Raw genomic sequence first — 57,671 nt, 5'->3', positions numbered from 1 at the left:
GTCGTCCGGGTGGGTCACGCCGTCGGGGAAGCGGCAGCCGATGCCGACGATCGCCAGGGGCTCCGTTGCGGCGGAGGTGAGCCGGTGGTTGTGCCGGCGCAGCCTCTCGTTCTCCAGCAGGGAGGCGCGCAGCGCGTCGATGACCTCGTCGAGAGATGTGTTCATGCCTCGGGCTCCCACTCGTTGTGGCGCTGGTGGTGGACGCTATGGGCCGGTGCGGGGGGCGGCCCCGGGGCGGGGCCGGGCCGCCCTCCGGGTGTGCGGGGACCCCCGGGGGACGCGCGGGGAGCGGTTCACCAGACGACGGGGATGCTGAGTGCGCCGTGCACCATGTTGTAGCCGCGGAATTCGAGTTCCTCCCGGGGCACCGCGAGGCGCAGGCCGGGGAAGCGCCGCAGGACGGCGGGGAAGGCGATCTTCAGCTCCAGCAGGGTCATGGTGGCGCCGGTGCAGCGGTGGATGCCGTGTCCGAAGCCGACCTGCTGGGCCGGGGTGCGGGTGAGGTCGAGCCGGTCGGGGTCGGTGTAGTGGGCCGGGTCGCGGTTGGCGACGGCCAGGGCCGGTACGACGTACTCGCCCTTGCGGACGGTGACCCCGCCGATCTCCAGGTCCTCGGTGGCGGTGCGGCCGCTCGTGGCGGAGATGACGCTGAGGTAGCGCATGAGTTCCTCGACGGCGGAGTCGAGGACGGCGGGATCGTCGCGCAGCAGGGCGAGCTGGCCGGGGTTGTCGAAGAGGGCGAGGAGACCGAGGCCGAGGGTGTTGGCGGTGGTGTCGAAGCCGGCGGACAGGAACATGTTGCTGATGCCGACGATCTCCTCGTCGTCGAGTTCGTCGCCGTGCTCGCGGACCAGCATGCCGATCATGCCGTCGGTGGGTGCGGCGCGCTGGGCGGTGACGATGTCCAGCATGAAGCGGTGGGCGGCGCCGACGAGTTCCTGGACCTCCTCGGCGGTGGCGGCGAGCCCGGCCGCCGCCTTGGCGGTGAGCGCGAGGTACTCGGCGCGTTCCTCGTCGCTGAGGCCGAGCAGTTCGCAGATGGCGAGCAGGGGGAAGGGGAAGGCGAACGCGGCCATGAAGTCCGCGGGCGGGCCCAGCTGTTCCATGCCGTCGAGGCAGTTCTCGGCGATCCGCTCCAGGCGGGGGGTGAGTTCCCGCATGCGGCGGGCGGTGAAGCTGGAGGCGACGGTGCGGCGCAGCCGGGTGTGCTCGGGCGGGTCCATGTTGACGAAGCTGCCCGGGGACACCACCAGCTGGTCGTCGTCGATGCCGGGGAGCATGAGGGTGAGCGGGGTGAGGGCGCTGCTGAGGCGGGGGTCGGTGAACATCTGCCGTACGTCGTCGTAGCGGGTGACGACCCAGATGTCCTGGCCGTTCGGCAGGCGCCACTTGTGCACCGGGTCCTCCCGCTGCACCTCGCGCAGCCGTGGGCCCGGGTCGAACGGGCAGACCGCGTCGCGCTGGTAGGGCAGAGGGGTTTCGATGTCGAGGGGCATCGGTCCTCCTTGGGGGGACGACGGGGGCGGGGGCGGTGATCGTGACGCTACGGCGCCGTGCGGAGCCTGGGAGCCCCAGAAACGAGGGGGCCGCCCCCTAACCCGTCGGGACCGGGGGAAGGGGTGGGGGCGGGGCCCCCGGGGTTCACCGGATGCCGAACTCGTTGCCGATGAGGCTGAGCAGTTCCTCCGTGCTCGCCGCGCTGAGGTCGCCGTCGGTGTCGTCGTCCGCCGGCGCCGCTTCGGCGGCCGCCGCGCCGCTGCCGGGTGTCTGTTCGAGCTTGGTGAGCAGGACGCGCAGGCGCAGGGCGAGGGAGGCCCGGCGGGCGGGGTCCTCGGCGGGCGTCCGCAGGGAGGTCTCCAGGGACTCCAGGGCGAGGAGGGCCGGATCGGGTGCCTGGGCGGTGGTCAGGTCCAGTCCCTGGTGCAGGAGTTCGGCCAGGCTGTTCGGGGTGGGGTGGTCGAAGACCAGGGTGGCGGGCAGCCGCAGACCGGTGAGGGCGGAGAGCCGGTTGCGCAGGTCCACGGCCATGAGGGAGTCGAAGCCCAGGTTCTGGAAGGGTTTGCCCGAGGGGACGGAGTCCGCCGAGGGCAGTCCGGCGGCGGTGGCGGCCTCCGCCCGCACCAGCTCCACCAGCGCGGCGGTGCGGTCCGTCTCGGACAGTGGCAGCAGCCGCTCCCGCAGTCCGGCCACGGGGGCGGCCGGACCGCTGCCGCCCGCCCGGGTTCCGGCGGCGAGGGAGCGCAGCAGGGCGGGTGTCGTGGGCGAGCCGGGATCGAGGGCGGAGGTGTCCAGGCGTACGGGGACGGCGACGCTCTCGCCGGTGGTGAGGGCCGCGTCGAACAGCGCCAGGCCCTCGCGGGGGTCGAGCTGGCGCAGTCCCACGCGGGCGATGCGTTTCAGGTCGCTGTCGGCGACGCCCGCCGTCATGCCCTCGCCGCGTTGCCAGGGGCCCCAGGCGAGCGACAGCGCGGGGAGTCCGGCGGCGGCCCGGCGGGCGCACAGGGCGTCGGCGAAGGCGTTGGCCGCCGCGTAGTTGGCCTGGCCCGCGCCGCCCATGGTGCCGGCGAGCGAGGAGAAGACCACGAAGGCGTCCAGGTCCCGGTCGGCGGTCAGCTCGTGCAGATGCTCCACGGCCGCCGTCTTCACCGGCAGCACGGCGTCGACCTGGGCCGGGGTGAGTGCGGTGAGTGTGGCGTCGTCGACGGTGCCGGCGGTGTGCACCACGGCCTTCAGGTCCGGCACGGTCTCCAGCAGCGCGGCCAGCGCCGCGCGGTCGGTGATGTCGCAGGCCTCGGCGCGGACGTCGGCCCCGAGGGCGGTGAGTTCGGTGAGCAGTTCCCGTGTGCCGGGCGCGTCGGCGCCCCGGCGGGAGGCCAGCAGCAGGTCCCGGACCCCGTGCCGGGTGACCAGGTGGCGGGCGGTGAGGCGGCCGAGGGTGCCGGTGGCCCCGGTGACGAGTACGGTGCCGGAGGCCGGCCAGGGGCCGGGCGTCGGGGGCTCGGCGGGGGTGAGCCGGGTCAGGCGTGGGACGCGTATCTCCTCGGCGCGCAGGGCCAGTTGGGGTTCTCCTGCGGCCTGTGCACGGGCGACGGCGTGGGGCAGGGGGGTGGTGGCGTCGGGCAGGTGGTCGACGAGCAGGACGCTGCCGGGGTTCTCCAGCTGGGCGGAGCGCGCGAGGCCCCAGACGGCGGCGGCGGCCGGGTCGGTGACGGTCTCGTGGTCGGCGGCGCGCACGGCGCCGGAGGTGCACAGGACCAGCCGGCTGCCCGCGAGGGTGGTGTCGGCGGTCCATTCCTGGAGGAGGCCGAGGACCGTGTGCACGGCGGCGCGGGCGGCGGCCGAGGTCGGTGCGGCGGGCGGCAGCGGCACGACGACCACGTCGGGGACGCGGCCGGCGGCGCGCAGGGCGTCCAGGCCGGTGTGGTGCTCGACGGCCCCGGCGGTCCGCAGCAACGGTTCGACGTGGGCGTACGCCGTCGGGTCGCCCAGGACCGCGAAGCGGCTCGGAGCGGGTTGGTCCGGCACGGCCGCGGTGGTGTCCAGGGCGGTCCACTCGGTGCGCAGCAGCCATTCGGGGCGGATGCGTGCGGTGTCGAGGCCCTCGGTGGCGGCGGTCCGCATGTGCAGGGCGGCGACGGAGGCGACGGGGCGGCCGGAGAGGTCGGTGAGTTCCACGGCCACCCGGTCCTCGGTCTCGTCGCGGACGTGCACGCGCAGCGCGGTCGCCCCCTGCGCGTGGTCGGTGACACCCCGCCAGGCGAAGGGCAGCAGCGGGCCGTCGGCGGAGGTCGCCGAGGGGCGGAAGGCGAGGGAGTGCATGGCGGCGTCGAGGAGGGCGGGGTGCACGGCGAAGCCGCCGGTGGCGGTCCCGGGCAGCCGTACCTCCGCGAAGACCTCCTCGCCGCGCCGCCAGGCGGCGGTCAGCCCGCGGAAGGCGGGGCCGTAGGTGAAGCCGTGGTCGACCAGGTCCTCGTAGAAGGTGTCCAGGTCGACGGGCTCGGCGTGCTGCGGTGGCCAGGTGGTGAGGGGCGCGGTGGCGGGTGTGCCCGGTGCCCGCGGGGTCAGGGTGCCTTCGGCGTGGGCGGTCCAGGTGCCGTCCGGTTCGGGGGTGTCGCCCGCGGTGCCGTCGGTCGCGGTGCGGGAGTGGACGGACAGGGCGCGGGCACCGGTGTCGTCGGGCGGGCCGACGGTGAGCTGGAGCTGGACGGGCGCGTCGGCCGGGATCACCAGGGGCGCGGCCAGGATGAGTTCGTCGAGGTGGTGGCAGTCGAGCTGACGGCCCGCCCACTGGGCGAGTTCGACGAATCCGGTACCGGGGAACAGGGCGGTGTCGAGGACGGCGTGGTCGGTGAGCCAGGGGTGGGCGGTCGTGGACAGTTCGCCGGTGAACAGGGTGGTGCCGTCGGCCGCCGCGGTGACACGGGCCCCGAGCAGGGGGTGACCGGTGGGGCTCAGGCCCAGCGCGGTCAGGTCTCCGGCGGTGCCGGCGGGGCGGGGGTCGGGCCAGTAGCGGGCGCGCTGGAAGGGGTAGGTGGGCAGATCGACGTGGCGGGCGCCGGAGCCGGCGAGGACGGCGGCCCAGTCGACGGGCGCACCCGCCACATGGACGCGGGCGAGGGCCACGAGCAGGTTCTCGTCCTCCGGGGCGTCCCTGCGCTGCGTGGCGGCGCACACCGTGCGGGCGGCTCCGGTGTCGAGGGCGGGGCCGGTGTCGGTGTCGTCGTCCAGGCAGCTGTGGGCGGAGCCGGTGAGGACACCGTCGGGGCCGACCTCCAGCAGGACGGTGACGCCCTCGGCGGCCAGGGTGCGCACCCCGTCGGCGAAGCGGACCGTCTCCCGTACGTGCCGGACCCAGTAGTCGGGCGAGCACGCCTGCTCGGGGGTGAGGAGTTCTCCGGTGACGTCGGAGACGACGGGGATGCGGGGCGGGCGGAGGTCGAGGCCGCCGACGACCTGGGCGAAGTCGTCCAGCATGGGTTCCATCAGCGGTGAGTGGAAGGCGTGACTGACGGTCAGGAAGGTGGCCCGGACGTCTCGTTGCGTGAAGTGGTCGCGGAGGGCGGTGAGCGCGCCGGCCGGTCCGGAGAGCACGACGGAGCCGGGAGTGTTGACGGCGGCCACGACCACGTCCGGGTGGTCCGCCAGCACCTCCGCGGCCTGCTTCTCGTCGGTGGAGACGGCGAGCATGGCCCCGCCCGCCGGCAGTCGCTGCATCAGCCGGCCGCGCGCGGCGACGAGCCGGCAGGCGTCGGGCAGGGTCAGGACGTCGGCGAGGTGCGCCGCGGTGATCTCCCCCACGGAGTGCCCCAGCAGATAGTCGGCGCGCACGCCCCAGCTCTCCAGCAGGCGGTAGAGCGCGGTCTCGAAGGCGAACAGCGCGGGCTGGGTGTACTCGGTGCGGTGCACGGCCTCCGGGTCGGGGTCGGGCGTCCCGGTGCCGAACACGATCTCGGCGAGGGGACGCGGGAGTTGCGGGTCGAGGTGGACGCACACGGCGTCGAAGGTCTCGGCGAACACCGGGTGCGCGGCGTACAGCTCCCGGCCCATGCCGAAGCGCTGGGCGCCCTGTCCGGTGAGGAGTACGGCGAGCGGGCCCTCGCGGACCGTGTCGCGCAGCAGGCCGGGCGGCAGTTCGCCCGCGGCGAGGGCGGTGAGGGCCGCGGTCGCCCCGGCGCGGTCGTGTACGACGGCGGCGGCCCGGTGGTCGAGGGCCGCGCGGGTGGTGGCGAGGGAGTGGGCGAGGTCCGCGACGTCCAGGTCCGGGTCGGCGTCCAGACGGCCGAGGAGACGGGCCGCCTGGTCGCGCAGGGCGCTCTCGTCGTGCGCGGCGACCAGGAGCGGCCAGGGGCGGGAGGCGGCGGCAGATGTCACGGGGGCGGTGCCGGCGTCCCCGGTGGTGGTGCCGGCGTGTCCTGCGGCGGTTCGGGAGGTGTGCGGGGGCGGGGGCCCGGCCATCTGCCCGGCGGTGTCCTCGGCGGGTGCCTGTTCGAGGACGACGTGGGCGTTGGTGCCGCTGATCCCGAACGACGACACGCCCGCCCGGCGCGGACGGCCCGTGTCCGGCCACGGCCGGGACGCGGCCAGCAGCTCCACCGATCCGGCCGACCAGTCGATCCGCGGCGACGGCTCGTCGACGTGGAGCGTCCTCGGCAGTGTGCCGTGGCGCAGGGCCAGTACCGTCTTGATGACGCCGCCGACTCCCGCCGCCGACATGGTGTGCCCGATGTTGGACTTCAACGAGCCGAGGTACAGGGGCCGTTCCCGGTCCTGGCCGTAGGTGGCGAGCAGGGCGTGGGCCTCGATCGGGTCGCCGAGCCGGGTGCCGGTCCCGTGCGCCTCCACGGCGTCCACGTCCGACGGCAGGCAGCCGGCGTCGGCCAGCGCCTCGCGGATGACTCGTTGCTGGGCCTGCCCGTTGGGGGCGGTGAGACCGTTGGACGCGCCGTCCTGGTTGACCGCCGAGCCGCGTACGACGGCCAGGACGGGGTGCCCGTGGCGGCGGGCGTCGGAGAGCCTTTCGACGAGCAGCAGGCCCACGCCCTCCGACCAGCCGGTGCCGTCGGCGCCCGCCGCGAACGCCTTGCACCGGCCGTCCGCCGCGAGGCCGCCCTGGCGTTCGAAGTCGGCGAACAGGGACGCGTCGGGCATCACGCAGACGCCGCCCGCCAGCGCCAGGTCGCACTGTCCGGCGCGCAGGGCCTGGACGGCGGAGTGCAGGGCCACCAGGGAGGAGGAGCAGGCGGTGTCCACGGTGACGGCCGGTCCCTCCAGGCCGAGGACGTAGGAGACCCGGCCGGAGATCACGCTCGTGGCGGTGCCGGTGACGGTGTACCCGGCCAGCTGCTCCGAGCCGGGCGGGAAGAGCAGCGAGTAGCCGAGCCCGGCGGCGCCGACGTACACGCCCGTACGGGTGCCGCGCAGGATCGTCGGGTCGATGCCGGCGCGTTCGACGGCCTCCCAGGAGGTCTCCAGGAGCAGCCGCTGCTGCGGGTCCATGGTGAGGGCCTCGCGCGGGGTGATCCCGAAGAAGCCGGGGTCGAAGCCGGCGACGTCGTCGAGGAAGCCGCCGCGCGCCGAGTCCTGGGCGCGCCAGCCCCGGTCGCGGGGAAAGCCGGTGATGCCGTCGCGGCCCTCGGTGAGCATGTCCCACAGCTCCTCGGGGCTGCTGACACCGCCGGGGAAGCGGCAGGCCATGCCGACGATCGCGAGGGGTTCGTCGTCGGCGCGCCGCCGGGCGGGGGCGGTCCCCGCCGTCGACGCGGCGGCCGGCGCGGAGGTCCCCGCGTCCTCGAACAGCTCCTCGTACAGGGCCCGCACCATGCGGCGGGGTGAGGGGTGGTCGAAGACGACGGAGACGGGCAGACGCAGTCCGGTGGCGGTGGACAGCCGGTTGCGGAAGTCCACGGCGGTGAGGGAGTCGAAGCCGAGTTCCTTGAACGGCCGGCCCACCTGGACGGTGTCGGCGTCCGCGTGCCCGAGGGACGCGGCGGCGGTGTCGCGTACGAGACGCAGCAGGGTGCGGGTGCGTTCGGTCTCGGTGAGCGGGGTGAGGCGGGCGGCCAGCGAGCCGGGCTCGGCGTCGGCCGGGGCGCCGGCGGCGGCCGTGCGGCGGGGACGGGCGGGCCGGGGCGCGGAGCCGGAGGAGGGAGCGGAGGCGGGATCCACCTGGTCGAGGCGCTGCGCCGAGGGCGCGGTGAGCAGGCCCGCGGGGTCGGCGGGGCGCAGCAGCAGGGAGTCGGCGACGGCCACCGGGGCGCCGGTGGCGTCCGCGAGCAGCAGCGCGACGGTGCGTTCGCCGGTGCGGGTCAGCCGGATCCGCAGGCGGGCGGCGCCGGTGGCGTGGAGTTCGACGCCGGACCACGAGAACGGGACGGCGGCTCCCCGGCCGTCCCCGAGGGCGTACAGGGCGTGCAGTGCGGCCTCGGACAGGGCGGGGTGCAGGCCGAAGCGGGTCGCCTCGTCGTGCTGTCCGGCGGGCAGCGCCACCTCTGCGTACACGGCGTCGTCCGTGCGCCACAGCGCGCTGAGCAGGCGGCGCTCGGGGCCGTACGAGAAGCCGTCGGCGGCCAGCCGCTCGTACAGGCCCTCGACCGGTACGGGTGCGGCGCCGGCCGGGGGCCATGCCGTCAGGTGCGGGGCGGGGGCGCCGGTGTCGACGGCGGGCCGGCCGGTCTCGGGGACGAGGGTGCCGGAGGCGTGCAGGGTCCAGGGGGCGTCCGTGCCGGGGGGCGCGGCGCAGGCGTGGACGGCGAGGGTGCGGCGGCCTGCCGTGTCCGCGCCGATCCTGACCTGGAGGCCGACGGCGCCGTCCGGCGGCAGCAACAGCGGGGTGTGCAGGGTGAGTTCCTCGACACGGCCGTATCCGACCTGGTCGCCGGCGAGGACGGCGAGTTCGACGAAGGCGGTGCCCGGCAGGACCGCCCGGTCGCCGATGCGGTACCCGGCGAGCCAGGGATGGTCGTGCGGGGCGATCCGGCCGGTCAGGACGGCGCCGTCGTCGTCGGCGAGCCGCATCAGCGCGCCCAGCAGGGGGTGGCGCAGCGGGCCGAGGCCGGCCGAGGTGACGTCGGCGCCGCGCCGGGGCCCGTCGGGCCAGTGCCGGGTGCGCTGGAAGGCGTACGTGGGCAGGTCGACCCGGTGGGCGCCGCTGCCGGCGAAGACGCGCGGCCAGTCGACGGGGGCGCCGCCGGTCCAGGCCCGGGCGAGGGCGGTGCGCAGCCGCCCGGTGCCGCCCTCACCCCGGCGCAGGGTGCCGGTGACGGTGATCTCCTGGTTGTCGCCCTCGGCGCACTGCTGGAGGGAGCTGACGAGGACGGGGTGCGGGCTGGGCTCCACGAACAGGCGGTGGCCGTCGGCGAGGAGGGCGCGGACGGCCGACTCGAAGCGGACGGGCTCACGCATGTTGCGGCACCAGTAGGCGGCGTCGAGACCGGCGGTGTCGAACGGGCCGCCGGTGACGGTCGAGTAGAACGTCACCTCCCCGCTGCGCGGTTCGAGGACGGCGAGGTCGTCCATCAGCCGGTCACTCAGCGCCTCGACGTGCGGGGAGTGACCGGGGCTTGCGGCGCCGGGAATGCGCCGGGCCTGCACGCCGTCGGCCTCGCAGGCGGCCACGAACGCGTCACAGGCGTCGGGGTCGCCGGTGAGCGCGACGGAGGCGGGGCCGTTGACGGCGGCGATCCACAGCCGGTCGGCCCAGGGGGCGAGCCGGGCCCGGACCTGGTCCTCGGGCAGCAGCACGGAGGCCATGCCGCCGCGCACGGTGAGGGTGCGCAGGGCGCGACTGCGCAGGACGACGACACGGACGGCGTCCCGGAGCGTGAGGCCCCCGGCGAGGTGGGCGGCGGCGATCTCGCCCTGCGAATGGCCGGTCACCGCGTCGGGTTCGACGCCGTACGCCTGCCAGGTCCGCGCCAGCGCCACCATCACGGTGAACAGGACGGGCTGGATGACGTCGATGCGGTCCGGGTCGACGTCGCCGGGTTCGCCGCGCAGTACGTCGAGGACGTTCCAGTCGACGAGTTCGCGCACGGCCTCGGCGCACGCGTGGGCGTGCTCGGCGAAGACCGGTTCGGTGTCGAGGAGTTCACGGGCCATGCCCAGCCACTGCGACCCCTGTCCCGGCAGCACGAACGCGGTCCGGCCGGTGGCGGCGGTGCCCTCGGCGAGGGTGTCGTGCGGGCGGCCCTCGGCGAGGGCGGTGAGGCCGTCGAGCAGGGTGCCGCGGTCGGCGGCGAGGACGGCGGCCCGCCGGTCCAGGGGGGTGCGGGTGGTGGCGAGGGAGTACGCGACGTCCGCGAGCGCGGGCTCGCCGGCGTCGTCGGGGCCGGCGCCCGTGAGATGGTCGGCGAGCCGGCGGGCCTGGGCGCGGAGCGCGGCGGTGCCGTGCGCGGACAGGACGGCGGGGAGGACAGGGGTGACGCCGGAGGCCGGGCCCTCCGCCTCGGGGGTGGATGCGGGCGCCTGTTCGAGGATGACGTGAGCGTTGGTGCCGCTGACGCCGAAGGACGAGACGGCGGCGCGGCCCGGTGTGTCGCCGTCCGGCCAGGGGCGGGGCTCGTCGAGCAGCCGGACGGTGCCGGCGGACCAGTCGACGAACGGGGTCGGGTCGTCGGCGTGCAGGGTCCTCGGCAGGACGCGTGCGCGCAGCGCGAGCACCGTCTTGATGATCCCGCCCACGCCCGCGGCTGCCTGGGTGTGCCCGATGTTGGACTTCAGGGAGCCCAGCCACAGCGGGCGCCCGGCGGGCCGGGCGGCACCGTACGTGGCGAGCAGCGCGTCGGCCTCGATGGGGTCGCCGAGCCGGGTCCCGGTGCCGTGCGCCTCGACGGCGTCGATGTCGGCGGCGGTCAGCCCGGCGTCGGCGAGGGCGTCCCTGATGACCCGCTGCTGCGAGGGGCCGTTGGGGGCGCTCAGCCCGTTGGAGGCGCCGTCCTGGTTCACCGCCGTGCCCCGGACGACCGCCAGCACCGGATGCCCGTTGCGCCGCGCGTCCGACAGCCGTTCCACGACGACGACACCGGCGCCCTCGCTCCATCCGGCGCCGTCGGCCTGGGCTCCGAACGCCTTGCAGCGGCCGTCGGGGGCGAGCGAGCCCTGCCGGGAGAGCATCACGTGCACATCGGGCGTGGCCATCACGGTGACCCCGCCGGCCAGCGCCAGATCGCACTCGCCGGCCCGCAGCGCCCGTACCGCCAGGTGCAGGGCGACCAGGGAGGACGAGCAGGCGGTGTCCACGGTGAGGGCGGGGCCCTCCAGACCGAGGACGTAGGAGATCCGGCCGGACAGCACGCTGTTGGAGACGCCGGTGGAGCCGTGGCCGTCGATACGGCCCTCCGTGCCGGTCAGGAGGGCGGCGTAGTCCTGCTGGGAGACACCGGCGAACACTCCGGTGCGGCTGCCCTTCAGGGTGCGGGTGTCGATGCCGGCGCGTTCCAGCGCCTCCCAGGAGCTTTCCAGGAGCAGCCGCTGCTGCGGGTCCATGGAGTGCGCCTCGCGCGGCGAGATCCCGAAGAACGCGGCGTCGAAGGAGGCGACGTCGTCGAGGAAGCCGCCCTCGCGGACGTAGCAGGTGCCCTCGTTCGACGGGTCGGGGTCGTAGAGGGCGGCGAGGTCCCAGCCGCGGTCGGACGGGAAGGGACCGACCGCGTCGCGGCCCTCCGCGACGAGCCGCCACAGGTCCTCGGGCGAGTGCACGCCTCCCGGGTAGCGGCAGGCCATGCCGACGACGGCGATCGGTTCGCGGGCCGCCGACTCCAGTTCGCCCAGGCGCTTGCGCGTCCGGTGCAGTTCCGCGGCGACCTGCTTGAGATAGTCGCGGAGTTCCTTGTCATCAGCCATGTGAACCGTTCACTCCTTGCCGAGTTCCGTGCGGATGAAGTCCAGCAACTCGTCGTCCGAGGCGGCGGCGAGCCGGGTGTCCACGTCGGCGGCGCCCTCCTCGCCCGGGACGCCGTCGCCGGCGCCCACGGCGGCCAGGGTCCGCAACCGGGCTGCGGTCAGCTGCCGTTCGGGGTCGGTGGGCGTCAGCTCCGCCAGGGCCGCCTCCAGTTGATCGAGGAGGGCGGGCAGCGCGGGCCGCCGCAGGGGGCCCTGCGCGCCGGCGTGGCCGGTCAGGCGCCAGTCCAGTTGTTCGGCCAGGGCGGCGGGACTGGGGTGGTCGAAGACGAGGGCGGCGGGCAGCGGCAGCCCGGTGGCGGCGGCGAGGCTGTTGCGCAGCTCCACCGCGGTCAGGGAGTCGAAGCCGGCCTCGCGGAACGACCGGCGCGGGTCGAGGCTGTCGGGCGAGGGGTAGTCGAGGACGGCGGCCGCCCGCGACCGGACCAGGTCCAGCAGGGTCCGGGCCCGCTCGGCGTCGGGCAGCGCGGCCAGCCGCTCGGCGTGACCCCCGTCGGCCGGCGCGGCGTCCGGCTGGGCGCCACCGGGGTCGTCCCACCGGGTCCGGGACCGTGGAACCGGCCCCGTCCCGCCCCGCGGGACCAGGTCGCGCAGGGCCGGGGGCAGCGTCCCCGCCGCCGCGCGGTCCCTCAGCACGGCCGGATCGGTCCGCAGGGGCACGAGCACGGCCTCCTCGCCCGCCCACGCCCGGTCGAACAGGGCGAGTCCGCGTTCCGCGTCGAGCGGCAGCACGCCGGCCCTGGCGAGCCGGCGAAGGTCGACGTCGGCGAGCCGGCCGCCCATGCCGCCTCCGGTGGCCCACAGGCCCCAGGCCAGCGAGGTCGCGGGCAGTCCCTGGGCCCGGCGACGGCCAGCGAGGGCGTCCAGGTAGGCGTTCGCGGCGGCGTAGTTGGCCTGTCCGGCGCCGCCGAGGGTGCCGACGGCCGAGGAGAAGAGCACGAAGTGCGACAGGTCCGCGTCGCGGGTCAGCTCGTGGAGGTGGTGCGCTGCGTCGGCCTTGGGTGCGAGGACGGTGTCGACCCGCTCGGGGGTGAGCGCCGTGATCACCCCGTCGTCCACGACACCGGCCGTGTGGACCACGCCCGTCAGGGGCCGGTCCGCGGGAATCTCGGCGAGGACCGCGGTGAGCGCCTCGCGGTCGGACACGTCGCAGGCGGCGAACACCGCCCGGGCGCCTTGTCGTTCGAGGTCGGCGGCGAGCACGTCCGCCCCCGGGGCTTCGGCGCCGCGCCGGCTGACCAGCAGCAGGTCGCGTACACCGTGGACGGCGGCCAGGTGCCGGGCGACGAGTCCGCCCAGCTCACCGGTGCCGCCGGTGACGAGCACGGTTCCGTGCTCACGGGCTGCCGAGGGCGACGAGGAGGGGGAGCCGGCCGGCAGGGCCGCGGCCGGAGCGAGCCGGGGGACGAACATCTCCCCGCCCCGCACGGCGACCTGCGTCTCCCCGTGGGCCAGCGCCGTGGCCACGGCGGTCGCCAGGGCGGGCGCGTCGGTGCCGTCGTCCTCCAGGTCGACGAGGACGAACCTGTCGGGACGCTCGGCCTGGAGCGACCGCAGCAGCCCCCATGCCGCCGCCTCCGCCGGGTCGCCGGTGGTCGCGCCGCCCGTCACGATCACCACACGGCGGTCCGCCGAACGCTCCTGGGCGAGCAGTTCCTGCACGTGGGCGAGCGTGTCGTGCGCGGCGTGGCGTACGGCGTCGGGGCCGTCGCCCCCTCCCCCGCTGCCGCGCACGCCGTCGAGGACCCGCACGACCAGCTCGGTTCCCTCCCCGACGGACTCCGGGCGGGCGTGCACCTCGACCGTGTTCCCGGGGTGCAGCGCCAGAGCCTTGGCCAGGGTCCCGGCCCGTCCGTCCGGCTGCCCGAGAACCGCCCAGCGCACCGTGGGCGGAGTGACGCTCCGTATGGGCTGCCAGGTCGTGGTGAAGAGGCTGCCGGCCGTGAGGAGGTCTTCGGCCGCGTCCGACCGTTCGGCGGGATCGTGGTCCACCGGCTCCTGCCGGGTCGTCTCCAGCCAGTAGGCACCCCGCTGGAAGGCGTACGTCGGCAGCTCCACCCGGTGTGCGCCGGTCCCGGCCAGGAACGCCGGCCAGTCCACACCGGCCGACCGCACATGCAGCCGCCCGAGCGCGGTGACCAGGGAACGCACCTCGCCCCGGCCCTTGCGCAGGGCGGCGAGCGCGAGGAGGTCGGGCACGGTGTCCTGGACGAGGCCGACGAGGGATCCGTCGGGGCCGACCTCCAGCACCGTGCTCACATCCTGCGCCCGCAACGCCCGTACCCCGTCGGCGAACCGGACCGTGGCCCGCACATGCCGAACCCAGTACTCAGGCGTCGACAGCTCCGGACCCGCCACCTCACCCGTCACGTTCGACACCACCGGAATCGACGCCTCACCGAACGCCACCCCCGCCAGCACCCCGGCGAAATCCTCCAGCATCGGCTCCATCAACACCGAATGGAAAGCGTGACTGACCGCCAACCGCTTCACCCGCCGCCCCTCAGCCAGGAAACGGTCGACCACCTCACGAACGGCATCCTCCGCACCCGAAAGCACCAACGACGACGGACCGTTCACAGCAGCCACCGACACACCGCTCACCGGGGCGATCTCCGACTCCCGCGCCTCCACCGCCCACATCACGCCACCCGATGCCAACGCACCCATCAACCCCGCACGCGCCGCAACCACCCGACACGCATCCCCCAACGACCACACACCCGCCACATGAGCCGCCACCAACTCACCCAGCGAATGCCCCATCACCACATCAGCCCGCACCCCCCACGACACCAACAACCGGAACAACGCCACCTCCACCGCGAACAACGCCGGCTGAGCCCACCCCGTCGACTCCAACTCCTCCGCAAGACCGTCGAACACAACCTCTCGCAACGAATCCGGCAACAGCCCGTCAAACCCCGCGCACACCTCGTCGAACGCCTCCGCGAACACCGGAAACGCCTCGTACAGACCACGCCCCATACCGACCCGCTGCGCACCCTGCCCCGAGAACACCACCGCCAGCCCGCCGCCCGACGGTTCGTCGGTGGTGGCGGCGCCGTTCTCCGCCAGGTCGGTGAGGGCCTGGTGGAGCTGGGCGTGGTCGCCGGCGGTCAGGACGGTGGCGGTGGGCAGCACGGCCCGGGTGGTGGCGAGGGAGAGGGCGAGATCGGGCAGCCCGAGGTCGGGGCGGCCGGCCAGGAACGCGGCGTACCGGGCGGCCTGGGCGCGCAGGGACGTGTCGTCCTGGGCGGAGAGGACGAGCGGCATGACTGCGGGCCGGGGGGAGCCGGTCCGCGAGGCGTCCGGTTCCGGACCGTCCCCCGCCGGACGCTCGGGGGCGACCGACCGGGCAGTCGTCCCGGCCTGTTCGAGGATGACGTGGGCGTTGGTGCCGCTGATCCCGAACGACGACACCCCGGCCCGGCGCGGACGATCCGCCTGCGGCCACTGCCGTGTTTCCGTCAGCAGTTCCACCGCGCCCGCCGACCAGTCCACCTCGGGCGTGGGCGCGTCCACGTGCAGAGTGCGCGGCAGCACCCCGTGCCGCAGCGCCATGACGGTCTTGATGACGCCACCGACGCCGGCGGCGGCCTGCGTGTGACCGAGATTCGACTTCAACGAGCCCAGATACAAGGGCCGTTCACGGTCCTGTCCGTATGCCGCGAGCAGCGCGTGGGCCTCGATCGGGTCGCCGAGCCGGGTCCCCGTGCCGTGCGCCTCGACGGCGTCCACCTCGGACGGCGACAGTCCCGCGCTCGCCAGCGCGTCCCGAATCACCCGCTGCTGCGACGGGCCGCTGGGCGCGGTGAGACCGTTCGACGCACCGTCCTGGTTCACCGCCGAACCGCGGACGACGGCCAGCACCGGATGTCCGTTGCGCCGCGCGTCCGACAGCCGCTCGACCACCAGCACGCCCACACCCTCCGCGAGGGCGAAGCCGTCGGCGGCGGCGGCGAAGGACTTGCTGCGGCCGTCGCGGGCGAGGGCCTGCTGACGGCTGAAGCCGACGAAGGAGGCGGGCTCGGACATCACGGTGGCACCGCCCGCGAGGGCGAGGTCGCACTCCCCCGCCCGCAGGGCCTGGACGGCGAGGTGCAGGGCGACCAGGGAGGAGGAGCAGGCCGTGTCGACGGTGACCGCCGGGCCCTCCAGACCGAGCGTGTACGCGATCCGGCCGGAGGCGACGCTGGCTGCGGCACCGGTGGCGAAGTAGCCCTCGACGTCGGTGGCCGCGTCCAGCAGCCGTGCGGTGTGGCCCTGTTCGCTGACGCCGACGTAGACGCCCGTACGGCTGCCGCGCAGGGTCGACGGGTCGATGGCGGCGCGTTCCAGCGCCTCCCAGGAGGTCTCCAGGAGCAGCCGCTGCTGCGGGTCCATCGCGGGGGCCTCGCGCGGTGAGATCCGGAAGAACGCCGGGTCGAACAGGGTGGCGTCGGTGAGGAAGCCGCCCCGGTCGACGTAGCTGGACTCCGCGGTGGTCTCCTCGGGGTCGTGCAGGCGGTGCAGGGGCCAGCCCCGGTCCGTGGGGAAGGAGCCGGTGAGGTCCGCCTCCTGTTCGAGGGCCCGCCACAGGTCGTCGGGGGAGCCGATGCCGCCGGGGAAGCGGCAGCCCATCGCGACGACGGCGACGGGGTCGTCGCGGTCGGCGGCGGCCCTGACCACCACGGCAGCGGGACGTTCCTGTGCGCCGAGGAGCTTCTCCCCGAGGAACACCGCGAGGGCGTTCACGGTCGGGTGGTCGAAGACGAGTGTGCTGGGCAGCCGGACGCCGGCGACGGCGGCGAGCCGGTTGCGCAGGTCGACGGCGGTGAGGGAGTCGAATCCCAGGTCCTTCAGGGCCCGCCCGGGATCCACGGCCTCGGGGTCCGGGTGGCCGAGTACGGCGGCGGCGTGTTCGCGCACCAGGTCGCGCAGGGCGCGGGTGCGGGCCGGGCCGTCGAGTCCGGCGAGGCGACGGGCGAGGTCCGAGGCCGGGGCGGTGGCGGTGGCCGTCGTCTCGGGGACGGCGGGTCGTGCCTCGGGGATGTCGTCCAGCAGATGGCTGGCCCGGCCGGTGGTGAAGACCTCGGCGAACCGTTCCCAGTCGACGTCGGCCAGGATCACCGAGGTCTCGCCGTCGGCGAGGACGGTGCGCAGACCGGCGATCGCCGTGTCGGGGTCGATGACGGGCAGGCCGGTGGCGCGGAGCTGGTCGTAGATGGTGTCGGAGACCATGCCTCCGCCCGACCAGGGTCCCCAGGCGACGGACAGGGTGGGCACGCCGTCGGCGCTGCGCCGCTCGGCGCGGGCGTCGAGCACCGCGTTGCCCGCCGCGTAGACGGCGTGGTCGCCGGCGCCCCAGACGGCCGTGATGGAGGAGAAGTAGACGACTGCGTCCAACTGGGCGGGGTCCATGACGGCTTCGAGGTTCTCGATGCCCGCGACCTTGGCGCCAAGGACGGTGACCAGGTCGTCGAAGGGGGCCTCGGCGACGGGTCCGAGCACGCCCACGCCGGCGGCGTGCACGACGGCCCGGACCGGGTCGCCGTCGCGCTCGACCCCGGCGAGGGCGTCGGCCAGGGCGGCGCGGTCCATGGTGTCGCAGGCGAGGAGGGTGACCCGTACGCCGGTCTCCTCCAGTTCGGTGCGCAGTGCGTCGGCGCCGGGCGAGGCGGCTCCCCTCCTGCTGAGCAGGACGAGGTGCTCGGCGCCGTCGCGGGCGAGCCAGCGGGCGACGTGGGCGCCGAGGGCGCCGGTACCGCCGGTGATCAGTACGGTGCCGCGCGGGGTCCAGCCCGGGTGCCGGTGCGCCGGGGCGGTGGCGTGGACGAGGCGGCGGGCGTAGGTGCCGGTGGCGCGTACGGCGACCTGGTCCTCGCCGTCGGTCGCGGTGAGGACGGCGAGGAGGCGGTCCGCCGCGGCCCGGTCGACGGTGGCCGGCAGGTCGATGGAACCGCCCCAGTGGCGCGGCAGTTCGACGGCGGCGGACCTGCCCAGCGCCCACACGGCGGCCTGTGCCGGGTCGGCGGGACCGGCGTCGTCGGCGGTGCCGACGGCGCCCCGGGTCAGGGACCACAGCGGGGCGGCGGTCCCCGTCGCGACGAGGGCCCGCAGCAGGGTGAGGGTGGTGGCGAGGCCGGTGGGCACGACGGCACCGGCGGGGTGGGGGGTGGTGTCGGCACCGGTGAGGGTGACCGCGGCCGTCGGTGCGATCTGCCGGATCCGGGCGGCGAGCGTGTCGACGTCGTCGTCCGGTGCGACGGTCAGGACGACGGCGTGCTCGGCGCGTTCCCGTACGGCGTCGGCGGCCGCGACGAGCGCGGGGTCGTCGCGCAGCGCCTCGGGCAGGGCGATCAGCCAGGTGCCCGGGAGGACGGCGGGCGCCGCGGGCGGGTCCACGGGCCGCCAGTCGACGGTGTAGCGCCAGGCGTCGACCGTGCCGCGCTCGCGCCGGTCGCGGCGCCAGGAGGAGAGCGCCGGCAGGACCGTACGCAGCGCGGGTTCGTCGGCGGGCAGGGCCAGGGCGGTGGCGACGGCGGTCATGTCCTGTTCCTCCACGGCCTGCCAGAACTGCTCGTGCGCCGGATCGGCCACGGCGGCGCCCGGCAGTGTCCGCGGCCAGTGCCGGCGGCGCTGGAAGGCGTACGTCGGCAGGTCGACGGAAGCGCCGGGCGCCGCGGGGCCGTGACCGGCGTAGGCGGGCGTCCAGTCCACGGGTACGCCGCCGACGGCGAGTTCGGCGAGGGAGGCGTACATCCGGGCGAGGCCGCCCTCGCCGCGGCGCAGTGTCGCGACGACGAGTGGTTCCTTGTCCGTGGTCTCGACGGTCTGGGCGAGGGGGGCCGTGAGCACCGGGTGGGGGCTGATCTCGACGAAGACGTGGTGCCCGGCCTCGACCAGGCTCCGCACCGCGGGTTCGAGCCGGACCGTGGACCGCAGGTTGCGGTACCAGTACTCGGCGTCCAGCCCGGTGGTGTCGAGCCGGCCGGCGGTGACGGTGGAGTGGAAGGGGATCCGGGAGGCGGCGGGCGTCACCTCGCCCAGCAGGGTGAGGAGTTCGTCGTGGAGCGCTTCGACGTGGACGCTGTGGGAGGCGTAGTCCACCTCGACGCGCCGGGCACGGGCTCCGCGCGCCTCGGCCTCGGCGATCACCTGGTCCAGGTCCTGCGGGGTGCCGGCCACCACGACGGAGGACGGGCCGTTGACGGCGGCCACCTCCACGCGTCCGTCGGCCAGCGGCGACAGGGCGCGCACCTCGTCGGCGGAGAGCTGTACGGAGGCCATGCCCCCCTGGCCGGAGAGGGCGAGGAGCGCCTTCGAGCGGAGGGCCACCACGCGGGCGCCGTCCTCCGGGGACAGCGCCCCGGCCACGACCGCCGCCGCGATCTCGCCCTGGGAGTGGCCCACGACGGCGGCGGGCTCGACGCCGTACGACCGCCAGAGTTCCGCCAGCGACACCATCACCGCCCACAGCACCGGCTGGACCACGTCCACCCGGGTCAACTCGCTTCCCGAGGAGAGGACTTCGGTCAGCGACCAGTCCACGTACGGCGACAGCGCCCGCTCGCACTCCGCCATCCGGGCCGCGAACACGGGTGACGTCCGCAGCAGTTCCACCGCCATGCCGGCCCACTGCGATCCCTGTCCCGGGAAGACGAACACCGGGCCCCGGCCGGCCGGGGCGGCCGTGCCGGTGACGACCGTCGGTGCGGTGGCCGTGCCGTCGGCGAGGGCGCGGACGCCGGCCAGCAGGCCGGCGCGGTCGGTGCCGAGGACGACCGCGCGGTGCGGGAGGAGCGCGCGGCCGCCGAGGAGGGCCCGGCCGACGGCGGTGGGGGCGGCGTCGACGCGGTCCAGGTGGTCGGCGAGGCGGGCGGCCTGGGCACGCAGGGCGTCGGGGGTGTGCCCGGAGAGGAGCCAGGGGCGGACGGCGGAGGCGTCGCCGTCCTCGACGGCCGCCTCGTCGCCGGGCGTCCCGGCCGGGGTGTGTTCGAGGACGACGTGGGCGTTGGTGCCACTCATCCCGAAGGACGACACCCCGGCCCGGCGTGGTCCTTCCGTCCGCGGCCAGGGCCGGTTCTCCGTCAGGAGCCGTACGGTGCCGGCGGACCAGTCGACCTGCCGGGTGGGCTCGTCCACGTGCAGGGTGCGGGGCAGTACGCCCTCGCGGAGCGCCATCACGGTCTTGATCACACCGCCGACCCCGGCCGCCGCCATGCTGTGGCCGATGTTGGACTTCAACGAGCCGAGCCAGAGCGGCTGTTCACGGTCCTGTCCGTAGGTCGCCAGTACCGCCTGTGCCTCGATGGGGTCGCCGAGCCGGGTACCGGTGCCGTGGGCCTCCACCGCGTCCACGTCGGACGGCGCGAGCCCGGCGTTCGCCAACGCCTCCTGGATCACCCGCTGCTGGGACGGGCCGTTGGGTGCGGTCAGGCCGTTCGACGCCCCGTCCTGGTTCACCGCCGAGCCGCGGACGACCGCCAGTACCCGGCGTCCGTTGCGGCGGGCGTCGGACAGGCGCTCCAGGACGAGAACGCCCGCGCCCTCGGCCCATCCGGTGCCGTCGGCGGACTCCGCGAACGCCTTGCACCGGCCGTCCCCCGCGAGACCGCCCTGCCGGGCGAACTCCAGGAAGCCGCCGAGGGTGTTCATGACGGTGACGCCGCCCGCGAGGGCGAGGTCGCACTCCCCCGCCCGCAGCGCCTGGCCCGCGAGATGCAGGGCGACCAGGGAGGAGGAGCAGGCCGTGTCGACGGTGAGCGCCGGGCCCTCCAGACCGAGGACGTAGGACACCCGGCCGGAGACGACGCTGCCCGCCGTGCCGGTCATCACATGGCCCTCGGTCTCGGGCGTGGCGGCCAGCACCTCGGCGTAGTCGGACCCGGCGATCCCGGCGAAGACGCCGGTACGGCTGCCGCGCAGCCGGGCGGGGTCGACGCCGGCCCGTTCGATCGCCTCCCAGGAGGTCTCCAGAAGCAGCCGCTGCTGCGGGTCCATCGCGAGGGCCTCGCGGGGCGAGATGCCGAAGAAGTCGGCGTCGAACTCGGCGGCGTCGTGGAGGAAGCCGCCGGTGCCGGGGGTGCCGTCGGCGGCCCGGCGCAGGGAGGTCAGGTCCCAGCCCCGGTCGCGGGGGAAGGCGGAGACGGCGTCGCGGCCCTCGACGACCAGCTGCCACAGCTCCTCGGGGGTGGTGACACCGCCGGGGTAGCGGCAGGCCATGCCGACGACGGCGAGGGGTTCGTCCGCGGCGGCACGGGCGCGGACGGTGGCCCGGTGGCCGGTCCGCTCGCCGTTGAGGTGGGCGACGACCCGGTCCGGGGTGGGGTGGTCGAAGACCAGGGTGGCGGGCAGCGGCAGCCCGGTCTCCTCCGCGAGGCGGTCGCGGAACCGTACGGCGGAGAGCGAGTCGAAGCCGAGTTCCTTGAAGGAGTGGTCCGGCGGTACGGCGTCGAGGGTGGGGTGGCCGAGGACGGCGGCGGCGACGGCACGGACCAGGTCCACGTCGAAGACGCGGCCGGGCTCGGCGGGTCCGGCGGCCGTGACGACGGGTGGCGGCGCGGCCAGCAGCGGCAGACCGGTCCCGGCGGTGGCCGGCAGCCAGTGGCGGGTGCGTTGGAAGGGGTATGTGGGCAGGTCGGCGTGGACGCCCTCGGGGGCGCCCGCGTCGGTGTTCCCGCCGGTGCCGTGGACGGCCGTCCAGTCGACGGCGACGCCCCGGACGTGCAGTTCACCGAGGGCGGTCAGCAGGGCGGTCGGTTCGTGGTGGCCGTGCGGGAGGGACGGCACGAAGGCGGTGCCGCCGTCGGGCAGGCAGTCGCGTGCCAGCACGCTCAGGGCGCCCCCGGGACCCAGCTCCAGGCAGGCGGCCGTACCGAGTTCACCCAGCAGACGGACACCGTCGTGGAAGCGGACGGCCTCCCGGACGTGCCGTACCCAGTAGTCGGGCGACCGGAGCTGCTCCTCGCCGGCGAGCCGGCCGGTGACGTTGGAGACGAGGGGGATCCGCGGCGCGTGGAAGGTGAGGCCCTCGGCGACCGCGCGGAACCGGTCCAGCACGGGTTCCGTCAGCGGGGAGTGGAAGGCGTGGCTGACCTTGAGGCGCCGGGTCCGCAGGCCGCGCTCCGCGCAGAGGGCGGCCAGGGCGTCGACCGCGACGGCGGGCCCGGACAGCACGGTGGCGCGGGGGCCGTTGACGGCGGCCACGGCGAGCCGGTCCGTGGCGCCGGCGGCGTCGAGGAGGGCGGGGACGTCGTCCTCGGCCGTCTCCACGGCGAGCATGGCGCCGCCCTCGGGCAGGGACTCCATCAGGGTGGCGCGGGCGGCGACCAGGGTGCACGCGTCGTCGAGGCAGAGCACTCCGGCGGCGTGCGCGGCGGCCAGTTCTCCGATGGAGTGGCCGAGCAGATGGTCGGGGGTCAGCCCCCAGTGGGCGAGGAGCCGGAACAGGGCGACCTCGAAGGCGAACAGGGCTGTCTGGGTGTAGGCGGTGCGCCCGAGCAGTTCCTCGGAGGCGAGGGCGTCGGCGAGGGGCCGGTCCAGGTGCGGGTCGATCCGTGCGCACACCGCGTCGAACGCCTCGGCGAACACCGGGTGGGCGGCGTGCAGTTCGCGGCCCATGCCGACGCGTTGGGCGCCCTGCCCGGTGAAGAGGAAGGCCAGCGTTCCGGCCGGGCCGGGCGTGCCGCGCACCACCCGGGCGTCCGGGGTGCCGTGGGCGAGGGCGTCGAGGGCGGCGGGCAGGTCCGTGGCGCCGGCGCCCACCACGACGGCCCGGTGCGTGAAGCGGGGGCGGCGGGCCGCGAGGGCCCGGGCCACGGCCCGCGGCGCGGGGGCCGTGCCGGGGCCGGCCGCCCCGGGGTCCTCGCCATGACCGATGTGGTCCCGCAGCCGTGCCGCCTGCGCCCGCAGGGCGTCCGGGGTACGGGCGGAGAGAAGGAACGCCACCGGAGCGTCCCCGGTGGGCTCCTCCGGCCCGTCCGCGGCCGAGGCGGGCGCGGGGGGTGCCTGTTCCAGGACGACATGGGCGTTGGTGCCGCTGATCCCGAACGAGGACACGGCCGCCCGGCGCGGCCGTCCCGTCTCCGGCCACTCCCGGGGTTCCGTGAGGAGTTCCACGGTGCCCGTCGACCAGTCCGCCTCGGGCGTGGGCTCCTCGACGTGCAGGGTGCGGGGCAGCATCCCGTGGCGCAGCGCCAGGACCGTCTTGATGACACCGCCGACCCCGGACGCGGCCTGCGCATGGCCGATGTTGGACTTCAACGAGCCCAGATACAGCGGCTGTTCACGGTCCTGCCCGTACGTGGCGAGCAGGGCCTGTGCCTCCACGGGGTCGCCGAGACGGGTGCCGGTGCCGTGGGCCTCGACGGCGTCGACCTGTGCGGGGCCGAGGCCGGCGTCGGCGAGGGCGGCGCGGATCACGCGCTGCTGGGAGGGGCCGTTGGGGGCGGTGAGGCCGTTCGACGCCCCGTCCTGGTTCACCGCCGAGCCGCGGACGACCGCCAGCACCCGGTGTCCGGCCCGCTGCGCGTCCGAGAGGCGCTCCAGGACCAGGACACCCACGCCCTCGGCCCATCCGGTGCCGTCCGCCGCGCTGGAGAAGGACTTGCAGCGCCCGTCCCCGGCGAGGCCCCCTTGCAGCAGGAACTCCTCGTACAGCCCCGGCCTCGCCATCACGGTGGCGCCCGCGGCCAGGGCGAAGGAGCACTCACCGGCGCGCAGGGCGCGTACCGCGAGATGGAGCGCCACCAGGGAGGAGGAGCAGGCGGTGTCGACGGTGAGCGCCGGGCCCTCCAGGCCGTAGAAGTAGGCGAGCCGGCCGGAGGCGACGCTGCTGGTGGTGCCGGTGAGGACGTGGCCGCGGACCTCACGCAGCGCCTCGTCGTCCCCGGGGCCGTACTTCTGGTCGGTCATGCCGACGAAGACGCCCCCGTCGGTGCCCTTGAGAGCGGCCGGGTCGAGGCCGGAGCGTTCGATCGCCTCCCAGGTGGTCTCCAGCAGCAGCCGCTGCTGCGGGTCCATCGCGAGGGCCTCACGCGGGGAGACGCCGAAGAACTCGGCGTCGAAGTCGGCCGCCCCGTGGAGGAAGCCGCCTTCGAGCCGCGCCCCGGCCTCGGCGAGCGCGTCGGTGCGCCAGCCCCGGTCGGCCGGGAAGGCGCCGATGGCGTCGCGGCCCTCGTGGACCAGGTCCCACAGGGCCTCGGGGGTGTCGGCCCCGCCGGGGAAGCGGCAGGCCATCGCCACGATCGCCACGGGCTCCCGCCGGCCCGCCTCCAGTTCGCGGAGCCGGCCTCGGGTGCGCTGGAGGTCGGCGGTCACCCGCTTGAGGTAGTCAACAACCTTGTCGTCGTTCGCCACGGGTACTCCGATTCGGCCGTACGTACGGGTGGGGGGTCAGGTGAGGTCGCCGAACTCGCTGTCGATGAAGGCGAGCACCTCGTCGGCGGTGGCCGCGCGGAGGGTCTCGTCGCCGTCGGCGGGGCCGGTCGGGGCGGCGGCGGTGGTTTCGAGGAGCCGCAGGATGCGGCGCAGCCGGTCGGCCGTCTCGGTGCGGGAGGGGTCGTCGGCGGTCAGGGCCTCGGCGGTGGTCTCCAGCCGGTCGAGGTCACGGCGCAGCCGTTCCCGCGGGCCGGGGCCGGTCGGCAGGAGGCGCAGCAGCAGGTGGTCGGCGAGGGCCGTCGGGGAGGGATGGTCGAAGACGAGGGTCGCCGGGATGTCCAGGCCGGTGGCCGCCTTCAGCTGGTTGCGGAGTTCGACGGCGGTGAGGGAGTCGAAGCCCTGGTCCTTGAACGCCTGGTCGGGGTCGACCTCGTCGGCGCGGGTGTGGCCGAGCACCTGGGCGGTGCGGTCCAGCACGAGGGCCAGGACGCGGGCCGGGCGGTCCTCGTCGGGGAGGGCGGCGAGGGTGGTCGCGAAGTCGGCGCCGGACGGCTCGGGCCGCCGTACCGCGGCACGGCGCGGCAGGTGGCCGAGCAGCGCGGACAGCAGGGCGGGGGCGGGCCGGTCGGGGTGGGTGGCGCGCAGCCGGGCGAGGTCGAGCGGGGCGGCGGTCACGGCCGGGGTCCGGGCGGTGAGCGCGGCGTCATAGAGGGCGAGTGCCCGTTCGGTGGGGAGCGTGCCGGTGCCGGTGCGCAGCAGCCGTTCGCGGTCGCGTGCGCCGAGGGCGGCGGTCATGCCGCTGGCCTCGTCCCACAGTCCCCAGGCGATGGAGACGGCGGGCAGTCCGTCGGCGGCCCGCCGCTCGGCGAGAGCGTCGAGGTAGGCGTTGGCGGCGCAGTAGTTGGCCTGACCGGCGGCGCCGAAGGTGGCGGAGGCGGAGGAGAACAGGACGAAGGAGGACAGGTCCAGGGCGCGGGTCAGCTCGTCGAGATGGCGGGCGCCGTGTGCCTTGGCGTGCAGGACCCGCTCGACGCGGTCGGGGGTGAGGGAGGTCAGGACGCCGTCGTCGACGGTGCCGGCGCAGTGCACGACGCCGGTGAGGCGGTGTCCTTCGGCGGCGAGCCGGTCGAGGAGCGCGGCCACGGCCGCCCGGTCGCCGACGTCGCAGGCGGCGAGGTGCGCCTCGGCTCCGGCGGCGGCGAGTTCGGCCAGGAGACCGGCGGCGCCGGGGGCCGCGTCGCCGGAGCGCGAGGTCAGCACGAGACGGCGTACGCCGTGCCGGTCGGCCAGGTGGCGGGCGACCCGTGCGCCGAGGGTGCCGGTGCCGCCGGTGACGAGGACCGTCCCCCCGGGCGCCGGGTCGGGGGCGACGGTGAGCACCGCCTTGCCCACGAGCCGGGCGCGGGCGACGGCCCGGAACGCCTCGGGGGCCCGGTGGACGTCCCAGGTCGTGACGGGCGGCGGGGTCAGGCTGCCGTCGGCGAAGAGGGCGGTGAGTTCGTCGAGCATCTCCCGGATGCGGTCGGGGCCCGCGTCGCCGAGGTCGAAGGCACGGTGGCGGACGCCCGGGTGGTCGGCGGCGACCCGGTCCGGGTCGCGCGGATCCGTCTTGCCGATCTCGACGAAGACCCCGCCGCGCGGCAGCAGTTCGAGCGAGGCGTCGGTGAACTCCCCGGCGAGGCAGTTCAGGACGACGTCCATGCCCGCGCCGGCGGTGTGCGTGAGGAACCGCTCGCGGAACCCGGTGTCGCGGGAGTCGGCGATGTGCGTGTCGTCGAGTCCGGCGGCGCGCAGCGCGTCCCACTTGGGCCGGGAGGCCGTCGCGTACACCTCGGCGCCCAGGAGCTGGGCGAGCCGGACGGCCACGGAGCCCACGCCGCCCGCTCCCGCGTGGACCAGGACCCGGCTGCCCGGGCCCACCCCGCCGAGGTCGCGCAGCCCGTACCAGGCCGTCAGCCCCGCCACGGGCGCGGCGGCGGCCCGCGCGAAGGTCCATCCCTCGGGTACGGGGGCGAGGAGCCGCTGGTCGGTCACGGCGACGGGCGCGAATGCGGCGTCGAGCAGGCCCGCCACCCGGTCCCCGGGCGCGAACCGGGTGACGCCCGGACCGGTCGCCAGCACCACCCCGGCGCCCTCGATGCCCAGTTCGGCGTTCCCGGGATACATGTCGAGGGCGATCATCGTGTCCCGGAAGTTCACCCCGGCGGCCCGTACGGCGACCCGCACCTCGCCCGGGGCCAGGTCGCGTTCCGCCTCGGGGTGGGGCACCAGTTCCAGGCCGCCGAGGGAGCCGTGGCGGACGCGGTCCAGCCGCCAGGGGCGGGCCGGCGCCCGCAGCGGCGCGTCCGCCTCCGCCCGCGCCAGCCGGCGCCCGTACACCCGCCCGGCACGGACGGCCACGTCGGGCTCGCCGCAGGCCAGGATCTCGGCGAGCGGCAGGCCCTGCGGCAGCGGGGTGTGCTCGGCGGGGGCGGGAGCCGAGGGGGTGTCCATGTCCACCAGCACGATGCGGCCCGGGTGTTCGGCCTGGGCGGCGCGCACCAGTCCGGCGGCGGCGGCCTGGGCGAGCGCGTCCTCCGTCTCCCCCGCCGAGGGCGAGAGCGGCGTCGATGTCGCCACGACGGCGGCCCTCCGGGTGACGACCACGAGCGGGACGGCCGCGTACCGCTCGTCGGCCAGCCACCCCTGCAGCAGCCGCAGGACGCGCCCGGTGACGTCCTCGACGGCACCGGACGGGCAAGGGGCCACCACGGCGTCGGGGAGGCCCTCGACGCGGGCGAGGTCGACGCTTCCGTCCTCGCGCACCGGCAGCGGGACCGGCTCCACGGGGGGCGCGTCCACGGGCACGGGCAGGTCGGTCCACTCGATCCGGAACAGCGCGTCGCGGTCGGGTGCCGCCGGCCCCGGCAGCCGGTCGGCCGAGGTCTCCCGCAGGACCAGCCCCTCGACGGTGACGACGGGGGCACCGTCGACGTCCACGGCCGCCAGGGACACCACCCCCTCCGCGCTGCGGATCAGGCGGACCCGCAGGGCGTCGGCGCCGGTCGCGTGGACCCGTACGCCGTTCCACGCGAAGGGCAGCCGGGCGGGGGCGCCGGGCGGCAGGTCCACGCCGAGCGCGTGCAGGGCCGCGTCCAGCAGGGCGGGATGCACGGCGAACCGGCCGGCCCGCCCCCGGTCGTCCTCGTCCAGTTCGACTTCGGCGTACAGCGTGCCGTCGTCGGCCCGCAGCACCGAGCGCAGGCCCTGGAAGGCGGGCCCGTAGTCGAACCCGGCCTCGATCAGGCCCGGGTAGAAGCCGTCGAGCGGCAGGGCCGTGGTCCGGGCCGGGGGCCAGGTGAGCGGCGCGGCGGCCGTGTCCGGGACCGTGCCGGGGGCGAGGGTGCCCTCGGCGTGCCGGGTCCAGGGCAGTGCGTCGTCGGCCGTACCGCCGGGAGCGACGGGACGGGAGTGGACGGCGACCGTACGCCGCCCCTCCTCGTCCGGCCCGCCGACGACGAGCTGGACGTCCGCCGCCGCGTCGGCGGACAGGGCCAGCGGGGTGGAGAGGGTCAGCTCCGGCAGCTCCGGGCAGCCGAGGCGCCGGCCCGCCCAACAGGCCATGTCCACGAAGGCGGTTCCGGGCAGCAGCACGGTGCCGAGCACCTTGTGGTCCGCCAGCCAGGGCTGTGTGGCGGGGGCGATCCGCCCGGTGGCGATCACCCCGTCCCCGTCGGGCCGGACGAGCCAGGTGCGCAGCAGCGGGTGGTCGGCCGCGCCGAGCCCGGCGGCCCGGAGTGCCCCGGCCGGAGCCGCGCCCGCGCCGTCGGGCCAGAAGCGGCGGTGCTGGAAGGCGTACGTCGGCAGGTCCGCACGGCGCGCCCCGGTCCCGGCGAACACCTCCCGCCAGCCCACGGCCACGCCGTGCACATGCAGTTCGGCCAGCGCGGACAGCAGCGCGGCCGCCTCGTCCCGGTCGCGGCGCAGCGCCGCGACACCGGCCGTCTCGGGGGAGGTCTCCTGGACGAGGCCGACGAGGGATCCGTCGGGGCCGACCTCCAGCACCGTGCTCACATCCTGCGCCCGCAACGCCCGTACCCCGTCGGCGAACCGGACCGTGGCCCGCACATGCCGAACCCAGTACTCAGGGGTCGACAGCTCCGGACCCGCCACCTCACCCGTCACGTTCGACACCACCGGAATCGACGCCTCACCGAACGCCACCCCCGCCAGCACCCCGGCGAAATCCTCCAGCATCGGCTCCATCAACACCGAATGGAAAGCGTGACTGACCGCCAACCGCTTCACCCGCCGCCCCTCAGCCAGGAAACGGTCGACCACCTCACGAACGGCATCCTCCGCGCCCGAAAGCACCAACGACGACGGACCGTTCACAGCAGCCACCGACACACCGCTCACCGGGGCGATCTCCGACTCCCGCGCCTCCACCGCCCACATCACGCCACCCGATGCCAACGCACCCATCAACCCCGCACGCGCCGCAACCACCCGACACGCATCCCCCAACGACCACACACCCGCCACATGAGCCGCCACCAACTCACCCAGCGAATGCCCCATCACCACATCAGCCCGCACCCCCCACGACACCAACAACCGGAACAACGCCACCTCCACCGCGAACAACGCCGGCTGAGCCCACCCCGTCGACTCCAACTCCTCCGCAAGACCGTCGAACACAACCTCTCGCAACGAATCCGGCAACAGCCCGTCAAACCCCGCGCACACCTCGTCGAACGCCTCCGCGAACACCGGAAACGCCTCATACAGACCACGCCCCATACCGACCCGCTGCGCACCCTGCCCCGAGAACACCACCGCCAGCCCGCCGCCCACGGCGCCCGTGCCCTGGACGAGCCCGGGATACGGGCGGCCCTGCGCCACCGCGTCGAGCGCGGCCCGGAGGGTGTCCTCGTCGGCGACCGGGACGGCGGCGCGGTGGTCGAGCGTGGCGCGGTGCGCGGCCAGGGTGAGGCCGATGTCGTGCAGGGCGGGCTGCCGCGGCGCGTCGTCCAGCCGGTCGCGCAGTCGAGCGGCCTGGGCGCGCAGGGCCGTCGCCCCCCGGGCCGACAGCACCAGGGGCACGACCGGCAGGGGACGGGCGTCGCCGCGACCCGGCCCGGGCTCAGCCTCGTCGGCGGCCGCCTCGGCCTCGTCTCCCTGTTCGAGGATGACGTGGGCGTTGGTGCCGCTGACGCCGAACGACGACACACCGGCCCGGCGCGGACGCCCCGAATCCGGCCAGTCGCGGGCCTCCGTCAGCAGTTCCACCGCGCCCGCCGACCAGTCCACCTGCCCTGTCGGCTCGTCCACGTGCAGGGTGCGCGGCAGCACCCCGTGCCGCAGCGCCATGACGGTCTTGATGACCCCGGCCACACCCGACGCGGCCTGGGCGTGGCCAAGGTTCGACTTCAACGAGCCCAGATACAGGGGTCGTTCACGGTCCTGCCCGTACGCGGCCAGTACGGCCTGTGCCTCGATCGGGTCGCCGAGCCGGGTCCCCGTGCCGTGCGCCTCGACGGCGTCCACCTCGGACGGCGACAGTCCCGCACTCGCCAGCGCGTCCCGGATCACCCGCTGCTGCGACGGACCGTTGGGGGCGGTCAGTCCGTTGGAGGCGCCGTCCTGGTTCACCGCCGAACCGCGGACGACGGCCAGGACGGGGTGTCCGTTGCGCCGCGCGTCCGACAGCCGCTCGACCACCAGCACACCCACGCCCTCCGACCACCCGGTGCCGTCGGCCGTGTCCGCGAACGCCTTGCAGCGGCCGTCGGCGGCGAGGCCGCCCTGGCGGGCGAAGGCCTCGTAGGCGGCGGTGGTGGCCATCACGGCGGCGCCGCCGACGAGAGCGAGGCGGCATTCGCCGTCGCGCAGCGCCCGGACGGCGTTGTGCAGGGCGACGAGGGAGGAGGAGCAGGCCGTGTCGACGGTGACCGCCGGGCCCTCCAGACCGAGCGTGTACGCGATCCGGCCGGAGAGGACGCTGCCGGCCGAGCCGGTGAGGGCGTAGTCCTTGCCCTCCTCGGTGGCGAGGGCCAGGGAGGCGTAGTCGAAGTGCCCGGCGCCGACGAAGACACCGGTACGGCTGCCCCGCAGTGACAGCGGGTCGATGCCGGCCCGTTCGATCGCCTCCCAGGAGGTCTCCAGGAGGAGCCTCTGCTGCGGGTCCATCGCCAGGGCCTCGCGGGGGGAGACACCGAAGAACGCGGCGTCGAACCCGGCGAGGTCGTGCAGGAATCCGCCCTCGCCGGGGAGGGCGTGCCCGTCTCCGGATGCGGCCGTGCTCCAGCCCCGGTCGGCCGGGAAGGGGGTGATGCCGTCGCGTCCCTCGGCGACCAGGCGCCACAGATCCTCGGGTGAGGTCACTCCGCCGGGCAGACGGCAGGACATCGCGACCACGGCGACGGGGTCGTCGCCCGCCACCGGTACGGGGGCCGGCACCGGCGCGGCGGCCCGGCCGGGGGTGAGCAGGTCGCGCAGTGCGGCGGCGACGGCGGTGGGGGTGGGGTGGTCGAAGGCGAAGGTGCTGGGCAGGGTCAGACCCGTGGCGGCGGCCAGCCGGTTGCGCAGGTCCACGGCGGTCACGGAGTCGAGGCCGAGGTCCCGGAAGGCGGCCCCGGCGCCGACCTCGGCCGTGTCGGCGTGCCCGAGGGCCGTGGCGGCGGACGAGCGTACGAGGTCCAGCAGACGGCGGTCGCGGTCGCGGTCGGTGAGACCGGCGAGGGCGTCCGCCAGGGCGGAGGGCCTGGCTGTGCCCTGTTCGCCCGGGGAGGCGTCGGTGGCCGGGGGCGTGTCGGCGGCGTCGGGGATGTCGTCGAGGAGGGTGCGGCGGCGGGAGAGCCGGAATCCGGTGGCGAAGGCCCGCCAGTCCATGTCGGTGACGGTCAGCCGGGTCTCGTTGCGGGCGACGGCGTCGACCAGCGCGCCGACGGCCGTGTCCGGGTCCATGGCCCGCAGGCCGATCCTCTCGAACACGCGCTGGGTCCGGTCGTCGACCATTCCGCCACCGCCCCAACTGCCCCACGCCACACAGGTGGCGGCCAGGCCGCGGGCCCGGCGGCGGGCGGCGAGGGCGTCGAGGTGGGCGTTGGCGGCGGCGTAGGCGGCCTGGCGGGCACCGCCCCACACGGCGGCGCCGGAGGAGAAGAGGACGAAGGCGTCGAGGTCGCGGTCGGCGAGGAGGTCGTCCAGGTGGCGGGCGCCGCTCACCTTCCCGTCCGCCATCGCGGCGAGGTCGGCGGGGGTGGCGGCGTCGAGGCGGCCGAGCGCGCTGACGCCCGCGGCGTGCACGACGGCGGTGAGGGGGTGGTCGGCGGGGATCGCGTCGAGGACGGCGGCCAGCGCGTCCCGGTCGGCCGTGTCGCAGGCCGCGAGGGTCACCTGGGCGCCCAGGGCACGCAGTTCTTCGGCCAGTTCGACGGCTCCGGGGGCCTCGGCGCCCCGGCGGCCGGTCAGGACGAGGTGGTCGACGCCGTCCGCCGCCAGTCGGCGGGCGACATGGCCGCCGAGGGCGCCCGTGCCGCCGGTGATCAGGACCGTGCCGCGGGGGCGCCAGTGCCGGGCGGGTGTCGCGGTGGGGCGCGGGGCGCGGACGAGGCGGCGGACGTGGGGGCCCGTGCCCCGCAGCGCCCACTCCTGTTCGTCGCCGGGGGCGGCGAGGACGGCGCCGAGCGTGCGGGCCGCCGTGTCGTCGAGCCGTGCCGGCAGGTCGACGAGGCCGCCCCAGATGCCGGGCGTCTCCAGTCCGACGACCCGGCCGAGCCCCCAGATCTGGGCCTGCTCGGGACTGGGTCCGTGGTCGGTGGTGCGGGGGTCGGCGGAACCGGGTTCGCAGCCGCCGGGACCGAGGGTGCCGGGTTCGGCGGCCGCGCCGTCCGCGCGTGTGGTGACCGCTCCCCGGGTGAGGCACCACATCCTCGGACCGGTCCCGCCGGCGTCCAGGAGCGCCTGCACGGCCGTCAGCGTGGCGGCGACCCCGGCGGGGACGGCGGGGTGGCCGGGATGGGGGCGTACGTCGGTGCCGAGGAGCGAGACGACACCGGCCGCGGAGCCGTGGCGGCGCAGGAGCGCGGCGAGTTCCTCGCGTCGCGTGGCCGCGGTGACCACGATCGGGTGAACACGGGCGGCGCCGTGTGCGAGCAACGCCCGCGTCGTCCAGTCCACCAGGCCGGGGGCGTCCGTCGGGCCGGGGGCGTCCACCAGGCCGGGGGCGTCCATCGGGCCGGGGGCGTCCGTCGGGGCGGGGCGCACGGTGCCGTCGTGTGGGTCCTCGCCGGGTGTCAGCAGCACCCAGTCTCCGGTGAGTCCCTGGTCCGACGGTTCGGGGACGGGTTTCCAGGTGACGCGGTAGCGGCAGCGGTCGATCGCGGAGGAGCGGCGGGAGTCGGCCCGCCGGGCCGCCAGCGCGCGCACCGTGTCCGCGAGGGAGTCGTCGGGCCGGATGCCCAGCCGCTCCGCCACCCCGGGGACGTCGTCCCGGTCGACGGCCTCCCACAGGTCGGCCGTGGCGGGGTCGTCCGTGCCGGCCCTCGAGGGCCTGCCCAGCCAGTGCCGGGAGCGCTGGAAGGGGTAGGTCGGCAGCTCGACGCGGCGGCCGCCGGTGCCGGCGAGGAGCGCCGTCCAGTCGACGTCCGCTCCGTGCGTGTACGCCTCCGCGAGCGCCTCCACGAACCGCTCGGGCCGGCCCCCCGGCCCCCGTCGGAGGGTGCCGAGTACGGCGGTGGTCCCCTCGACGGTGTCCAGGGTGCCCTGGACCGCGCCGACGAGCACCGGGTGCGGACTGACCTCGACGAACACGGTGTGGCCGTCGTCCAGCGCGGCGCGGGTGGCCTCCTCGAACCGGACGGTGTGGCGCAGGCTGCGGTACCAGTAGCCGGCGTCGAGGCCGGTCGTGTCCAGGCGGCCGCCGGTGAGCGACGAGTAGTAGGCGACTCGGCCCGGGAGGGGGCGTACGGGTGCGAGGAGGCCGGTGACGCGGTCCTCCAGGGCGGCGACGCTCGGGGAGTGGGAGGCGTAGTCGACGTCGACGCGGCGGGCACGTACGCCGTCACGGGCGCAGGCGGCCGCCAGCGCGTCCAGCTCCGCCGCGTCACCGGTGACGACGGTCGACGCCGGGCCGTTGACGGCGCCGATGCCGAGGCGGCCGGAGTGGGCGAGCAGACGGGCGCGTACGGCGTCGGCCGGTTCGGCGACGGAGAGCATGCCGCCCCGCTCCGGCAGTTCGGTCAGGGCCCGCGAGCGCAGGGCGACGACGCGGGCGCCGTCGTCGAGCGTCAGCGCGCCGGCGACGACCGCGGCGGCGATCTCGCCCTGGGAGTGGCCGAGCACCGCGTCGGGCCGGAGCCCGCAGGCGGCCCACAGTTCGGCGAGGGACACGGCGACCGCCCACAGCACGGGCTGCACCACGTCCACACGTGTCAGCAGCCGGGCGACGTCCGGTGCCCGCAGTACATCGGTGAGCCGCCGGTCGGTGTACGGGGCGAGGGCGGCCTCGCACGCGGCCATGCGGCGGGCGAACACCGGGGAGGAGTCCAGCAGGTCGACCGCCATGCCCGCCCACTGGGAGCCCTGGCCGGGGAAGACGAAGACGGTGCGGGCGGCGCCGGGGAGCGCGTGCCGCCCGCGGACGAGTCCCTGGGGCGTGCCGTCCTCGGCGGCCTGCGCCAGCAGGGTGAGCAGGCCGTCACGGTCGGGTGCGAGGGCGACCGCGCGGTGCTCCAGGGACACCCGGGTGGTGGCGAGCGAGCGGGCGACATCCGCCGCGGACGCGCCGGGGGTGGCCTCCAGGTACCGGTGCAGGGTCCGGGCCCGGTCCCGCAGCGCCGGCCGGGAGCGGGCGGTGAGCGGCCAGGGCAGCAGGGGCGGCGTGGTGAAGGGCACGGTGGCACGGGCGGGGTCGTGGTCGGTGGCACCGGCGTTCGCGTCCGGGGCGTGGAAGTGCGTGTCGTCGGGGGCCTGTTCGAGGATGACGTGGGCGTTGGTGCCGCTGATCCCGAACGACGACACACCCGCCCGGCGCGGACGGCCCGTCTCCGGCCACTCCGTGGCGTCGGTCAGCAGCCGTACCGTGCCGTCGGACCAGTCCACCTCAGGCGTGGGCTCGGTGACGTGCAGGGTCGGCGGGAGGACACCGTGCCGCATCGCCAGCATCGTCTTGACGACACCGGCGGCACCGGCGGCGGCCTGGGTGTGGCCGATGTTGGACTTCAGGGAGCCCAGCCACAACGGCCGGTCGGCGGGACGGCCCGCGCCGTACACGCCGAGCAGGGCCTCGGCCTCGATGGGGTCGCCGAGCCGGGTGCCGGTGCCGTGCGCCTCGACGGCGTCGATGTCGGCGGCGGTGAGCCCGGCGTCGGCGAGCGCGGCCCGGATGACGCGTTCCTGCGCGGGCCCGCTGGGCGCGCTGAGGCCGTTGGAGGCGCCGTCCTGGTTCACCGCCGACCCCCGGACGACCGCGAGGACCGGGTGCCGGTTGCGCCGGGCGTCGGAGAGCCGCTCGACCAGGAGCAGTACGGCGCCCTCGGACCAGCCGGTGCCGTCGGCACCGGCCCCGAACGCCTTGCAGCGGCCGTCCGCCGCGAGGCCGCCCTGCCGCTCGAAGCTGACGAAGGTGCCCGGTGTGGGCAGCACGCACACCCCGCCGGCCAGCGCCAGGTCGCAGTCGCCGCGCCGCAGCGCCTGGGCGGCCAGATGCAGGGCGACCAGCGACGACGAACAGGCGGTGTCCACGGTGACCGCCGGGCCGTCGAAGTCGAAGGTGTAGGCGATCCGGCCGGAGGCCACGCTCGCGGTGGTGCCGGTGAGCACGTGTCCGCCGGTGTCGTCGGACGCCTCGTCCAGACGCGGACCGTACTCCTGGGCCACCAGCCCGGCGAAGACGCCCGTCCGCCGGGACTCGGGGGAACGCGGGGCGATCCCGGCACGTTCGAAGGCCTCCCAGGCGGTCTCCAGCAGCAGCCGCTGCTGGGGGTCCATGGCGGCCGCCTCGCGCGGGGAGATGCCGAAGAAGCCCGCGTCGAAACCCGCCACGTCCGGCAGGAAGCCACCCGGGTACGCGACGTCCCATCCCCGGTCGGCCGGCACCTCGCCGATGGCGTCGTGGCCGCCTGACACCAGCTCCCACAGGCGCTGGGGCGAGTCCACGCCGCCCGGCAGCCGGCAGCCGACGCCGACGATCGCGATCGGCTCGCGCGCGCTGTCCTCGGCCCTGCGCAACCGCCCGCGTGTCTCGTGGAGTTCGGCCGTGACACGCTTGAGGTACGCGACCAGCTTCTCGGATCCGGCCGCCGACTCCGAGGCCGTCCGCGTCCCCGAGGCCGTCTGCGTCCCCGAGGCTGTCTCCGGACCCGAGGCCGTCTCCGGACCCGAGGCCGTCTCATGCCCCGGGGCCGTCTCACGCCCCGCCGACGGGCCCGGTGCCGGGTGCGCCGTGGCACCCGCCGCCGTCCGCGGTGCCGACCCCGATGCCGCTTCCGCCATGTCCGTCACTCCCCGTGCTCCTGCCGGTCGTTGCCGAGTTCCCGGTCGATGAAGGAGAAGATCTCGTCGACGCTCGCCGTGCTCAGTGCCGCCCGCACACCGCCGGCGTCGCCGGGTGCCGCGCCGTTCGGGCCGTGGGCGCTCGTCACGCCGTTCGCGCCGGCGCCCGCCCCGTCGCCGCCCGCGCCCGCCATCGGGGCGCGCGCGTCGGCCGTCGGCGCGTTGCCGGTGTACGGCTCCTCGCACCGGGCGAGCAGCGCGCGCAACCGGCCCGCCGCGTGGCGCAGTTCGGCGGGGTCGGCGGGCGCGCCGGTGAGGAGTTCCTCCAGCCGGCCGATGCCGTCGGCGAGTGTCCCCGCGGTGGCCGGCGGGTCCGGCGGGGCGAGGCGGACGCGCAGGTACTGGGCGACCGCCTGGGGCGTGGGCTGGTTGAACAGCAGTCCGGCGGGCATGCGGTGGCCGCTCGCGGCGGTCAGCCGGTTGCGGAGTTCGACGCCCATCAGGGAGTCGAACCCCAACTCCTTGAAGGTGCGGGCCGCGTCCACCCGTCGCCCGTCGTGGTGGCCGAGTACGGCGGCGGCGTACGCGCGGACCTGTTCGAGCAGGGCGGCCTCCTGTTCCTGCACGGAGCCGCCGGCCTCGACCGACAGCCGTGGCGGCGAGGCGTGGAGGTGGTGCGTCGGCCCGTCGTTCCCGTCCCGGTGGCCGGGGCCGGGGGCGGCCGCGTCGCGCCAGGCGCTGCCGGCGAGTTCGCGGTAGAGCGGCGCCGCCGTGCCCTCGTGGGCCGACCGGCGCACCACCGGCAGGGACAGCGCCAGCGGCAGTCGCACCGCGGGACCCGGCCGGCACAGGGCTGCGTCGAGGAGCGCGAGGCCGGGCTCGGGGTCGAGCGGCAGCAGGCCCGTGCGGCGCATCCGGCGCAGGTCGGTCTCGGTGAGGCCGCCGGTCATGCCGGCGCCGGGTGCCCACGGCCCCCAGGCGAGTGAGACGGCGGGCAGCCCTTGGGCGCGGCGCGCTTGCGCCAGCGCGTCGAGGAAGGTGTTGCCCGCCGCGTAACTGCCTTGTCCCGCAGCCCCGTTGATGCCGGAGACGGACGAGAACAGGAGGAACGCCGCGAGGTCGGCCCCGGCGGTCAGCTCGTGCAGGTGCCACGCCGCGTCGATCTTGGGCCGCAGCACCCGGTCGAGGTCGTCCGGGTCGATGGACTCGACGACGGAGTCGTGGAGAACCCCGGCCGTGTGCACGACCGCGGTCAGCGGGTGTGCGTCCGGTATCCGCGCGAGGACGGCGGCGAGCGCGTCCCGGTCGGCCACGTCACAGGCGGCGAGCGTGACCGTCACGTCCCCTCCCGCACCGATCGCCGTGAGGACGTCGCCGATGTCCGGGGTGTCGCCGCCCCGGCGGCTGACCAGCAGCAGGTTCCGGACCCCGTGCCGCACGACGAGATGCCGGGCGACCAGCCGGCCCAGGGCACCGGTACCGCCGGTGACGAGGACGGTGCCGGCGGGGTCGAGGACCGCCTCGGCCGGGTCGAGGACGGTCCCGGCCGGGTCGAGGGCAACGCCCGCGGGCTCGGCGGTGCCGGATGGCCGGCCGTTCTTCGTATCGGGCTCGGGCCGTGGCGGCTGGAGAGTCGGCGGCGCAAGGACAGGAGGGCGTGGTGCGAGGGGCGTCGGACGGACGATGCGGGGCGCGTGCAGGCGGCCGGCCCGTACCGCGACCTGGGGTTCGCCGCAGGCGACCGCCGCGGGCAGGGCCTCGGCTGACATCGGGGCGTCGTCCAGGTCCACGAGCAGGAACCGGCCGGGGTGCTCGGTCTGCGCGGTGCGGAACAGCCCCCACGCGGGCGCCTCCCCGGGCTCGCACGGTTCGCCGTCGACCGAGACCGCCCGCCGGGTGACGACGACCAGCCGGATGTCGGCGAGCCGTTCGTCGGCCAGCCATGCCCGGACCAGCCGGGCCGCTCCACGAGCGACGGAGCGGGCGGCGGCCACCGTGCCGGCGGCGGGCCCGGGGGCACCCGAACCTCCGCCCGCCGCACCCTCATGGCAGTGGGCGGCGACAAGATCCGGGAGCGCGCCCGTGGCGGTGAGGGAGGCGAGGTCCCGGTGGTGCTCGGCGCCCGGCAGGGCGCCGGCGGGAAGGAGAGCGGGGTCGCCGAGCAGTGCCCAGCGGGCGGACGGCGGGTCGAGCGGCCGCTCGACCGGGCGCCAGGCGAGTTCGTACGGCGTGGCGTCGGCGTGGTGGGGAGCGGACGCCTCGGTGGAGGGCGCCAGCGGGCGTGAGGTGAGCGTGCCGACGCTCGCCACCAGGCGCCCGGAAGGATCCGTGATCCGGACGCCGACAGCGACGTCGCCGGCGCCGCCACCGCCACCGCCACCGCCAGGACCGTCGCCTTCGCCGTCGACGTGGTCCGACGGGCTGATCCGGGCCCGCAGGCGGCCGGTCGCGGCGCCCGGGACGCTGACGTCGCGGTACGTCGCCGCGCACCAGGCCGTGTCGCCGTCCGACCGTGTCAGCCGCAGGGCGTGCAGCACGCCTTCCAGCAGCGCCGGATGCAGTGCGAAGTCGCCGGCTGCGACCCGGTCGGTGTCCGGTGCGACCAGCTCGGCCCAGACATCGGCGCCGCGCCGCCACACCTTGCGCAGTCCGTCGAGGCCGGGCCCGTAGGCGATCCGCGCCCCCGCGTCGTCCGGGTCGGACGCGTCGGTGAGCGTGCGGACGTCCACCGCCTCGGCACCACTCGGCGGCCACTCCCCCGCCCCGTCCGTGCCGACGGTCGCGCCCGGTCCGTCGGCCCCGACGCCCGCGGGGAGCGCGAGGGTCCCGGGGGTCGCGGTGGCCAGGGCGCCCTGCGCGCACCGGACCCATCCGGCGTCGACACCTTCGGGACGGGCGTGCACGGTCACGGGGCGGTGGCCGTGCACGCCGTTCTGGGGTCCCACCGTGACCTGCAGCTCCAGCGCCCCGTGCGGGGGCGGCACGAGAGGTGCCGTGGGCCGCAGTTCGACGATGTGTCCGGCGCCGGTCTCGCGCGCGGCGGTGACCGCGAGGTCCAGGAGGACCGTGTCGGGGACGGCCGGCCTGTCGCCCACGGTGCGGTCGCCGAGCCACGGTTGAGCGGTCCGGCAGAGCCGGCCGGTCAGCGTGGTGTGCCCGGCGGCCGCGAGGGTGAGGGCCGAGGTGAGCAGCGGGTGGCCGAGCGGCGTCGTACCGGGCGCGGCGGGAACGTGCGCCGAGGCCGGGGCGAGCCAGTAGCGGCGGCGCTGGAAGGCGTAGGTCGGCAGGGCGCCGGGCGGGGCGGGCGGACGCCCCTCGAAGACCGCCGCCCAGTTCGGCGCGTGGCCGGTCACGTGCAACCGGGCCACGGCTGCCATGACGCTCTGCGGCTCGGGCCGGCCCCGGCGCAGCATCGGAACCACGAGCGCGTCCGCCCCGGCCGTGGCGACTGCCGCCGCGCGCGCCCGCTCCGCGCCGGGCCCGTCGCTCCCTTCCGCGAGACTCTCCCGCACCATCGCGCCTAGCACGCCGTCCGGCCCCAGTTCCACGTAGCGCGTCGTGCCCAGCGCCCGCAGCCGGCGGACACCGTCGTGGAAGCGGACGGTCTCGCGTGCGTGGCGGACCCAGTAGCCGGGCGAGCACAGGTCGTCGTCCGTGGCCGGTTCGCCGGTGACGTCGCTGATGACGGAGAGCGCCGGCGGGTGGTACGTCACCGAGCGGGCGACCTCCTCGAAGGCGGCGAGCATCGCGTCCATGTGGGGCGAGTGGAAGGCGTGGGAGACCCGCAGCCGACGGGTACGGCGGCCCCGGCGTTCCCAGTTCCGTGCCGCGCCGGTCACGGCCCCGGCGTCACCGGAGATCACCACGGACATCGGGCCGTTGACGGCGGCGAGAGCGAACTCGCCCTCGTGTCCGTCGAGTTCGGGCAGGATCTCCGCCTCGGTGGCCTCCACGGCGACCATGGCGCCGGTCTCCGGCAGGACCTGCATCAGCCGCCCACGGGCCGCGACGAGCCGGCAGGCGTCCGGCAGCGACAGCACCCCGGCGACATGGGCCGCCGCGAGGGCGCCGACGGAGTGCCCGAGCAGGTGGTCGGGGGTGATCCCCCAGTGCTCCAACTGCCGGAAGAGAGCCACTTCGAGGGCGAACAGCGTGGGCTGCGCGTACTCCGTGCGGTCGAGCAGACCCGTCTCGTCGGCCAGGACCTTCGCCAGGGGCTGGGGCAGGTGCGCGTCGAGATGGGCCGCCACCTCGTCGAGGGCGCGCCGGAACACGGGGTGGGTGGCGGCCAACTCCGTTCCCATACCGGTTCGCTGGCTGCCCTGGCCGGTGAAGAGGAAGGCGGTGCGCCCCTCGGCGGCCGTCGCCCCGAAGGCCAGGGGTGTGTCGACCCCTGCGGCCAGGGCGTCCAGGCCGGCCAGGGCCTCGTCCCGGTCGGCGGCCACGACGGCGGCACGGTGCGACAGCGCGGACCGGGTCACGGCCAGTGCGTGCCCGAGCCCGCCGAGGGCGGCCTCCGGGAGGTTTCCGGCGAGCCGGGCGCGCAACCGCCCGGCCTGCGCCCGCAGCGCGCTCCCGGTCGCGGCCGACAGGACCAGGGGTACCGGGGCCGCCGCCCCCGGCAAGGGGCCCGGCCGTTCGGCCCGCCCAACCGCGCCGCCGTCGCCTTCCGCAGCGGCACCGGCACCGGCACTAGCACCGGCACCCACGTCACGACCACCGCCACCGCCACCGCCACCGCTCACGACCCCGACCGGCGCCTGTTCGAGGACGACATGCGCATTCGTCCCGCTGATCCCGAACGACGACACCCCGGCCCGGCGCGGACGGCCCGTCTCCGGCCACGGCTGGGACTCGGTCAGCAGTTCCATAGCCCCCGCCGACCAGTCGACGTGGGGCGAGGGTTCGGCCACGTGCAGGGTGCGCGGCAGCACCCCGTGCCGCAGTGCCATGACGGTCTTGATGACCCCGGCCACTCCGGCCGCGGCCTGGGCGTGGCCGATGTTCGACTTCAACGACCCCAGGCGCAACGGCCGTTCACGGTTCTGCCCGTAGGTGGCGAGCAGCGCGTGGGCCTCGACGGGGTCGCCGAGCCGCGTGCCCGTCCCGTGGGCCTCCACGGCGTCCACCTCGGCGGGTGACAGCCCGGCACTGGCCAGCGCGTCACGGATCACGCCTTGCTGGGCGGAGCCGTTGGGAGCGGTGAGGCCGTTCGAGGCACCGTCCTGGTTGACGGCCGAGCCACGCAGCACGGCGAGAACGCGGCGGCCGTTGCGGCGGGCGTCGGAGAGGCGTTCGACGACGAGGACGCCCACCCCTTCGGACCAGCCGGTGCCGTCGGCCCCCGCGCCGAACGCCTTGCAGCGGCCGTCTCCCGCCAGCCCGCCCTGGCGCGCGAACTCCGCGAACAGTCCTGGGGTGGCCATCACCGCCACCCCCGCGGCGAGGGCCGTCGAGCACTCCCCCCGCCGGAGGGACTCGGCGGCGAGGTGGAGGGCGACGAGCGAGGACGAGCAGGCCGTGTCCACCGTGACGGCCGGGCCCGCGCAGCCGAGGACGTAGGACAGACGCCCGGAGAGGACCCCGGCCGTGTTCCCGGTCAGCAGATGGCCCCGCAGGTCGTCGGGGGCGTCGTGGAGCCGGGGGCCGTACTCCTGGGACATGGCGCCGACGTAGACGCCGGTCCGGGTCGAGCGCAGGGACGACGGGGCGATGCCCGCTCCTTCCAGGGCCTCCCACGCGGTCTCCAGGAGCAGTCGCTGCTGCGGGTCCATCGCCAAAGCCTCGCGCGGCGCGATGCCGAAGAGGTCGGCGTCGAAGTCGGCGGCGTCGGTGAGGAAGCCGCCCCGGTGTCCCTCGTCGTCCCAGCCGCGATCGGCCGGCGGCGCGGAGATCGCGTCGATCCCGTCCAGGAGGGCCCGCCACAGCCCCTCGGGATCACGGATGCCGCCGGGCAGCCGGCAGGCCATCCCGACGATCGCGATCGGCTCCCCGGCCGCGACGGCGGCCGGGGCCGGGGGTGCCGCCTCCGCCCCGGGGCTCTCTCCGAGGTGCCGGGCGAGCGCGGCGGGCGTGGGGTGGTCGAACAGCAGGGTGCTGGGCAGCCGGCGGCCGGTCGCCGCACCCAGCCGGGTGCGCAGTTCGAGGGCCAGGTGGGAGTCCAGGCCGAGGTCCTTGAAGGTCAGCCCCGGGTCGACGTCCGCCGCCGCGTCATGCCCCAGGACGGCGGCGGCCTCGGCCCGCACGAGGTCGAGGTGATCGCGCGGGGTGGGCGCGGCCGGGCGCTCCGGGCCGGTGCCGGGCTCCTCCGGAGCGGTACCGGGGCCCGGCCGGGCGCCGAGGTGGTCCGGCCCGGTACCGAGGTGGTCAGGTGGCGTGCCGAGGTGGTCCGGCCCGGTACCCGGACGTCCGGGTTCGTCGCCGGAGGTGTCCGAGGCGCCGAGGCCGTCGTACGGGGCCGGGGTCCCGGAACCGTCGCGCGTACCGGTCGCACCGCTCACGTCGTCGGCGGGGGCGAGCCAGTGCCGCCGGCGCTGGAAGGGGTACGTCGGCAGCTCGACGGGCGGGCCGGGCCGGTGTCCGGCGAGGGTGGGTGTCCAGTCCACGTCCGTCCCCGCGACGAACGCCTGGGCCAGGCTCGCCGCGAACTGCGCCGGGCCGCCGTGGTTGCGGCGCAGCGTGGGGACGGCCACCGGATCGCCACCGGCGTGTTCGACGGTGTCGGCCACCGAGGTGGTGAGGACCGGGTGGGGGCTGATCTCGATGAAGGTGTGGTGGCCCGCCTCGGCCAGCGCCGTGACGGCGGCGGCGAAGGCGACCGGCTCGCGCAGGTTCCGGTACCAGTAGGCACCGTCCAGCCGCGGCCCGTCCTTGCCGAGCACCACCTGCCCCCGGTCGACCGTGGAGTGCAGGGGCACCCGGGCGGGCAGCGGGGTGATGTCCGTCAGGGCGTCGAGGAGTTCGGCGCGCACGGCCTCGACGCGGGAGGAGTGGGACGCGTAGTCCACGGCGATGCGCCGGGCGCGTACGTCGTCGGCTGCGCAGGAGGCCAGCAGGTCGTCGAGCGCGGCGGTGTCGCCGGCCACCACGACCGAGCCGGGGCCGTTGACGGCGGCGATCTCGACCCGTCCGCCGAGTGGCGCCAGCCGGGCGCGGGCGTGTTCCTCTGACTCGGGGACGGCCACCATCCCGCCGCTGCCCGACAGCCGGCGGCCGATCAGTTCGGCCCGGCGTACGGCGATCCGCGCGCCGTCGGCCAGGGAGAGCGCCCCGGCCACACAGGCCGCGGCGACCTCCCCCTGCGAGTGTCCGACGACCGCGGCGGGCTCCACCCCGTGGGCGCGCCACATCTCGGCGAGGCTGACCATGACGGCCCACAGCACGGGCTGGAGCACCTCGACACGGTCCGGGGCCGGGGCGCCGGGCGCGGACCGCAGCACATCGGTCGGCGACCAGTGGACGCAGGCGGTGAGGGCGCGCTCGCAGCGGTCCCAGGCGGCGGCGAACTCCGGTCGGGTGTCGAGGAGTTCGACGGCCATCCCGGCCCACTGGGAGCCCTGGCCGGGGAAGACGAAGACGGGGCCGGGGCCGGACCGGGTGGGTGCCGGGGCGGGCGAGGTGACGAGGCCGGGGGACCGTTCGCCCGCCGCTAGCGCCGTGAGGCCGCGAAGCCTGGCGGTGTGGTCGGAGCCGAGCACCACGGCCCGGTGCGGGAAGAGGGTACGGGTCGTCAGCAGGGCGTGGCCGACGTCGGCGGGCGCGGCCCCGGGGTCGGCGCGCAGCATCGCCCGCGCACGGTCGGCGAGTGCCTGGGGGGTACGGGCGGACAACACCCACGGCACCACGGCGGGGGCAGGGGCCGAGGCGGAGTGCGTGTCCTCGTCCCAACTGGACAGCACCACATGGCAGTTCGTACCGCCCAGCCCGAACGCGCTGACGCCGGCGACGCGCGGTGATCCCGCGGTGTCCGGCCAGGGCTCGGCCGTGCGCTGGACGGCGATCCCCAGGTCACGCAGCGGGATACGGGGGTGCGGAGTCTCGTGGTGGAGCGTCGGCACGAGACGGGCGTCGCGCAGGCACAGCACCGTCTTGAGGAGACCGGCGATTCCGGCGGCGCCCTCCAGGTGCCCGATGTTGGTCTTGACCGAGCCGACCCGCAGCGGCCGGCCGGCGGGGCGGGCCGTGCCGAGGGCGCGGCCGAGCGCGGCGGCCTCGGCGGGGTCGCCCTCGGGCGTTCCGGTGCCGTGGAGTTCGACGTACTGGAGGTCGGCCGGGTCGGTGTCCGCACGTTCGCAGGCGAGGAGGAGCACCTCGCGCTGGGCGTCGGGGTCGGGGACGGTCAGGGCGCTGCCGCCGCCGTCGTTGTTGACGGCGCTGCCCCGGATCAGGCAGTGGACGCGGTCGCCGTCGGCGAGGGCCCGGGACAGGGGCTTGAGGACGACCAGGCCGCCGCCCTCGCCCCGGACGTATCCGTTGGCACGGGCGTCGAACGTGTGGCAGCGGCCGTCCGGGGAGAGTGCGCCGAGGCGGGCGACGGCGCGGGTGCTGTCGGGGGACAGGATCAGGTTGACGCCGCCGGCGAGCGCGAGTGCGCACTCGCCGCGCCGGAGGCTCTCCACGGCCAGGTGTACGGCGACGAGCGAGGAGGACTGGCCGGTGTCGACCGTGAGGCTGGGGCCGCGCAGGCCGAGGGTGTACGAGACGCGGTTGGCGAGGAGCGAGCGCTGCAGCCCGGTGAAGGTGTGTGCGGAGACGGCGTCGGGGCCGCAGCGCTGGACGATCCGGGCGTAGTCGTCGGCGAGGGCGCCGACGAAGACGCCCGTGCGGGTGCCGGCGAGTCCGGCGGGGACGGTGCCGGAGTGTTCCAGCGCCTCCCAGCCGAGTTCCAGCAGCAGACGTTGCTGGGGGTCCATGGCGGCGGCCTCGCGCGGGGAGACGCCGAAGAAGCCGGCGTCGAACGCGTCCACGTGGTCCAGGAATCCGCCCCGGGCCGGGAGCCCGGGAAGGTCGGGGACGGCCGCACGGCGGGCGGCGGGCACCTCGGCGACGGCGTCGCCGCCGCGGGCCAGCAGAGCCGCGAACTCCGCCGGGCTGCCGGCGCCGGGCAGTCGGCAGGCCATGCCGACCACGGCGATCGCCTCGGGCGTACCCGTCATCCGTTTCCCCTCCCTGGGGTCCAGCACGTGACGAGCCGGCGCACGCCGTCGGCCCGGCGGGGACCGGCCGTTCGGCGGCGGCTCCGGGCGGCGCTCAGATGCGGTGGAAGTGGAGGATGTCGCCCGGTACCAGCTCGTCGCCGACGACGACGAAGCCGTGCTTGACGATGTGGTCGTCGTCGATCACCTCGAAGTCCTCGACGAAGCCGTGGCGGGTGCCGAAGACGGCGCTCTCGCCCGAGAGCCTGAAGTGCCCGTCGGCCCAGCCGGGGCCGCCGAACACACCGTGGTGGCCCCAGTCGTCGTAGTAGAAGCTGGTGAACGCCTTGTCGACGTCGCTCCAGCCGATGAGCCAGGTGGCGACGATGCCGGGCACCGGGATGCGCTGGGTCAGTTCGAGGAAGCGGCCGTCCGCGAGGGAGCGGGCGGAGCAGCTCGCCTCACCGGTGGTGACCTTTTCCGTGGTGAGGTTCGTGTATTCGATGCGGAAATCTCCCAGCAGGAAATCCAGTTGCCGCATTTCCGGTGCCGGCTCGCCGCGGCCGGGAAGAACGACCTCACCGCTCGCGGCGGGAACGGAATCCCGCAGGGCGTCGTCCGAGGACTGAATGGGCTGCGCACTCATGGCCAACTCCGGAAGCTCGGGGCACCGCGTATACCGTGGACACTTGTGGATACCGAGGGGAATTTATGGACTCGGCATTGCGTCGCACAAGCCCGTACGGACCGGTTAGGGGGTGGGCCGCGATGGATCGGGGGCCACCCGGCCGGGCTAGGGGTGTTCGGCATTACCGGAGGTCACTAGGCTCCGGCGGGCGGGACCGGCGTCCTGCCCGGTTCCTTCCCGAAGGAGCGAGACGATGACCACCGATCAGCAGTCTCCGATGCCCGAAACCCAGGACGATTTTCCGTCCCTGCTCGCCTGGCTGACGAAGAACCGGCGGGACAGTCCGGTTCTTCCCGATGCCTTCCCCGGCCTTTGGCATGTTTTCCGCCATGCCGACGTCTCCCGGGTGCTGTCCGACACCGAAACCTATTCCAGTGACATGTCGGCCGTGATTCCGACCCACCCGGACACGGGCTGGATCGCGAAAGGGAACGTCGTCGGAATGGACCCGCCGATGCACCGCCGGCTGCGGTCCCTGGTCAGCAAGGCGTTCACGCCGCGGCTGGTGGCCGGTCTGGAGCCGCGGATCACCGAGCTGGCCGAGGGCCTGCTCGACGCGGTCGCGGGCCGGGACCGCTTCGACCTGGTGGAGGCGGTCACCCATCCGCTGCCCGTATTCGTGATCGCCGAGATGCTCGGCATCCCCCTGGCGGACCGGGCCCTCTTCGAGAAGTGGGGGCTCGCCTTCATCTCGGCCAACGGCGGCGGCGAGAGCGCCCTGCCGAGCGAGGAGAACATCCTTTCCTTCGTGCAGACGGCCACGGAGATGCGGGCGTACATGCTGGAGCAGATCGCGGCGCGCCGCGCGAGGCCCGGGGACGATCTGATCAGCCAGCTGGTCACCGCCCGGACCGAGGACGGCGAGCTGGAGGACGACGAGATCGTCGGCTTCGTCGGCACGCTGCTGCTGGCCGGGCACATCACCACCACGGCGGTGCTCGGCAGCACGGTGCTGTGCCTGGACGAGAACCCCGGGGCGCTGGCCGAGGTGCGCCGCGACCGGTCGTTGGTGCCGGCGGCGGTGGAAGAGGCGGTGCGGCTGCGCCCGGCCTTCTCCCGGCTGGTACGGATGACCACCCGGGAGTCGGACGTGGGCGGTGTGACGATCCCCGCCGGCCAGGTGCTGACCCTGTGGACGGTGGCCGCCAACCGCGACCCGGAGCGGTTCGAGGACCCGGACGGCTTCGACCTCCACCGCGACCAGCAGGGCCGCCACCTCGGCTTCGGCCAGGGCGTCCACTTCTGCATGGGCGCCCCGCTGGCCCGCCTGGAGGGCCGGATCGTCCTGAACCTGCTGCTCGACCGGTTCCCGGAGCTGTCCGTGGTCGCGGAGGACGACGCGGTGGCGTACCACCACCCGAAGAACGTGGTGGGCCCCCGCCGTCTGCTGGTCGACGTGACGAAGAACGCCTGAACGTCCGCGTCCGGAAGCGGCCGCCGGCCTCCTGGGGCCGGCGGCCGCTCGGCGTGCCGTCGTGGACCGCCCCGCCACCGGGCGGCCGATGGCGGGGCGGAGCGGGGCTCAGTAGGAGACCGGCAGCCGGGGGATGTCAGGGTGCCAGCTGGGCATCACGTAGGCCTCCTGCAGCGGGGCGTCGAGCCGCAGCTCCGGCAGGCGCCGGAACAGTGCTCCGTACGCGACCTCCAGGCCGACCCTGGTCAGGTTGGCGCCCAGGCAGTGGTGGATGCCGGAGCCGAACGCGAGGTGTCCCCGGGCGGAGCGGCGCACGTCGAAGCGGTCGGGGACGGGGTACTCGGCCGGGTCACGGTTGGCGCCGCCGCCCGCGACGATGACACCCTCGCCCGCGCGGACCAGCTGTCCGCCCACCTCGACGTCCTCCCGGGCCACCCGGGGCATCAGATCCAGCGGGCTGACCATCCGGATGGTCTCGTCGACGGCGGACGGCAGGACCGCCGGGTCCTCCCGGACGAGGGCGAGCTGGTCGGGATGCTCCAGCAGCATCCCGACCCCGACGGTCAGCATCGTCTGCACCGGCTTCTGGCCCGCCGTGAAGATCACGAAGCAGAGGCCGGCGAGTTCGGCCTTGGTCAGCGACCCGCCCACGACGTGCTCGGCGATCACCCGGCTGATCGGATCGTCGCCCGGGGACTCGTACTTGGTGTCGACGAACCGGGTGAAGTACTCCTGCAGCGCGAGGATCGCCTTGGCCGCCGCGGCCGCCGCCTCCTCGGGGTCCTTGGGCACGCCGTCGGCCGAGTAGACGCTCGCGAGCCACGCCTGCATGTCCGCGTACTCCATGCCGAGCGCCCAGCAGGTGATGCTCGCCGCGAACGGCTCGGCGAACTGCCCCACCAGATCGGCGGATCCGCCGGCGGCGACCATGGCGTCGATCAGCTCGTCGGCCTTGCGCTCCATCCGGGACCGCAGGTCCTCCGCCCGGCGCAGGGTGAACTCCCGTACGAGGGCCTTGCGGTGGGCGGTGTGCAGGGGCGGATCGATCGTGTTGAGCAGGGGGAACGCCCGGAACCCCTCGAACGCTGCGGCGTAGAGGGGATATCCGGGGTTGGTGATGTCGGAGCTGAAGCGTTCGTCGCCGAGGACGGCGCGGGCCTGGTCGTGGCGGGTGACGAGCCAGACGCGCCGACCGTTGTAGATCCGCCCCGGGGTGGGGGCTCCGGTCGCCCGGAAGGTGCCGTACCGCTCCGGCGGCGCGTAGGGGCACTGGCGCAGGAGGGGCAGGTCGACGTCGTCGGACGCGGGGGCTTCGGTCACGGCACGTGGTCCTTCTGTGAGGGAGGCCGGGCATGATGGGCGTACGGACGGGGCGCGGCGGTGCAGGGTGAGGGACGTGTACGGGGCTTCAGGCCGACCAGCGCAGCAGGCACAGTCCGGCCGCCATGCCCGCGCCGAAACCGGCGAGCAGCAGCAGTTCCCCGTCGTCCAGCAGGCCCGCGCGGGACGCCTCGTCGAGGGCGACGGGCACCGAGGCGGCGCCCATGTTCCCGTACTTGACGAGGGGGGTGTGGGTGCGGGCGCCGGTGAGACCGCAGCGTTCGACCAGTTGGGCGAGGAGGACTCCGTTGGCCTGGTGGGGCACGAAGTGCGCGATGTCGTCGAGGGCCGTGCCGGTGCGTTCCAGCAGGGGGGTGATCATCGGGGGCACGTTGGTCATGACGAAGTCGGCGACGCCGCGGCCGATCATCCGCAGGTGGTGCCCGCCGCCCGCGACGGTCTCCGCGGAGGCCGGGACACGGCTGCCGCCGCCCTCGATCCAGATCAGTTCGTGGACGTCGCCCCGGCCGACGAGTTCGGTGCCGAGGATCCCGTACGGCTCGGGGACCGCGCCGACGACCGCGGCGCCGGCGGCGTCGCCGAGGAGGACGGCGGTGCCCCGGTCGGAGTAGTCCAGGAACCGTGAGTACAGGTCGGCCCCGATGACGAGGGCGAGGCTGCCGGGGCGCTGGGCGACGAGGGCGCGGGCGATGTCGAGGGCGTAGACGAAGCCGGCGCAGGCGATGTTGATGTCGAAGCAGGCCGCGCGGTGGGCGCCGAGCGCGTTCTGCACCAGCGAGGAGGTGGGCGGGAGGGGCGCGTCGCCGGTGGAGGTGGCGACGATGAGGTGGTCGATACGGTCGGCCGTGACGCCCGCGTCGTCGAGGGCGGCGGTGGCGGCGTGCCGGGCCAGGTCGGAGGTCGCCTCGTCGGGTGCGGCGTAGCGGCGGCCCGTGATCAGGGTGCGGCGGCCGATCCACTCGGCGGTGATGCCGGGGACGCGGCGGGCGATGTCCTCGTTGGTGATCTCCTCCTTGGGGAGGTAGGAACCGGTGCCGAGGATGCCGACGGCGGGCGTCATCGGGACACCGCCAGGACTCCGGGGACGTCGGCGGCGAAGGGGCGGAGCGGGTTGAGCCGGTCCTCGCCGATGCGGGCGCGCCGCTCGGGGTCGGTGACGCCCAGTCCCGGTTCGGGGGCGAGGCACAACACGCCGACCTTGCCGATGTGTTCGTTGCGCTGGACCAGCCGGGTGGCCTCGCCGACCTCGCTGAGCGGGAACAGCGAGGACATCACCGGCATGATGCGGCCCTGGCCGAACAGCCGGGCGCACTCCCACTGTTCGTGGAGGTTGGCCACATGGCTGCCGATCACCCGCTTCAGTTTCATCCACAGGTAGCGGTTGTCGTAGCGGTGCCGGTATCCGGTGCTGGAGCCGCAGGTCACGACCGTGCCGCCGCGCCGGACCACGAACAGGGACATCCCGAACGTGGCCTGCCCGACGTGTTCGAAGACGATGTGCGGGTCCTCGCCGGTCTCCCGGCGGATGACGGCGCCGAGCCGTTTGCCGTCGGCGATGGCCTGCTCGAAGTCGTCGCCCTCGGACTCGCCGATGCCGATCTCCGACCGGTCGATCACGATGTCGCAGCCGAGGGCGCGCAGTGCCTGCGCCTTCTGCGGCGAGCCGACGACGCCGACCGGTATGCCGCCGCCGTTCTTGACGAACTGCACGGCGTAGGCGCCGACTCCGCCGGTGGCGCCCCAGATCAGCACGACGTCGCCCTGTTTCATGCGGGCGCCGCGGTCCGACACCAGCATCCGGTAGGAGGTGCCCGCGCAGGCCGGCACGCACGCGGCCTCCTCCCAGGTGAGGTGGGCCGGCTTGGGGATGAGCTGACCGGCCCGGGCCAGGCAGTAGTGGGCGAGGCCGCCGAAGTTGGTCTCGTAGCCCCAGGCGAGCTGGTGCTCACCGAGCATGCCGTCGGACTGGGTGACCGCCTCCTGCTCGTCCACACAGGCGGCGTTGACCAGGACGTGGTCGCCCACGCGCCACCGCCGCACGGCGGAGCCGACCCGTACGACGACCCCGGCCGCGTCCGAACCGAGGACGTGGTAGGGCTGGTCGTGGCGGGCGGCCCAGCCGCCCTGTCTGCCGTAGGAGGCGAGGAACCGGAAGGTCGGCAGGGGTTCGAAGGTGGCGGACCAGACGGTGTTGTAGTTGATCGAGCTGGCCATGACGGCGATCAGCACCTCGTCGGGTGCCGGCTCCGGCATCGGCACCGGGCCGACGCGAAGCGTCTTGCGTACGTCCTTGTCGGCGACGTCCCGGAAGACGTCCACGTCCTCGATGCGGAGGTGGGCGGCGGTGAACTCCTCCGGCAGAGCCGCGCGTTCCAGCTCCTCGGGGTCCGCCCCGGCGAGCACCGCGTCAGTCACAGAACCCATGTCGGCCGCGCCCCCTACTCCGCGATCGCGGTCCGGGTCGTCCAGCGGAATACGGCGACCTCTTCGCCGTCGAGCGTGATGAATTCCCCTTCATGGACAAAGTGCTCATATCCAGCGCCGAACCGGTGCTTGATCTTCTCCGTCAGCGAGGTCGTGAACTGGACCCTTTCCTCCTCGGGAAGGGACGGGGGGCCGTCGGACAGCAGCACCTTGTAATTCACCATGCCGAAAACCTCTGTTCTCTCGCGGATTCACGAATACGCGGATGACGGATCGCGCGTCCGGACCGGGGATCGGGGACCGGGGTCGGGGGCCGCCGGATCGCAGTCCGGGGAACACGGATTCACCGTCTCAGGAAATCTGGCAGCGGCCGGCCGGGGGAACAACCCCTACGGGCCCCGTAAGAACGGCCTCACGCACTCTCCGGTAACCCCAGTTCTATGTGCGGGGGCAGTTCCTGCCGGGAGGTGATGTCGAGTTTCTTGTAGACACGGGTGAGGTGCTGCTCGACCGTGCTGACGGTGATGAAGAGTTCGGCCGAGATCGCGCGGTTCGTCATGCCCCTGGCCGCGAGCACCGCGACACGCCTTTCGGAGTCGCTGAGCTTCGCCGCGGGGTCCTGGAGGCGCAGGGACCCCCGGGGCGGCCGGAGGACGGGACATCCGTCGACGAGCCCGAGCAACGCGATCCGTTCCCGCAGGGGCCCCGCCCCGCACTCCTCGGTGAGCTGCTGCGCCTTGCGGAGTGTCAGGTCGGACCGCGCGGACTGGTCGAGGTCCCGGTACGCCTCGGCGAGGTCGACGAGCACCCGCGCCAGCTCCACGGAGTTGCCCGAGACCTTTAACTGTTCGGCGGCCCGGGTGAGCAGGTCCGGCCGTTCGCGCACCTCGGCGAGCTGGGCGCGGACCCGTAGCCACAAGCCGGTGACCAGGGCGTCGTCGACACCGGTGGCCTCGTGGGTGGCGAGCAGCTGCTCGGCCTCCCGGGCGTTGCCGAGCGCGATCCACGCCTCGGCCGCATCGATCCGCCACGTCGGCCGGGGCCGCAGGGACAGCTCCCAGCGCTCGGTGTACCGGCCCACGGCCAGGAAGTCCGACAGCGCGAGATGCGGCCGGCCCACGGCCAGCAGGAAGCGGCCGCGGGCCCTGAGGTAGTCCAGCCCGTAGACGCTGCGGAAGAACCCGTCGGGGACGGGCCGGTCGAGGAGCCGGACCGCCTCCTCGTACTGACCGGACGCGGTGCACACGGTGATCAGGACCGTCAGGACCCCGCCGCACAGCCAGTGGCTCGGCGCCTCCCCGCCCAGGTCGACGACCTCACGGGCGTACGCCTCGGCCTCCGCCAGCCTGCCCTGGGCGAGAGCGCTCTCGGCGCGCAGGGCGATGAACATCTGACGCCAGCCCTCGACGCCGCGTTCGGCGGCCTCGCGCCCGAAGTGCTCGCACCAGGCGTCCGCGAGGTCCGGCCGGCCGGCGGCGATGAGATGGCGCAGCTCGGGCACGATCAGCGCCAGGGTGGTGTCGCCGAGCGTCCAGGAGCCGAGGTGCTCCTCGATCGTGTGGACCGCCCGTGCCCGCAGGTGGTGGTGGTTGACGCAGACGTTGATCCTCACGCCGTCGGCCGAGACCCTGCCACCGGTGTCATGGCCCTCGCCGCAGGCGGTCCGCTCGGACGACATCCGCAGGGACCAGGCGTCCGGGATGCCGGGGGTGAGGCATAAGAACCACGGCCAGCCCTCGTTGAAGTGGTCCGGCTGGTGGCCCTCCTCCCCCGTGCCGAACGCGAGCGGGGCCACCCCGCGGAGCATGGTCCGGCCCTCCTCCAGCCGGCCGCAGCCGATCATCAGCAGCGCGCTCAGCACGGCCCGCGCGGGGCAGCCGTCCGACCCGTGGGCGCACTGCGGCCACCCGGTCTTCTCCGGATACTGCTGCTCGACCCGCCACGGCTCCGTCCGCAGCAGTACCACGGAACGTTTCAGCGCCAGCCGGGCCCGCTCCCAGCAGTCGGTCGTGAACTCCTGCGCGAGTTCCACGCACGCGTCGGCGAACCGGGCGTCGTCCACGGCCAGGGCCTCGTCGGCGGCCCGTTGCAGGGTGGCGGACTGCCACGGCTCGGTGACCCGGCCGATCTCCAGCAGATAGCGTGCCGTCACCCCGGCGCCCGCGCCGCGCTCGCGCAGCCGTTCGGCGGCACGCAGCAGGATCTCGGCCCGCCGGTCACTGCCGGCCTGTTCCAGCACCGCGGCCTCCATGACCGGATGCCGCAGCCGCCATCCGTCCGCCAGTCCGGCCGCGCGCAGCCGGTCCATGCCGCGCACGATCTCCGCGGAGTCCAGGGGCAGGACGGCGGCCAGGGACGGGAGGTCGGAGAACTCGCGCAGCGCGGCCATCCCCTGAGCGACGGTCTCGGCCAGCGGCCCGCTGTGGCGTACGCAGTCCACGGCGACCTGCGCGTACAGGCCGCGGGGGTAGGGCCAGGGGGCTGCGGGTGTCCGCATGTCCAGTTCCTCGGCCAGGGCGTGGACGAGCAGAGGGCTGCCGCCGCTCGCGGTGTACAGCGCCTCGCGGACCGCGTCGTCCGGGCGGGTGCCGTGGAGTTCCTCGCAGAGTGCGGCCGTCTGTTTCCTGTCCAGCAGGCCCAGCCTGATCCGATGGAGGTTGGGCTGCCGCAGGAGGTCGCAGTGCACCTCCCCCTCGCAGCCGACGAACGGCAGCAGGGTGATCACCAGCATGACGGGGCGTTTGCGCAGCCGGCGCCGCGTGGCCTCCAGCAGCCGGCGCCAGTGCGGCGCCTCGCGGTCCTCGGGCCGGTCGAAGCAGACGACGACGGGCGAGGTCTCGGCCAGCCTCGCTATCAGGTCCTCCCATTGCAGCGACTCGTCGTCCGCCGGTGAGCCCGTCGGGGCCGTGCTCTGCGTCCCCGGCGCGGGGAGGCCACCGATGTCACCGGCGGTGAGGACGGTCGCGCCGGTCTCCGCGGCGTAGTGGGCGAAGCCGTCCACGAGGTCGGTCTTCCCACAGCCGACGCCGCCCTCGAGAACCACGGTCGTGGCGGTGCCGCGTGCGCACTCTTCGAGGAGGGACTTCATGAGTTGTAGTTTGTCGTCCCGGGCAGAAAACAACATGTACCTAACCCCAATCACACCCCACCGTGTTCTGCGTGTTCTGTGGAATCAACCCAGAACGATCGCAGAGCGCGCCGGACGGTCTGTAGAACTGTCCGATGCGGCCAGTGCCCCCGCAAACACCGCATCGGTAAGTCGAGCCGTTACCACATAAGCCGCTCCACCGCCTCGACCGTACGGTCGGGACGGACTCGCCCCCAACATAGCCAAGGCACAGCAAGCATGGAAGTGAGCATTCCGGAAACACTTCGCACCCGAAGCATCGGGATTCTCGGAGTTCAGCGAGGGGGATGATTACGCGTCAGTTCTCGGTCTTCTTCGCCGTCCACGGAAAGGGATCTGGCCATTTCCACCAGAGCCGCCGCGTCCATGGCCCGAATCCCTTCGCTCCGGTCGGTTTCGGCGTGCCCGGACCCGCCCGGCGGTGCCGTGCGGCCGGCGGCGAGGGCGAGCAGCGGATCGAGCAGACCGCTCTCGCGCAGTCGCGCCAAGGGCACCGACATGATGAGGCTGCGGATCTCCGCCTCCTTCGCACCGGCGTCGGGCGCCGCCTCCGCCCCGGCCCCGCCCGGCGCGAGCGCGGCCGACACATGGGCGGCGAGCACGTCGAGCCTGGGGTGATCGAAGACCAGAGTGGCCGGAAGTCGCAATCCGGTGACGGCATTGAGCCGATTTCGCAGTTCGACGGCGGTGAGAGAGTCGAACCCCATCTCCCGGAACGACCGCCCTGCGTCCACCAGTTGTGGTGTGCCGAGCCCGAGCACGGCGGCCACCTCGCCCCGCACCACACCCAGCAGGGCGCTGGTGCGCCGCTCCTGCGGCATGGCCGCCAGGCGTGCGCGCAGCGCCTCTCCCGGCTCGCGCGCCTCCTGGACGGCGGCCCGGCGTCGCGCGCGGGCGGCGGACGGGCCGAGGAGGGGGAGGAACAGCGCGGGCAGCGGATCACGCGCGTGCCGTGCCCGCAGGGCAGCGCCGTCCACCGGTGCCGCCACGACGGCGGGGCCCGCCGTCCTGCCGAGCAGCACCTCGTCGAAGAGGGCGAGCGCCTCGTCGGTGGGCAGGGGGCGGAAGCCGCCGGCCCGCAGCCGCCGGCGGTCGGTGGCGTCCAGATGCGCGGTCAGGGCGCTGCTCTGCTCCCACAGTCCCCACCCGATGGACACGGCGGGCAGTCCCTGTTCCCGCCGGTGGTGGGCGAGGGCGTCGAGGAAGGCGTTGGCGGCCGCGTAGTTCGCCTGCCCCGGCGACCCCACGGTGGCGGCGGCCGACGAGAAGAGGATGAACTGCCGTAGCTCGGGGTGCAGTTGTGCGAGCCGGTGCAGATTCCAGGCCCCGTGCGTCTTCGGCCGGAGCACCGCGCCGAGCCGGTCCGGGGTCAGCGAGCCGATCGCGCCGTCGTCGGTGGTGCCCGCGCAGTGCACGACGCCGCCCAGCCGCAGCGAGCGGCGCGCGAGGACGTCGTGGAGCCGGTCGGCGGCACCGGGGTCCGCGATGTCCCCGGCGACGATCTCCACGTCGGCGCCCTCGTCGGCGAGTTCGGCGCGCAGGGCGCGCGCCTGGTCCGACTCAGGACCCGAGCGGGACAGAAGGATCAGACGACGCGCCGCGTGATGGGTCGCGAGACGCCGGGCGACCAGGGCGCCCAGGGTGCCGGTGCCGCCGGTGACGAGCACGGCCTCGTCGGGGGCGGCCCCGGCGCGCGGCACGGTCAGGACGGCCTTGCCCACGAGCGTGGCCTGCGCCAGCGCCCGGAAGGCACTCGGAGCGTGGTGGACGTCCCAGACGGTGGCCGGCGGCGGGGTCAGGGTGCCGTCGGCGAACAGGGCCCCCAGCTCGCGCAGGATCTCCTGGATCCGCTCCGGCCCGGCGTCGGCGAGGTCGAAGGGCCGGTAGGCGACCCCCGGGTGACCGTCGGCGATGTGCCCCGGGTCCCGGAGGTCGGTCTTGCCCATCTCGACGAACTTCCCGCCGTACGGGAGCAGTTCGAGGGAGGCGTCGGTGAACTCCCCCGCCAGACAGTTGAGGACGACGTCCATGCCGCGGCCGCCGGTGGCGGTGAGGAACGTGTCCCGGAACTCCAGGGTGCGTGAGTCCGCGATGTGCGCGTCGTCCAGGCCCGCCGCGCGCAGCGCGTCCCACTTGGGCCGGGAGGCCGTCGCGTACACCTCGGCCCCGAGGGCGCGGGCGAGCTGCACGGCGGCGGAACCGACCCCGCCCGCCCCGGCGTGGATCAGCACGCGCCGGCCCGCGCCCAGCCCGCCCAGGTCCACCAGGCCGTAGTACGCGGTCAGGAACGCGACCGTGGCCGACGCGCCCTGCGCATCGGTCCAGTCGTCGGGTACCGGCGCGAGCAGCCGGGCGTCCGCCACGGACAGCGGCGCGAAGGGGGTGTCCAGCGTGCCCATCACCCGGTCCCCGAGGGCCGGCCGTACGACACCGGGGCCCACCTCGGTCACCACCCCGCACCCCTCGCTGCCGAGCCGGGCCCGGTCGGGGTACATGCCGAGCGCGATCAGGGTGTCCCGGAAGTTCACTCCGGCCGCCCGGACGGCCACCCGCACCTGGCCCTCGACGAGTTCACCGGTCCCGTCCGTGTCGGGCACGAGGGCCAGGTTGCCGAACGACCCCGGCTCGGTGACATCGAGCCGCCACTGCGCGACCCCGGCCGGAGCGCGCAGCACACCGGCCTCGTCCACGACACGCGCCATACGCCGCCCGTAGACCCTGTCCCCCCGTACGGCCACCTCGGGTTCGGCGGCGGCGAGGGCCAGATCGAGCAGGGCCGGATCGAGCAGGGGCGGGGGGAGCGGAAGAGCGTCGTCCGCCACGTCCACCAGGAGGATCCGTCCCGGCGCCTCCGCCTGGGCCGAACGGAGCAGTCCGACGAGGGTCGCGTGGGCGGTGCCCGTGGCCGCAGGCGCCGCGCCCGGCACCGGCGCCGCGCCGCGGGTGACCACGACCAGCGGCGGCTCCGCGCTCCTGCCGTCCGCCAGCCAGTGCCGCACCAGTTCCAGACCCCAGCCGGCGGCGCGTTCGGCGGCGTCGGCCGGCGCGTCCTCGGCAGCCGTGACGGGACAGCACGCGACCACGGCCGCGGGCACCGTCGCGCCTCCCGCGAGCGCGGCGTCCAGGGCCGCCACATCGCTGTGGACCTGCCACCGGCCCCCGGCGCCCTCCGGCGCGTTCCCGTCGCCCCGGCCGGACCCACCGTCCAGGACGCCCGCACCCGCACCCAGCCACGCGTACGTCCCGACCGTGGCGGCCTGGACCGGCAGTTCCCGCCATTCGACGCGGAGCAGTCCGTCCGGCGCGCCGGACGCCGCAGGCGTCAGCCGGTCGGGGGTGACCGGCCGGAAGGCGAGTTCGTCCACGGCGAGGACGGGTGCGCCGAGGGCGTCCACGGCGTGGACGGACAGCCCGTCGGTGCCCGCGGGGGCCAGCCGGACCCGCAACGACGTGGCGCCGGTCGCGTACGCCGTGACGCCCGACCACGAGAACGGCAGCCGCGCGCCGCCGTCCAGGGTGCCCGGGAGCAGGCCGGCGCCGTGCAGGGCGGCGTCCAGGAGCGCGGGGTGCGCCACGAAGCCGTCGCCCGAGGCGTGAGCGGGATCCGTCTCGACCTCGGCGAACACCTCCTCGCCGCGCCGCCACGCGGCCCGCAGCCCGCGGAAGGCCGGCCCGTACCCGAACCCGGCGGTCGCCATCTTCTCGTAGAGGCCGTCCAGTTCGACGGGCTCGGCGCCGGTGGGCGGCCACGCGCCCAGATCGAAGTCCTGCTGCGGCGCCCCGCTCAGGACGGCGCTGCCGTGCCGGGTCCACTCCTCCTCGTCCGCCGACTCCGCGCGGGAGAAGAAGCGCACGGCGCGCCGCCCCTCCTCGTCCGGCTCGTCCACCACGATCTGCAACCGCACCGGCTCCGACTCGCGCAGCACCAGCGGCGCCGCCAGGACGAGTTCGTCGACATGGGGAGCCCGAAGCCACTCCCCCGCCCACAGAGCCAGTTCCAGAAAGGCCGTGCCGGGCAGCAGGACCGTCCCGTGCACCACATGGTCGGCCGTCCACGGCTGGTCCCTCGGCGAGAGCCGGCCGGTGAACACCGTGCGATCGGCGTCGGCCGGTTCCACGACCGCGCCGAGCAGGGGGTGTTCGACCCGGCCGAGCCCGGCGAGTGCCGCGTCACCGAACTTGGCGACGGGCATCTCGGTCCAGTAGCGCCGGTGCTGGAAGGCGTACGTGGGCAGGTCCACGGCCCGGGCACCCGTACCCTCGAAACACGCCCGCCAGTCCACCGAGGCACCACGCACATACGCC

The 57,671-nt window shown here is 75.2% G+C and carries 13 protein-coding genes and 1 pseudogene (1 of these 14 running past the window's edge); 1 reads left to right on the top strand and 13 read right to left on the bottom strand.

What is annotated here, in order from left to right; genetic code table 11:
- The 7 genes and pseudogenes from ACZ6BB_RS39650 to ACZ6BB_RS39620 form a co-directional block, all read right to left on the bottom strand.
- Positions 1 to 165 carry part of the coding region annotated (locus ACZ6BB_RS39650) for a type I polyketide synthase (RefSeq protein WP_471619959.1) on the bottom strand (this coding region is incomplete at its 3' end). Its footprint begins 5,942 nt before the window's first position, so 165 of the 6,107 annotated nt are shown.
- Positions 166 to 293: 128 nt separating this feature from the next.
- A complete protein-coding gene (locus ACZ6BB_RS39645) occupies positions 294 to 1,496 on the bottom strand; it encodes a cytochrome P450 (RefSeq protein WP_471619958.1) in 1,203 nt (400 codons plus the stop codon).
- A 145-nt stretch (positions 1,497 to 1,641) separates the two neighbouring features.
- On the bottom strand, positions 1,642 to 11,340 hold the full coding sequence (locus ACZ6BB_RS39640; protein ID WP_471619957.1) for a type I polyketide synthase: 9,699 nt from the start codon (positions 11,338 to 11,340) through the stop codon (positions 1,642 to 1,644).
- Between the two features lie 9 nt (positions 11,341 to 11,349).
- Positions 11,350 to 23,697: pseudogene (locus tag ACZ6BB_RS39635) on the bottom strand (type I polyketide synthase); the annotation flags it as partial.
- 78 nt (positions 23,698 to 23,775) lie between these two features.
- A complete protein-coding gene (locus ACZ6BB_RS39630; RefSeq protein ID WP_471619956.1) occupies positions 23,776 to 35,238 on the bottom strand; it encodes an SDR family NAD(P)-dependent oxidoreductase in 11,463 nt (3,820 codons plus the stop codon).
- A 5-nt stretch (positions 35,239 to 35,243) separates the two neighbouring features.
- Complete coding sequence (locus ACZ6BB_RS39625; RefSeq protein WP_471619955.1) at positions 35,244 to 44,393, bottom strand: type I polyketide synthase; 9,150 nt, start codon at positions 44,391 to 44,393, stop codon at positions 35,244 to 35,246.
- A gap of 94 nt (positions 44,394 to 44,487) precedes the next feature.
- The gene (locus ACZ6BB_RS39620) at positions 44,488 to 45,018 is read right to left on the bottom strand and encodes an NlmOI (RefSeq protein ID WP_471619954.1); all 531 of its coding nucleotides are present in this window, start codon (positions 45,016 to 45,018) and stop codon (positions 44,488 to 44,490) included.
- Between the two features lie 235 nt (positions 45,019 to 45,253).
- Here ACZ6BB_RS39620 and ACZ6BB_RS39615 point away from each other — a divergent pair, with 235 nt between their 5' ends.
- Positions 45,254 to 46,474: a cytochrome P450 gene (locus ACZ6BB_RS39615; RefSeq protein WP_471619953.1), complete on the top strand. Its 1,221-nt coding sequence runs from the start codon at positions 45,254 to 45,256 to the stop codon at positions 46,472 to 46,474.
- Positions 46,475 to 46,582: 108 nt separating this feature from the next.
- Here ACZ6BB_RS39615 and ACZ6BB_RS39610 read toward each other — a convergent pair whose 3' ends face one another.
- From ACZ6BB_RS39610 to ACZ6BB_RS39585, 6 genes are all read right to left on the bottom strand, one after another.
- On the bottom strand, positions 46,583 to 47,794 hold the full coding sequence (locus tag ACZ6BB_RS39610; protein ID WP_471619952.1) for a cytochrome P450: 1,212 nt from the start codon (positions 47,792 to 47,794) through the stop codon (positions 46,583 to 46,585).
- Positions 47,795 to 47,882: 88 nt separating this feature from the next.
- A complete protein-coding gene (locus tag ACZ6BB_RS39605; protein WP_471619951.1) occupies positions 47,883 to 48,875 on the bottom strand; it encodes a 3-oxoacyl-ACP synthase III family protein in 993 nt (330 codons plus the stop codon).
- Entirely contained in the window at positions 48,872 to 50,239 is a 1,368-nt protein-coding gene (gene ccrA / locus ACZ6BB_RS39600) for a crotonyl-CoA carboxylase/reductase (protein ID WP_471619950.1), read from the bottom strand. Before ccrA ends, ACZ6BB_RS39605 begins: the two co-directional genes overlap by 4 nt.
- A gap of 14 nt (positions 50,240 to 50,253) precedes the next feature.
- On the bottom strand, positions 50,254 to 50,463 hold the full coding sequence (locus ACZ6BB_RS39595) for a DUF5988 family protein (RefSeq protein WP_471619949.1): 210 nt from the start codon (positions 50,461 to 50,463) through the stop codon (positions 50,254 to 50,256).
- Positions 50,464 to 50,651: 188 nt separating this feature from the next.
- Positions 50,652 to 53,327: a LuxR C-terminal-related transcriptional regulator gene (locus ACZ6BB_RS39590; protein WP_471619948.1), complete on the bottom strand. Its 2,676-nt coding sequence runs from the start codon at positions 53,325 to 53,327 to the stop codon at positions 50,652 to 50,654.
- 314 nt (positions 53,328 to 53,641) lie between these two features.
- Positions 53,642 to 57,607, bottom strand: a complete 3,966-nt coding sequence (locus tag ACZ6BB_RS39585; RefSeq protein ID WP_471619947.1) for an SDR family NAD(P)-dependent oxidoreductase — start codon at positions 57,605 to 57,607, stop codon at positions 53,642 to 53,644.
- Between the last annotated feature and the right edge of the window lie 64 nt (positions 57,608 to 57,671).

The sequence above is a fragment of the Streptomyces sp. NPDC041108 genome (genome assembly GCF_055592645.1).
The sequence above is the reverse complement of the archived record's forward strand: the minus strand, read 5'-3'. Positions and strand labels throughout refer to the sequence as shown.

What these genes read in the sequence shown, in the direction of transcription:
- ACZ6BB_RS39645 (WP_471619958.1), bottom strand. Translation starts at nt 1,496, where the DNA reads ATGCCCCTCGACATCGAAACCCCTCTGCCCTACCAGCGCGACGCGGTC.
- ACZ6BB_RS39640 (WP_471619957.1), bottom strand. Translation starts at nt 11,340, where the DNA reads ATGGCTGATGACAAGGAACTCCGCGACTATCTCAAGCAGGTCGCCGCG.
- ACZ6BB_RS39630 (WP_471619956.1), bottom strand. Translation starts at nt 35,238, where the DNA reads ATGGCGGAAGCGGCATCGGGGTCGGCACCGCGGACGGCGGCGGGTGCC.
- ACZ6BB_RS39625 (WP_471619955.1), bottom strand. Translation starts at nt 44,393, where the DNA reads ATGACGGGTACGCCCGAGGCGATCGCCGTGGTCGGCATGGCCTGCCGA.
- ACZ6BB_RS39620 (WP_471619954.1), bottom strand. Translation starts at nt 45,018, where the DNA reads ATGAGTGCGCAGCCCATTCAGTCCTCGGACGACGCCCTGCGGGATTCC.
- ACZ6BB_RS39615 (WP_471619953.1), top strand. Translation starts at nt 45,254, where the DNA reads ATGACCACCGATCAGCAGTCTCCGATGCCCGAAACCCAGGACGATTTT.
- ACZ6BB_RS39605 (WP_471619951.1), bottom strand. Translation starts at nt 48,875, where the DNA reads ATGACGCCCGCCGTCGGCATCCTCGGCACCGGTTCCTACCTCCCCAAG.
- ccrA (WP_471619950.1), bottom strand. Translation starts at nt 50,239, where the DNA reads ATGGGTTCTGTGACTGACGCGGTGCTCGCCGGGGCGGACCCCGAGGAG.
- ACZ6BB_RS39595 (WP_471619949.1), bottom strand. Translation starts at nt 50,463, where the DNA reads ATGGTGAATTACAAGGTGCTGCTGTCCGACGGCCCCCCGTCCCTTCCC.
- ACZ6BB_RS39590 (WP_471619948.1), bottom strand. Translation starts at nt 53,327, where the DNA reads ATGAAGTCCCTCCTCGAAGAGTGCGCACGCGGCACCGCCACGACCGTG.